General features: G+C 67.8%; 53 protein-coding genes (2 of these 53 cut by a window edge). 35 read left to right on the forward strand and 18 right to left on the reverse strand.

Annotation, left to right across the window (positions count from 1 at the left end; translation table 11 throughout):
- The 6 genes from JOD97_RS01365 to JOD97_RS01390 all read right to left on the reverse strand — a co-directional run.
- Positions 1 to 229, reverse strand: partial view of a nucleotidyltransferase family protein gene (locus JOD97_RS01365; RefSeq protein ID WP_209712835.1) — the 5' portion only. The gene continues 878 nt to the left of window position 1, outside the view; 229 of the gene's 1,107 nt are visible here — the first part of the coding sequence; the start codon lies at positions 227 to 229; the stop codon falls past the left edge of the window.
- Positions 226 to 1,140, reverse strand: a complete 915-nt coding sequence (locus tag JOD97_RS01370; protein ID WP_209712836.1) for an HprK-related kinase A — start codon at positions 1,138 to 1,140, stop codon at positions 226 to 228. The genes JOD97_RS01365 and JOD97_RS01370 overlap by 4 nt, the downstream gene beginning before the upstream one ends.
- Complete coding sequence (locus JOD97_RS01375) at positions 1,134 to 1,403, reverse strand: HPr-rel-A system PqqD family peptide chaperone (protein ID WP_209712837.1); 270 nt, start codon at positions 1,401 to 1,403, stop codon at positions 1,134 to 1,136. Before JOD97_RS01375 ends, JOD97_RS01370 begins: the two co-directional genes overlap by 7 nt.
- Before the next feature lie 2 nt (positions 1,404 to 1,405).
- Positions 1,406 to 1,990 (reverse strand): hypothetical protein, encoded by a 585-nt coding sequence (locus JOD97_RS01380; RefSeq protein WP_209712838.1) that lies wholly within the window; start codon positions 1,988 to 1,990, stop codon positions 1,406 to 1,408.
- Positions 1,991 to 2,168: 178 nt separating this feature from the next.
- A complete protein-coding gene (locus JOD97_RS01385) occupies positions 2,169 to 2,729 on the reverse strand; it encodes an XrtA/PEP-CTERM system exopolysaccharide export protein (RefSeq protein WP_229264296.1) in 561 nt (186 codons plus the stop codon).
- Positions 2,730 to 2,910: 181 nt separating this feature from the next.
- Entirely contained in the window at positions 2,911 to 3,702 is a 792-nt protein-coding gene (locus JOD97_RS01390) for a S1C family serine protease (RefSeq protein WP_209712839.1), read from the reverse strand.
- Positions 3,703 to 3,892: 190 nt separating this feature from the next.
- On the opposite strand from JOD97_RS01390, the gene JOD97_RS01395 reads away from it, so the two are divergent.
- From JOD97_RS01395 to JOD97_RS01475, 17 genes are all read left to right on the forward strand, one after another.
- The gene (locus JOD97_RS01395) at positions 3,893 to 5,422 is read left to right on the forward strand and encodes an XrtA system polysaccharide chain length determinant (RefSeq protein ID WP_308937219.1); all 1,530 of its coding nucleotides are present in this window, start codon (positions 3,893 to 3,895) and stop codon (positions 5,420 to 5,422) included.
- Between the two features lie 68 nt (positions 5,423 to 5,490).
- Positions 5,491 to 6,441: an XrtA-associated tyrosine autokinase gene (locus JOD97_RS01400; protein ID WP_373999767.1), complete on the forward strand. Its 951-nt coding sequence runs from the start codon at positions 5,491 to 5,493 to the stop codon at positions 6,439 to 6,441.
- Positions 6,428 to 7,987 (forward strand): TIGR03016 family PEP-CTERM system-associated outer membrane protein, encoded by a 1,560-nt coding sequence (locus JOD97_RS01405; protein ID WP_209712840.1) that lies wholly within the window; start codon positions 6,428 to 6,430, stop codon positions 7,985 to 7,987. The genes JOD97_RS01400 and JOD97_RS01405 overlap by 14 nt, the downstream gene beginning before the upstream one ends.
- Positions 7,988 to 8,002: 15 nt before the next feature.
- Positions 8,003 to 9,022, forward strand: a complete 1,020-nt coding sequence (locus tag JOD97_RS01410) for an XrtA/PEP-CTERM system-associated ATPase (RefSeq protein WP_209712841.1) — start codon at positions 8,003 to 8,005, stop codon at positions 9,020 to 9,022.
- Positions 9,019 to 10,188, forward strand: coding sequence for a non-hydrolyzing UDP-N-acetylglucosamine 2-epimerase (gene wecB / locus JOD97_RS01415; protein ID WP_209712842.1), 1,170 nt, complete (start codon positions 9,019 to 9,021; stop codon positions 10,186 to 10,188). The genes JOD97_RS01410 and wecB overlap by 4 nt, the downstream gene beginning before the upstream one ends.
- Positions 10,185 to 11,039, forward strand: a complete 855-nt coding sequence (locus tag JOD97_RS01420; RefSeq protein WP_209712843.1) for an XrtA system polysaccharide deacetylase — start codon at positions 10,185 to 10,187, stop codon at positions 11,037 to 11,039. Before wecB ends, JOD97_RS01420 begins: the two co-directional genes overlap by 4 nt.
- Entirely contained in the window at positions 11,036 to 12,118 is a 1,083-nt protein-coding gene (locus JOD97_RS01425; protein WP_209712844.1) for a FemAB family XrtA/PEP-CTERM system-associated protein, read from the forward strand. The genes JOD97_RS01420 and JOD97_RS01425 overlap by 4 nt, the downstream gene beginning before the upstream one ends.
- Before the next feature lie 3 nt (positions 12,119 to 12,121).
- A complete protein-coding gene (locus tag JOD97_RS01430) occupies positions 12,122 to 13,342 on the forward strand; it encodes a TIGR03087 family PEP-CTERM/XrtA system glycosyltransferase (protein ID WP_209712845.1) in 1,221 nt (406 codons plus the stop codon).
- A gap of 1 nt (position 13,343) precedes the next feature.
- Positions 13,344 to 14,921, forward strand: a complete 1,578-nt coding sequence (xrtA, locus tag JOD97_RS01435; protein ID WP_209712846.1) for an exosortase A — start codon at positions 13,344 to 13,346, stop codon at positions 14,919 to 14,921.
- Complete coding sequence (locus tag JOD97_RS01440) at positions 14,918 to 16,093, forward strand: TIGR03088 family PEP-CTERM/XrtA system glycosyltransferase (RefSeq protein WP_209712847.1); 1,176 nt, start codon at positions 14,918 to 14,920, stop codon at positions 16,091 to 16,093. The genes xrtA and JOD97_RS01440 overlap by 4 nt, the downstream gene beginning before the upstream one ends.
- Entirely contained in the window at positions 16,081 to 17,976 is a 1,896-nt protein-coding gene (locus JOD97_RS01445) for an XrtA/PEP-CTERM system amidotransferase (protein WP_209712848.1), read from the forward strand. The genes JOD97_RS01440 and JOD97_RS01445 overlap by 13 nt, the downstream gene beginning before the upstream one ends.
- 38 nt (positions 17,977 to 18,014) lie before the next feature.
- Positions 18,015 to 19,241: a TIGR04063 family PEP-CTERM/XrtA system glycosyltransferase gene (locus tag JOD97_RS01450; RefSeq protein WP_209717030.1), complete on the forward strand. Its 1,227-nt coding sequence runs from the start codon at positions 18,015 to 18,017 to the stop codon at positions 19,239 to 19,241.
- Entirely contained in the window at positions 19,241 to 20,368 is a 1,128-nt protein-coding gene (locus JOD97_RS01455) for a glycosyltransferase family 4 protein (RefSeq protein ID WP_209717033.1), read from the forward strand. Before JOD97_RS01450 ends, JOD97_RS01455 begins: the two co-directional genes overlap by 1 nt.
- On the forward strand, positions 20,365 to 21,795 hold the full coding sequence (locus JOD97_RS01460) for a phenylacetate--CoA ligase family protein (RefSeq protein ID WP_209712849.1): 1,431 nt from the start codon (positions 20,365 to 20,367) through the stop codon (positions 21,793 to 21,795). The genes JOD97_RS01455 and JOD97_RS01460 overlap by 4 nt, the downstream gene beginning before the upstream one ends.
- The gene (locus JOD97_RS01465; protein WP_209712850.1) at positions 21,792 to 23,093 is read left to right on the forward strand and encodes a putative O-glycosylation ligase, exosortase A system-associated; all 1,302 of its coding nucleotides are present in this window, start codon (positions 21,792 to 21,794) and stop codon (positions 23,091 to 23,093) included. Before JOD97_RS01460 ends, JOD97_RS01465 begins: the two co-directional genes overlap by 4 nt.
- Entirely contained in the window at positions 23,090 to 24,112 is a 1,023-nt protein-coding gene (locus JOD97_RS01470; protein WP_209712851.1) for a polysaccharide deacetylase family protein, read from the forward strand. The genes JOD97_RS01465 and JOD97_RS01470 overlap by 4 nt, the downstream gene beginning before the upstream one ends.
- 281 nt (positions 24,113 to 24,393) lie before the next feature.
- Positions 24,394 to 25,086 (forward strand): chemotaxis protein CheB, encoded by a 693-nt coding sequence (locus JOD97_RS01475; RefSeq protein WP_209712852.1) that lies wholly within the window; start codon positions 24,394 to 24,396, stop codon positions 25,084 to 25,086.
- 10 nt (positions 25,087 to 25,096) lie between these two features.
- Here the strand turns inward: JOD97_RS01475 and JOD97_RS01480 are convergent, their stop codons facing one another.
- The 3 genes from JOD97_RS01480 to JOD97_RS01490 form a co-directional block, all read right to left on the reverse strand.
- Positions 25,097 to 26,185, reverse strand: a complete 1,089-nt coding sequence (locus JOD97_RS01480; protein ID WP_209712853.1) for a nitroreductase family protein — start codon at positions 26,183 to 26,185, stop codon at positions 25,097 to 25,099.
- A gap of 108 nt (positions 26,186 to 26,293) precedes the next feature.
- On the reverse strand, positions 26,294 to 27,085 hold the full coding sequence (gene pepA / locus JOD97_RS01485) for a flocculation-associated PEP-CTERM protein PepA (RefSeq protein WP_209712854.1): 792 nt from the start codon (positions 27,083 to 27,085) through the stop codon (positions 26,294 to 26,296).
- 185 nt (positions 27,086 to 27,270) lie between these two features.
- Positions 27,271 to 28,005 (reverse strand): GNAT family N-acetyltransferase, encoded by a 735-nt coding sequence (locus JOD97_RS01490; RefSeq protein ID WP_229264142.1) that lies wholly within the window; start codon positions 28,003 to 28,005, stop codon positions 27,271 to 27,273.
- A gap of 257 nt (positions 28,006 to 28,262) precedes the next feature.
- Between JOD97_RS01490 and prsT the strand changes: the two genes are divergently transcribed.
- Positions 28,263 to 31,070, forward strand: coding sequence for an XrtA/PEP-CTERM system TPR-repeat protein PrsT (gene prsT / locus JOD97_RS01495; RefSeq protein ID WP_209712855.1), 2,808 nt, complete (start codon positions 28,263 to 28,265; stop codon positions 31,068 to 31,070).
- Here the strand turns inward: prsT and JOD97_RS01500 are convergent.
- From JOD97_RS01500 to JOD97_RS01520, 5 genes are all read right to left on the reverse strand, one after another.
- A complete protein-coding gene (locus tag JOD97_RS01500) occupies positions 31,057 to 31,884 on the reverse strand; it encodes an N-acetyltransferase (protein ID WP_209712856.1) in 828 nt (275 codons plus the stop codon). The genes prsT and JOD97_RS01500 overlap by 14 nt on opposite strands.
- 141 nt (positions 31,885 to 32,025) lie before the next feature.
- On the reverse strand, positions 32,026 to 32,988 hold the full coding sequence (locus tag JOD97_RS01505; protein ID WP_209712857.1) for a glycosyltransferase family 2 protein: 963 nt from the start codon (positions 32,986 to 32,988) through the stop codon (positions 32,026 to 32,028).
- 10 nt (positions 32,989 to 32,998) lie between these two features.
- Positions 32,999 to 33,760 (reverse strand): methyltransferase domain-containing protein, encoded by a 762-nt coding sequence (locus JOD97_RS01510; RefSeq protein WP_209712858.1) that lies wholly within the window; start codon positions 33,758 to 33,760, stop codon positions 32,999 to 33,001.
- Complete coding sequence (locus JOD97_RS01515) at positions 33,757 to 34,683, reverse strand: glycosyltransferase family A protein (protein ID WP_209712859.1); 927 nt, start codon at positions 34,681 to 34,683, stop codon at positions 33,757 to 33,759. The genes JOD97_RS01510 and JOD97_RS01515 overlap by 4 nt, the downstream gene beginning before the upstream one ends.
- Positions 34,680 to 36,134, reverse strand: a complete 1,455-nt coding sequence (locus tag JOD97_RS01520) for a lipopolysaccharide biosynthesis protein (RefSeq protein WP_209712860.1) — start codon at positions 36,132 to 36,134, stop codon at positions 34,680 to 34,682. Before JOD97_RS01520 ends, JOD97_RS01515 begins: the two co-directional genes overlap by 4 nt.
- Before the next feature lie 196 nt (positions 36,135 to 36,330).
- Between JOD97_RS01520 and JOD97_RS01525 the strand changes: the two genes are divergently transcribed.
- The 8 genes from JOD97_RS01525 (at position 36,331) to JOD97_RS01560 (ending at position 46,996) form a co-directional block, all read left to right on the forward strand.
- Complete coding sequence (locus JOD97_RS01525) at positions 36,331 to 37,275, forward strand: glycosyltransferase family 2 protein (RefSeq protein WP_209712861.1); 945 nt, start codon at positions 36,331 to 36,333, stop codon at positions 37,273 to 37,275.
- A gap of 326 nt (positions 37,276 to 37,601) precedes the next feature.
- Positions 37,602 to 38,894, forward strand: coding sequence for a nucleotide sugar dehydrogenase (locus JOD97_RS01530; protein WP_209712862.1), 1,293 nt, complete (start codon positions 37,602 to 37,604; stop codon positions 38,892 to 38,894).
- A 2-nt stretch (positions 38,895 to 38,896) separates the two neighbouring features.
- Entirely contained in the window at positions 38,897 to 39,952 is a 1,056-nt protein-coding gene (locus JOD97_RS01535) for an NAD-dependent epimerase/dehydratase family protein (protein ID WP_209712863.1), read from the forward strand.
- A 73-nt stretch (positions 39,953 to 40,025) separates the two neighbouring features.
- On the forward strand, positions 40,026 to 41,426 hold the full coding sequence (locus tag JOD97_RS01540) for a TIGR03013 family XrtA/PEP-CTERM system glycosyltransferase (protein WP_209712864.1): 1,401 nt from the start codon (positions 40,026 to 40,028) through the stop codon (positions 41,424 to 41,426).
- An 18-nt stretch (positions 41,427 to 41,444) separates the two neighbouring features.
- Positions 41,445 to 43,499 (forward strand): XrtA/PEP-CTERM system histidine kinase PrsK, encoded by a 2,055-nt coding sequence (gene prsK, locus JOD97_RS01545; protein ID WP_209712865.1) that lies wholly within the window; start codon positions 41,445 to 41,447, stop codon positions 43,497 to 43,499.
- Between the two features lie 78 nt (positions 43,500 to 43,577).
- Positions 43,578 to 44,930, forward strand: coding sequence for a PEP-CTERM-box response regulator transcription factor (gene prsR / locus JOD97_RS01550; RefSeq protein ID WP_373999768.1), 1,353 nt, complete (start codon positions 43,578 to 43,580; stop codon positions 44,928 to 44,930).
- Between the two features lie 53 nt (positions 44,931 to 44,983).
- Positions 44,984 to 46,723 (forward strand): S8 family serine peptidase, encoded by a 1,740-nt coding sequence (locus JOD97_RS01555; protein WP_209712866.1) that lies wholly within the window; start codon positions 44,984 to 44,986, stop codon positions 46,721 to 46,723.
- 3 nt (positions 46,724 to 46,726) lie between these two features.
- A complete protein-coding gene (locus JOD97_RS01560; RefSeq protein ID WP_209712867.1) occupies positions 46,727 to 46,996 on the forward strand; it encodes a hypothetical protein in 270 nt (89 codons plus the stop codon).
- 6 nt (positions 46,997 to 47,002) lie between these two features.
- Here JOD97_RS01560 and JOD97_RS01565 read toward each other — a convergent pair whose 3' ends face one another.
- Complete coding sequence (locus JOD97_RS01565) at positions 47,003 to 47,389, reverse strand: VOC family protein (protein ID WP_209712868.1); 387 nt, start codon at positions 47,387 to 47,389, stop codon at positions 47,003 to 47,005.
- 222 nt (positions 47,390 to 47,611) lie between these two features.
- Between JOD97_RS01565 and JOD97_RS01570 the strand changes: the two genes are divergently transcribed.
- From JOD97_RS01570 to JOD97_RS01580, 3 genes are read left to right on the forward strand one after another with little or no spacing between them, the layout of a single operon-like run.
- The gene (locus JOD97_RS01570) at positions 47,612 to 47,878 is read left to right on the forward strand and encodes an RNA-binding protein (protein WP_229264143.1); all 267 of its coding nucleotides are present in this window, start codon (positions 47,612 to 47,614) and stop codon (positions 47,876 to 47,878) included.
- 8 nt (positions 47,879 to 47,886) lie between these two features.
- The gene (locus JOD97_RS01575) at positions 47,887 to 49,392 is read left to right on the forward strand and encodes a DASS family sodium-coupled anion symporter (RefSeq protein ID WP_209712869.1); all 1,506 of its coding nucleotides are present in this window, start codon (positions 47,887 to 47,889) and stop codon (positions 49,390 to 49,392) included.
- 5 nt (positions 49,393 to 49,397) lie between these two features.
- Positions 49,398 to 50,207 (forward strand): CPBP family intramembrane glutamic endopeptidase, encoded by an 810-nt coding sequence (locus JOD97_RS01580; RefSeq protein ID WP_209712870.1) that lies wholly within the window; start codon positions 49,398 to 49,400, stop codon positions 50,205 to 50,207.
- Here the strand turns inward: JOD97_RS01580 and JOD97_RS01585 are convergent.
- The 3 genes from JOD97_RS01585 to JOD97_RS01595 are packed head-to-tail and all read right to left on the reverse strand — an operon-like array spanning position 50,204 to position 52,243.
- Complete coding sequence (locus tag JOD97_RS01585; RefSeq protein WP_209712871.1) at positions 50,204 to 50,947, reverse strand: NRDE family protein; 744 nt, start codon at positions 50,945 to 50,947, stop codon at positions 50,204 to 50,206. The two genes, JOD97_RS01580 and JOD97_RS01585, sit on opposite strands and share 4 nt — an antisense overlap.
- On the reverse strand, positions 50,938 to 51,225 hold the full coding sequence (locus tag JOD97_RS01590) for a DUF4936 family protein (protein ID WP_209712872.1): 288 nt from the start codon (positions 51,223 to 51,225) through the stop codon (positions 50,938 to 50,940). The genes JOD97_RS01585 and JOD97_RS01590 overlap by 10 nt, the downstream gene beginning before the upstream one ends.
- A gap of 1 nt (position 51,226) precedes the next feature.
- Positions 51,227 to 52,243 carry a folate-binding protein YgfZ gene (locus tag JOD97_RS01595; RefSeq protein ID WP_209712873.1) on the reverse strand — a complete coding sequence of 339 codons (1,017 nt, stop codon included), beginning with the start codon at positions 52,241 to 52,243 and terminating at the stop codon, positions 51,227 to 51,229.
- 163 nt (positions 52,244 to 52,406) lie between these two features.
- On the opposite strand from JOD97_RS01595, the gene mltG reads away from it, so the two are divergent.
- The 6 genes from mltG to JOD97_RS01625 form a co-directional block, all read left to right on the forward strand.
- On the forward strand, positions 52,407 to 53,396 hold the full coding sequence (gene mltG / locus JOD97_RS01600) for an endolytic transglycosylase MltG (RefSeq protein WP_209712874.1): 990 nt from the start codon (positions 52,407 to 52,409) through the stop codon (positions 53,394 to 53,396).
- 7 nt (positions 53,397 to 53,403) lie between these two features.
- A complete protein-coding gene (gene tmk / locus JOD97_RS01605) occupies positions 53,404 to 54,021 on the forward strand; it encodes a dTMP kinase (RefSeq protein WP_209712875.1) in 618 nt (205 codons plus the stop codon).
- A gap of 39 nt (positions 54,022 to 54,060) precedes the next feature.
- Entirely contained in the window at positions 54,061 to 55,098 is a 1,038-nt protein-coding gene (locus tag JOD97_RS01610; RefSeq protein ID WP_209712876.1) for a DNA polymerase III subunit delta', read from the forward strand.
- A gap of 10 nt (positions 55,099 to 55,108) precedes the next feature.
- The gene (locus JOD97_RS01615) at positions 55,109 to 55,489 is read left to right on the forward strand and encodes a PilZ domain-containing protein (RefSeq protein ID WP_209712877.1); all 381 of its coding nucleotides are present in this window, start codon (positions 55,109 to 55,111) and stop codon (positions 55,487 to 55,489) included.
- A gap of 123 nt (positions 55,490 to 55,612) precedes the next feature.
- Complete coding sequence (locus JOD97_RS01620) at positions 55,613 to 56,392, forward strand: TatD family hydrolase (RefSeq protein ID WP_209712878.1); 780 nt, start codon at positions 55,613 to 55,615, stop codon at positions 56,390 to 56,392.
- A gap of 49 nt (positions 56,393 to 56,441) precedes the next feature.
- Positions 56,442 to 56,470, forward strand: the beginning of a protein-coding gene (locus tag JOD97_RS01625) for an ankyrin repeat domain-containing protein (RefSeq protein ID WP_229264144.1). The gene runs 607 nt beyond the window's last position; 29 of the gene's 636 nt are visible here — the first part of the coding sequence; the start codon lies at positions 56,442 to 56,444; its stop codon lies beyond the right edge, outside the window.

Consider the following 56,470-nt stretch of genomic DNA (forward strand, 5'->3'; position numbering starts at 1 on the left):
CCCAGCGCACCGCCCGCAGGTGGCTTTCGCCCTGTTGCCGGGCCCACTCCAACTGCCGCCGGACGGGCGCCGGCAACCGCTCCAGCACGCCTTCGCGCGCGGCGCGCGCGTGCAGGCTGGCCAGCAATTGCGCGCGCTCGGCCTGGCGCAGCACCAGGTCGCATTGGGCGGGGCTGTACGTGGCCAGCAGCGCCGGCGCGCGCAGCACCTCGATCAGCAGCGGCGTCACGGCGGCGGCACCAGTTGGTCGAACATGGCGAGCGCGTCGCCCAAATTGCTGTAGCAAAAATCGTAGCAGTCGCTGCGCTCGACCAGGTCGGCCATGGCGTCGAAGCCGCGCGCGCCCAGCAGGCTGTAATTGAAGGCGTTTTCGGCCGTGCGCATGTGGGCGCGCGCCTTGGCGACCGGGTGCAGCTCGGCCGCCGCGCCCGCCTCGTAGCGGGGGAAGACGATCCAGGCCGGCCGCGCCGGTTCCGCCAGGCGGGCGACGCTGTCGGCCGGCGCGCGCAGATGGGCCACCGTGCCCTTGCTGGTGTCGTGCACCGGCGGCGAGAACTGCGCGGTAGGCAACGCCGATCGCATCAGCGCGATCGAGCCGTTCTTCAGGCTGATGGGGCGCGGCATCGGATCGATGCGGCCGTCGTCGAGCCGCACCATGGTCAACTCGTCGGACAGCAGGCGCCAGCCGTGGTGGACCAGCGCCGCGCACAACGTGCTTTTGCCGGACCCGGGCGGCGCCGGCAGGATGACGGCGCGGCCGTGCTTTTCCACCACCGCCGCGTGCAGCACCAGATAGCTGTGCGCACGGCTGGAGATACACCAGTTCAAGCCCCATTCGAACATCGGATAGGCCTGCGCCAGCGGCAGCGGCTTGAACGGCGGCAGGCCGTCCGACAGCAGTTGCACCTGTGGCCGCAGCCAGCGCCGCCAGTTGGCCGGGCGCACCATGCGCAGGTGGAAATCGGCGTAACCGTCGTCGGGGCCGAGCGGATAGTCGGCGTACATCAGCCCGACGCCGCGCACCACGCTCGGTATCGTGCTTTGCAGGCGCGTGACGAAGGCGCCGGTGCGCAGGTACAGGCCGGCCCCGGCCAGGCGCGCGGCCAGCTGGCCGGGCGGCAACTGCGCCACCGTCAGCATACGACCTCGACCAGCGCCAGCCGTTCCAGCTGGTCAAGCAACGCCGGCACCTCGCCGGCGTCCTGCGCCAGCCCGGCCGCCAACAACGCGCGCGCCAGGGCGTCGGCGTCGGCCGGCCGCTCCTGCAGCGCCAGCAGCAGTTGCAGCGCGTCGGGGCCGATCAGGTGGGTGTCGCCGGACAGGTCGTTGTAAAGCACGCACTCGCCGTCCCACTGCCGGCGCCGCAACCGCTGGCCCGCGCTCAGGCGCCACGAGGTCGCCATGGTCATTCCATGGTGCTGGCGAGGTAGGCGACGATCTGGCTCGACCCCCACTTCTTGCCGCCGGCGATGGGCGTGTAGGTGCCGCCGAGGTTGGCGCCGGTGGCCTGCCACTCGCTCCAGATGGCGACCACGGCCGGCACCTTGAGGAACGACGTGCGGCCGGTGTAGGCGTTGAAGTAGGCCGCCATCAGGTACATGCCCACCTTGTCGCGGTCGCAGACCTGGGTCTTGAGGATCTTCATCAGCGGCAGGTTGCTGTAGGCGGCGGTGTTGGCCGCGCAGGGGAACACTTTGTTGAACGTCGCGCAGGTCGACGGCAGCGGCGAATCCTGGCCCGCCCACCACGACGGCAGGCGGCCCTTGCAAACCACCGCCTGGGTCGGCTTGCGGCTGGCCAGCCCGCCGGACATGGCGCCGGACGCCGACTTGCACATCGTCGCGCCCATCGCCGACGGGCTCTTCAGGGTCAGGATGACGCCGCTGGCGACGCCGGCGCCGGCCAGACGCCGGCGGCCGGGACGCGTCGGCGCGCCAGCCACCGGGACCGGCGCATCGCCTTGATTGTCTTGATGCGTTTGCTTAGCCACGTCTGCCATCCCCTGAGTTTTACTGGTCTGCGCCAGATCATGCAAGTTTCATTCCCGACACCGAATTCCGCTGCGCCCTCGATTAAAATCAAACACTTATGGCCGCTTCGATGGTAGCGGCGCCGAATCCGCCGGCGCCGTGGCGGCGACTGTAAAGAATCCCGACACCGCGACCGGCCTAGAAGAAGCTCTCCGGAATGATCAGGATGTCGCCCGGCCACATGCGGACATTGGCCGAGATGTCGCCGTCCTTGATCAGGTCGCTCAAGCGCACCGGCAACTTCTCTTGCTTGCCGTCGACCTTGCGCACGATGCTGGCGCGGTTGCCGGCCGCGAACTCGGTGACGCCGCCGACGGCGATCAGCACGTCCATCAGCGACATGTCGCGCCGGTACGGCAGCGACTGCGGCTTGGCGGCCTGGCCGATGACGCGGATCTGCTGGTCGTAGGTGCCGACGAAGCCGTTGACGATGACGCTCACGGCCGGCTGCTGGATGTAGCGCGACAGCGCCTTTTCGATGTCGCGCGCCAGCTGGCTCGGGGTCTTGCCGCTGGCCGGCAGATCCTCCACCAGCGGCGCCGTGATCTTGCCGTCGGGCCGCACCGGCACCGTCTGCGACACCTCCGGATTGCGCCACACGTTGATGCTGATGCTGTCGCCCGGACCGATCAGGTAGTCGACCTCGGGCGAGGTCTCGGCCGGGGCCGCCAGCGGCCGCTGCGACGCGCAGCCGGCCAGCGCCGCGCAGGCCAATACACAGGTCAACGCCAGCACGCGGCGCAGCGCGCGCCGGTGGAAAGTGGGGGTAGGGTGGGCGTTCACGGTCGTCCTTTAATGGAGTGCGGTGGAGAAAACTGGCACGGCGCTGGTTGGGCCGATATTTTCATTTTGACATGTCGTTTTGATCATGGCAAGAAAGTTATTGTGGCTTTTGGCGCAGCAGGTCGCGGATGTAGTTGGACGGCACGGCGTAGCCGATGCCGCTCGGCGCGCTGATCGCGTTCTCCTTGCGGCCCTTGACGTAGACCATGTTGAGCACCCCGAACACCTCGCCGCTGGCGGGGTCGTACAGCGGGCTGCCGCTGTTGCCCGGATAGGCGATGGCGTCGAGCTGGAACACCACCACGGGCGGGCGCCGCAGCTCCTTGATGGCGCGCGCGTCGAGCTGGCGCGACGTCACCGCCGGGCTGGTCATCGGCGTGATCGCCGCCAGCACCGCGCGGTGCGTGGCGGGGTGCAAACCGAGCACCATGCCCAGCGGGAAGCCGGTGAACGCCAGGTCCTGGCCCTCGGCGGCGCTGTCGGAATCGGCCAGCTTGAGCGCCGGCAGCGGCGTGCCGGCCAGGCGCAGGTGCAACAGGTCGTGTTCGGTGTCGCGTCCGGCCAACGTTGCCGGACGAAAGCGCACATTGTCGCCGTCGGCCACCACCACGCCCCAGCTTTCCTGGCGCGCCAGATCGGGCGCCTCGGGCACCACGTGGGCGTTGGTGATCACGCTCAGGCCGTCCCCCGTGACCCAGCCCGTGCCGCTGTAGACGATGGCCGGCGAGCGGGTCGGCTGATAGCTGCCGATGGCCACCACCGAGCGCTTGACGGCGGCCACCGTCTCGCGCAGGTCGGCCGCCGACGCTGCCGCCAGCGGCAACGTCAGCGAGGCCGCGAGCCACAGGGCGCCACGCCGGGCGTTGAACGGGGAGGGGAGTTTGGTCATGCGGGAAATCTACACCATCGGATAATTTTTGCAACAACGCGAATGTCCATTTATTGCAACGGTGTGGTCGAGTGTGTAAAAAATAATAACAAAGAAATGATCCGTTGTACTATGATTCATAGAAATGTTGTTTTGATAATCGACGCACCGGCCTTCCAGACCAGGATCGGCGCGCACTTGGCGAGGCAAGATGATGGCGGAATTGAGTGCATTGCTGCTGACGTTCCTGAAGGCGCTCGGCAAGTATCGCTGGTATGCCGTGGCGGTGGCCTGGGTGGTTGGGCTGATCGGCTGGGCGGTGGTGTACCGCATGCCCGACGAGTACCAATCGACGGCCCGGGTCTATGTCGACACCCAGAGCATCCTCAAGCCGCTGATGGCGGGCATGACCACCATGCCCAACATCGAGGAACAGGTGATGTTCATGCGCCGTACCCTGATCAGCCGCCCCAACGTCGAGCGCGTCATCCGCATGGTCGACCTCGACATCAAGACGCGCAGCGTCAACGACAAGGAACGCCTGATCGACGAGCTGACCTCGCAGATCAGCATCAGCGGCACCGGCAACGACGACATCTACACCATCGCCTACACCAACCCCGACCCCCGGCTGGGCAAGGACGTGGTGCAATCGCTGCTGACCATCTTCGTCGAGGGCAGCGTCGGCGGCAAGAAGCAGGATTCCGACAAGGCCATCTCCTTCATCGCCGAGCAGATCAAGAGCTACGAGGAAAAACTGGCGGCCGGCGAGAACGCGCTCAAGGATTTCAAGATCCGCCACATGGCCTTGATGTCGGGCCGCGGCGGCGACTACGCCAGCAAGCTGGCCGAGACCACCGAGCTGCTCAACCAGGCGCGCCTGGAGGCGGCCGAAGCCGAGCAGTCGCGCAACGCCATCAAGCGCCAGATCATGGGCGAGGAGCCGGCGCCGGTGCTGGGTGCGACCCCGAGCGAGGACGCCAACCCCGAGCTTGACGGGCGCATCCAGGCGCTCGAGAAAAACCTCGACCAGTTGCGCATGCAATACACCGACGAGCATCCCGACATCGCCGGCGCCAAGCGCCTGATCGAGCAGCTCAAGGCGCGCAAGCGCGAGGAGGCGTCGAAGAAGGTGCGCACCGCCGGCGCCAATTTCAGCCCGATGGTGCAGCAGATGAACGTGGCGCTGTCGGTCGAGGAGGCAAGGCTGGCGGCGCTGCAGACCCGGGTGCGCGAGTACAGCAGCCGGGTCGCCAGCCTGCGCGCGATGAGCACCGCCGCGCCCGAGGTCGAGGCGGAACTGGCGCAGCTCAACCGCGACTACGCGATCAACAAGGAAAACTACTCCAAGCTGGTCGAGCGGCGCGAGTCGGCGCGCCTGTCGGGCGACCTGAGCTCGGCGTCGGACATGATGACCATCCGCGTGATCGACCCGCCCAGCGCGCCGGTCAAGCCGGTCGGCCCCAACCGCGCGCGGCTGTGTTCGATGGTGTTCGCCGGCGCGCTGCTGGCGGGCCTGGGCTCGGCGCTGTTGCTGAGCCAGATCCGGCCCACCTTCGTCACCCAGCGCGCGCTGCGCGAGACCACCGGCGTGCCCATCCTCGGCAGCATTTCGATGGCCTGGACCGACACCCAGCGCCTCAAGCGACGCCGCCGCCTGTACGCGTTCGGCCTGGCCGTGACGCTGTTCTTCGGCGGTTATGGCGGGGTCATGGCGTCGGTGCTCTGGCTCCACCGTTAATTCAATCAGTCAGGCCGGCGCTTCGGTGCGCAACCTGGCCTGCTTCACCAGCGAAACCAGGAGTGTCCGTGAGCATAATCGAACGAGCCACCAGCCGCATGCACCAGGACGCGGCCGCGCGGCAGGCGCAGATGCAGGCCGCCGACCACGACGACGTGGCGGTGCCGCCACCGCCCGCCGCGCCACCGCCGCCACCGCCTGCGGTGCCGCCGGCGAAATTCCGGCCGGCGCCGGCGGGGCAGTCGCCCGCCGCCGTGTTGCGCGCGCGCGGCAACGGCAATAACATCGAGCTGGACGCGGCGCGCATGCAGGCCATGGGCTTCATCACCGCCGGCACCCGCACCCCGCTGATGGAAGAGGTGCGGGTGATCAAGCGGCCGCTGATCACGCGCGCCTTCTCGCCCAAGCACGGCGGCGACAAGCCGGCCAACCTGATCATGATCACCAGCTCGCTGCCCGGCGAGGGCAAGACCTTTTGCGCCATTAACCTGGCCATGAGCATCGCCATGGAGCTCGACCACACGGTGCTGCTGGTCGACGCCGACGTCGCCCGGCCGTCGGTGCTGCGCACCCTGGGCCTGCCGGGCCAGCGCGGCCTGATGGAGCTGCTGCTCGACGAGCGCGCCGACATGTCGGAGCTGCTGCTGCACACCAACATCGACGGCCTGACCTTGCTGCCGGCCGGCGCCGCCAACGCCCGCGCCACCGAGCTGCTGGCCAGCCAGGCCATGGCCAACCTGCTGCGCGAGATGGCCGGGCGCTACCCGGACCGCATCATCATCTTCGATTCGCCGCCGCTGCTGCTGACCACCGAGGCGCACGTGCTGGCCGCGCACATGGGGCAGATCGTGGTGGTGGTCGAGGCGGAAAAGACCAGCCAGCACGCGGTGCAGGAATCGCTGCGCCAGCTGGAGGGCTTGAACAACGTCAACCTGGTGTACAACAAGACCCGCGAGTTCCCCGGTACGGCGGCGTATGACTACCAGTACAATTATAGTTATCACAATGGTCAGTCCTGAGCGCCGCCGCGCGCTGGGCGCCGCCATGCTGCCACTGCCCACCGCGGCCGCGGTGGCGTTGCTGCTGGCGCCCGCGTGCCGGGCCGAGCTCAAGGTGGAGCCGTCGGCGCGCTTCCAGCAGACCTACACCGACAACGTCAGCCTGGCGCCGCCGGAGCAGGCGCGCGGCCTGTGGATCAGCGAGCTCACGCCCGGCATCGCCGTGCGCGACGACAGCCCGCGCCTGCAACTGCTGGCCGCCTACGAGGCCCACCTGTACGCCTATTCGCGCGACGACCCGGCCGCCAACCAGAGCTTGTCGCACCAGTTCAACGGCAAGCTGCACGCCGAGGCCGTCGCCGGCCTGCTGTACCTGGACGCCGCCGGCGCCTACCGCCAGCAGGCGGTGTCGGCGTTCGGCCCGCCGGTGGCCGACAACACCTACCTGACCGAGAACAGCGCCAAGGTCAAAAACTACAGCCTGAGCCCGTATTTGACGCACCGCTTCGGCCGCCTCGCGAGCGCCGACCTGCGCTACACCCACGACGTGGTCAGCGCCGACAGCGCCGGCTTCAACCACAGCAAGGCCGACAGCGTGCAGGGTTCGCTCGGCGGCGAGGTCGGCCCGCGCATCGGCTGGGGGCTGCAATACTACCGCCAGCGGCTCGAGGACGGCGTCGGCCCGACCACCATCAGCGGCAACGTCGGGCTCAACGGCTCCTACCTGATCGCCACGCCGCTGCGCCTGACCGCCAGCGTCGGCCGCGACCAGTACCGATACGAATCGCAGGCGGGCGACTCGCCGACCGGCAAGTCGTGGTCGGTCGGCTTCGGCTGGACGCCGTCGAGCCGCACCAGCGTGACCGCCAGCGTCGGCAAGCGCTATTTCGGCGACAGCTACCACCTCGACGCCGTGCACCGCACCCGCGCCACCGCCTGGAGCGTGCGCTACGCAACCGACGTCACCACCTCGCGCGACCAGTTCCTGCTGCCGGCGTCGGTGTCCACCGCCGATTTGCTCGACCGGATGTACGCCGGCGCCATCCCCGATCCGGCGCAGCGGCGCCAGGCGATCGACGCCTTCATCCGCGCCAACGGCTTGCCGCGCACGCTGACCGACAGCGTCAACTACCTGAGCAACCGCTACATCCTGCAAAAGCAGTTTTCGGCGTCGATGGCGTGGACCCTGGCGCACAGCGTGCTGGTGCTGAGCGTGACGGACGAGCGGCGCAACGCGCTGTCGTCGGTGCAGTCGGACAGCACCTTGCTGGGCAGCCGCTTTGGCAGCCTCAACGACAACAGCCACCAGCGCGGCGGCAACGCCACGTTCAATTACCGGCTCTCGCCGCGCAGCTCGCTGAACCTGTCGGCCAATGTCAACAAGGCCGATTCGCTGGTGCAGAACGCGACCAGCATCAACCGTGCCTTCCGGCTGGCGCTGAGCCGCCAGCTGGGCCGCCAGCTCGACGGCGACATCGAACTGCGCCGCCAGACCGGCAGCGTAGCCGGCGCCGGCGGCGGCTACCGCGAGAACGCCATCGTGTTTCATCTCAACCAACGCTTTTGAGGAGCCAGGCCCGCGATGTATGAGAAATATTATGGGCTCAGCGCCAAGCCGTTCCAGCTGCGCCCCGATCCGCACTTCTTTTTCGGCAGCCAGGGGCACAAGCGCGCCATGTCCTACCTGGAATACGGCCTGTCGCAGCGCGAGGGCTTCATCGTCATCACGGGCGAGGTCGGCGCCGGCAAGACCACGCTGATGCGCAATATGTTCAACGGCCTGCCGGCCGACGAGATCGTCGCCGCGCAGATCACCAACACCTACCTCAACACCGAGGACACGCTGCGCATGGTGCTGGCGGCGTTCGGCCTGCCGGCCGAGGCCGGCGGCAAGAGCACCTTGCTGGTGCGGCTGGAACAGTTCCTGCGCGACTGCGACAAGCAGGGCAAGCGCGCGCTGCTGGTCGTCGACGAGGCGCAGAACCTGACCGCGCGCACCGTCGAGGAGTTGCGCATGCTATCGAACTTCCAGTCCGACGAGCGCTCGCTGCTGCAGACCTTCCTGCTGGGCCAGCCCGAGTTCCGCACCACGCTCAACAGCCCCGAGCTGCGCCAGCTGCGCCAGCGCGTCATCGCCACCTACCACCTGGGGCCGATGAACGCCGACGAAACCCGCGCCTACATCGAGCACCGGCTGCAAACGGTCGGCTGGCGCGGCAACCCGTGCTTCACCGACGGCGCCCACGCCGCGATCCACGCCTACGCCGGCGGCATCCCGCGCACCACCAACCATGTGTGCGACCGGCTGCTGCTGATGGGCTTTCTCGAAGAGCTCGACACGTTCACCGAGGCCGAGGTGGCCACGGTGTTGCGCGACATCCGCGACGAGATGGCCGTGCCCGACGGTCCGGAGGCGGCGCCGTCGATGGAGTCGCCGGCCGGCGCCACCGACGTCTGGCCGCCCAGCGGCGGCACGGTTTCGCGCGGCACGATCGACGAGCGCCTGGTGCGGGTCGAGCGCTCGATGGTGTCGCTGCTGCACGTGCTGCGCAAACTGGTCGCCACGCCCGCCAACCTGCCACAGATGGACAACATCGAATGAGCCCCACCGACGACCACACGCCCGCGCGCAAGTTCCGTATTCTCTGCGTGGTCGGCGCGCGCCCCAATTTCATGAAGATGGCGCCGATCATGACCGCGCTGGCCGAGCCGACCGCCGGCTGCGAGGCGCGCCTGCTGCACACCGGCCAGCATTACGACGTCGCCATGAACCACCAGATCTTCGAGGCGCTGGGCATCCCCGACCCGGACATCAACCTGGAGGTCGGCTCCGGCAGCCACGCCCAGCAGACGGCCGAGGTCATGCGCAAGTTCGAGCCGGCCATGGACGAGGTGGCGCCGGACGGCGTGCTGGTGGTGGGCGACGTCAATTCGACCTTGGCCTGCGCGCTGGTGGCCAACAAGCGCGGCGTGCCGGTGTTCCATGTGGAGGCGGGCCTGCGCAGCCGCGACCGCGCCATGCCCGAGGAGATCAACCGCATCCTGACCGACCAGCTGTCGGACCTGCTGTTCACCACCGAGGCCAGCGGCCGCGACAACCTGCTGCGCGAGGGCATCGAGGAATCGCGCATCCACTTCACCGGCAACGTGATGATCGACACCCTGGTCAACAACCTGCCGCGCGCGGTGCCGGCCGCCAGCATCGCGGCGCAGGCCGGACGGCCGCAGTTCGCCGACGGCGAGGAGGGCTACGCCGTGCTGACCTTGCACCGGCCGTCCAACGTCGACCGGCCGGAGGTGCTGCGCAGCCTGCTGGAGACGGCGCTGATCGTTGCGCGCCGCACGCCGGTGATGTTCCCGCTGCATCCGCGCACGCGCGCCGTGATCGAGCGCGCCGGCCTCGGCGAGCTGCTCGACCAGCCGTCGATGCTGCCGCTGCCGCCGATGGGCTACCTCGAGATGCTGGGCCTGATGCGCGGCGCGCGCGTGGTGCTGACCGATTCCGGCGGCATGCAGGAGGAAACCACCGCGCTGGGCGTTCCATGCCTGACCTTGCGCGACAACACCGAGCGGCCGATCACGGTCGAGCAGGGCACCAACACCATCGTCGGCCAGGACCCGGGCCGCATCCTGGCCGAGTACAACAAAGTGCTCAGCGGCGCTGGCAAGACCGGACGGGTGCCGCGCTACTGGGACGGCCAGGCGGCGCGCCGCATCGTCCAGATCATGCAGCGCTGGCTGGCCGAGCGACAGGAGGGCGCGCGATGACCGCCATCCAGCTTCCGGTGCGCAACGCCATGACCATTGACGTCGAGGATTATTTCCAGGTGTCGGCGTTCGCGCCGCACATTGCCCGCGACAGCTGGGCCGAGCGCGAATGCCGGGTCGAGGCCAATGTCGACCGCATCCTCGCCATCCTCGACGATGGCGCCGTGGTCGCCACCTTCTTCACGCTGGGCTGGATCGCCGAGCGCTACCCCAGGCTGGTGCGGCGCATCGTCGACGCCGGCCACGAGCTGGCCAGCCACGGCTACGGCCACCTGCGCGCGTCGGACCAGAGCCACGCCGCGTTTTTGCAGGACATCAGTTCCAGCAAGGCCATTTTGGAAGACATCGGCGGCCAGGCGGTGTGCGGCTACCGCGCCCCCAGCTTTTCGATCGGCCCGGCCAACCTGTGGGCGCTGGACGCGCTGCAGCAGGCCGGCTACCGCTACAGCTCGAGCATCTACCCGATCCGCCACGACCACTACGGCATGCCGGACGCGCCCCGTTTCGCCTTCTACCCGAACGGCGACCAGGGCCTGCTGGAGGTGCCGATCACTACCGTGCGCGTGATGAACCGCAACCTGCCGGCCGGTGGCGGCGGGTATTTCCGGCTGATGCCGTACGCGATGTCGCGCTGGATGATGCGTACGGTCAATCGGCAGGACGGCCAGCCGGCCATCTTCTACTTCCATCCGTGGGAACTCGATCCCGGCCAGCCGCGTCCGCGGGGCCTGGAATGGAAGACGCGTTTCCGCCACTACGTCAACCTCGAGCGCATGGACGGGCGCATCCGCGCGCTGACGCGCGATTTCGCCTGGGACCGCATGGACCGGCTGTTCCTGGGGGCCGCATGAGCGCGCTGTCGGAACAGGCCCACCTCGCCAGGGAGCAGGCCACGCCGCTTCGGCTGGGCCTGATGGAGGAGGGCGACTGCGCGCGCTGGGACGCCTACGTCGACCAGTGCCCGCAGGCGACCTTTTTCCACCGCGCCGGCTGGCAGCGCGTGCTGCGCCAGGCGTTCGGCCACCGCACATGGTTCTATTATGTCGAGCGCGACGGCGTCATCGAAGGCGTGCTGCCGCTGGGCGAGGTGCGCGGCCGCGTGTTCGGCCACTGGCTGGGGGCGTTGCCGTTCTGCGTCTACGGCGGCATCGCCGCCAGCTCGGACCAGGCGCGCGCCATGCTCGACCAGGCCGCGCAGGCGCTGGCGCGCGAGCTGGGCGTCGGCCATCTCGAATACCGCAACATCGAGCGCGCCCATCCCGGCGATCCGGACTGGCTGGTCAAGCCCTTGTATGTCACGTTCCGCAAGGCGATCGTCGCCGACGACGAACAGAACATGAACGCCATCCCGCGCAAGCAGCGCGCCATGGTCAGGAAGGGCATCAAATTCGGCCTGCAAGGCGAAGTCGATCAGGATGTCGGCCGCTTTTACGCCGCCTACGCGCGCAGCGTCCACCGGCTGGGCACGCCGGTGTTCTCGCGCCGCTATTTCGCGCTGCTCAAGGAAACCTTTGGCGACGATTGCGAGGTGCGCGTGATCACCCATGACGGCGCGCTGGTGGCCGGCGTGCTCAGCTTCTTCTTCCGCGAACAGGTGCTGCCGTACTATGGCGGCGGGCTGGACAACGCGCGCGCGCTGGCCGGCAACGACTTCATGTACTGGAACCTGATGCAGGCCTCGGCCGCGCGCGGCATGCGGCTGTTCGACTTCGGCCGCAGCAAGCTGGGCACGGGGGCCTTCGACTTCAAGAAGAACTGGGGCTTCGAGCCGGAGCCGCTGGATTACGAGGTCAAGCTGATCAAGGCGTCGGCGGTGCCGGAGAACAATCCGCTCAATCCCAAGTACCGCATGTTCATCGCGATGTGGCGGCGCCTGCCGCTGCCGGTGGCCAACGTGCTGGGACCGCACATCGTCAAGAACCTGGGCTGAGCCGTGGAAAAACTGCTGCTTCTGGTGCACCGCATCCCGTATCCGCCCAACAAGGGCGACAAGATACGCTCGTACCATTTGCTGCGCCACCTGTGCGCCCGTTATCAAGTGTACCTGGGCGCCTTCGTCGACGACGCCGACGACTGGCGCCACGTGCCGCGCCTGCAAGCGATGTGCGCAGGCAGCCATTTCGCCGCGCTGCATCCGCTGCGGGCGCGGTTGCGCAGCCTGCCGGCGCTGGCCGGCGGCCGGGCGCTGTCGTGTGATTATTACCGCGACGCGGGGCTGCGGCGCTGGGTCGACGACACCGTGCGGCGCGAGGGCATCAGCCGCATCGTCTGCTATTCGTCGCCGATGGCGCAGTACGCCGACGCCCATCCATCGGCGCGGCGGGTGATGGATTTCGTCGACGTCGATTCCGACAAATGGCGGCAGTACGCGGCCGGCAAGCGCTGGCCGATGCGCCAGGTCTACCAGCGCGAGGCGCGCCTGCTGCTCGATTACGAACGCCAGGTGGCGCGCGCGTGGGATGCGTCGCTGTTCGTCTCCGCGCCCGAGGCGCAGCTGTTCCGCACGCTGGCGCCGGAGAGCGCCGCCCGCATCGGCCACTACAGCAACGGCGTCGATACCAGCTACTTCTCGCCGGCGCACCAGCTGCCGTCGCCGTATCCGCCCGGCGCGCGCGTGCTGGCGTTCACCGGCGCCATGGATTACTGGCCCAACGTCGACGCCGTCAGCTGGTTCGCGCGCGAGGTGCTGCCGGCGATCCGCGCGGCCGCGCCGGACGTGGTGTTCTGCATCGTCGGCTCGCGGCCGGCGCCGGCCGTGCAGCGGCTGGCCGAGCTGCCCGGCGTGCTGGTGACCGGCACCGTGCCGGACGTGCGCGCCTATCTGGCGCACGCCGCGCTGTGCGTGGCGCCGATGCGCATCGCCCGCGGCATCCAGAACAAGGTGCTGGAGGCGATGGCGATGGCGCGTCCGGTGCTGGTGTCGCCCCAGGCGCTGGAGGGCATCGACGCCGTGCCCGGCCGCGAGCTGCTGCTGGCCGACGATGCCACCACGCTGGCGCGCGCCGCGCTCGCTTATCTGGGCGCGCCCGATCCGGCCATCGGCCCGGCGGCGCGCGCCAAGGTCGAAAAAATGTATGGATGGGAAAGCAATCTGGCGTCCGTGTCCGACTTGCTGGAACAACGCCGGGCCCAGCCGTGGCCACGGAGCGCCTGACATGAGCGCGATTCCAGGCACCTCCCACAGCGCCGGCGCCACCCTGGGCAGCGCGCGCCGCGCCAGCCCCGGCGCGTCGAGCACGGTGGCCGTATGGGCGCTGTTGCTGACCTTGCTGCCGCTGGCCGCGTACTGGAGCACGGCGCTGTCCATCGTCGAGATCTGGGCGCGTTCGGAAACCTTCGCCCACGGCTACCTGATCGTGCCGATCAGCCTGTGGCTGGCCTGGCAGCGCCGCGAGCGCCTGCGGGCGCTGACGCCGGCGCCGTACTGGCCGGCGCTGCTGCCGCTGGCCGGTTGCGGCATGGTCTGGCTGCTGGCCGACCTGGGCGAGGTGCAGGTGGCGCGCCAGTACGCCTTCGTCGCGATGTTCCCGCTGACGGCGCTGGCTGTGCTGGGCCCGCGCATGGCACGGGTGCTGGCGTTTTCGCTGCTGTTCCTGCTGCTGGCGGTGCCCGTCGGCGACAGCCTGATCGAACCGCTGATGACGATCACCGCCAACTTCACCGTGGCCGCGCTGCGCCTGACCGGCATCCCGGTGCTGCATGAGGGGAACAACTTCCGGCTGCCTTCGGGATCGTGGTCGGTGGTGGAGGCGTGCAGCGGGCTGCGCTATCTGATCGCCTCGGTCACGGCAGGCGTGCTGTACGCCTACATGACCTATACCCGCTGGTGGAAGCGGCTGCTGTTCGTGGCGGTGGCGGTAACGCTGCCGATCCTGGCCAACGGCCTGCGCGCCTATATGATCGTGATGCTGGGGCACCTGAGCGACATGACGGTGGCGGTCGGGGTCGATCACCTGCTGTACGGCTGGCTGTTCTTCGGCATCGTCATCTTCGCGCTGTTCCTGATCGGCGCGCGCTGGCGCGACCGTCCGCCTGCCGCGACGCCGATGGCGTCGGCATCCAAGCCCGCCGCCGCGCCGGCGCCGGCCCGCATCGGCGCGATGGCGCTGGCCCTGGTGGCAGTGCTGGGCGTGTGGCCCGCCTACGCCGGCTATCTGCACCGGCCCGGCGAGCTGGCGCCGCCGACCGGCCTCGACAGCTTCCCCGCGCGGGCGCCGCTGATCCCCGCGTTCACCGAGTGGCAACCCGGCTTCGGCGCGCCGGCCGCTTCATTGCGCCGCTATTACGCGCAGCAGGACCGCAAAGTGGGCCTGTCGGTGCTGTATTACCGCCATCAAAGCGGAGCGAGCAAGTTGATCACGTCGACCAACCGGGTGACGCCGATGGTCGACTCGCCGTGGAACCTGACCGGCGGCGCGGTGCGCAACGAGGCGCTGGCCGTGCGCGAATGGACCTTGCACGGCGCCGGCGGCGCGCTGCTGGTGTGGCAGTGGTATTGGATCGACGGCCGCGCCACCACCAGCGACACGATGGGCAAGCTGCTGCAGATCAGGCAGCGGGTGCTCAGCGGCAGCGACGACGGCGCCGCCGTGATGCTGTTCGCGCCGCTCGACGACGCCGGCGAGCATCCGGAGGCGGCCCGCGCCGCGCTGCGCGCCTTCCTCGCCGACAACCTGGGCGCGCTGGACGCCACGCTGGCGCGGGTGCGCGCCCCCGCCGGAGCGACGCGATGATGCCGCCGCTGATCGTCCATCTGATCTACCGGCTCGACTTCGGCGGCATGGAGAACCTGATGGTCGAACGGATCAATCGCATGCCGGCCGGACGTTACCGGCACGCGGTGGTGGCGCTGACCGGCTACACCGCGTTCGCCGAGCGCATCAGCCGCGAGGACGTGGCCCTGTACGCGCTCGACAAGCCGCCCGGGCTGGCGCTGTCGACCCACGCCGCGCTGTGGCGCCTGCTGCGCAAGCTGCGCCCGGAGATCCTGCACACCTACAACTTGTCGGCCATCGAATACGCGCCGGCCGCGCTGCTGGCTGGCGTGCCGGTGCGCATCAACGGCGCCCACGGCCGCGACGCCGCCGACCCCAGGGGACTGAACCGCAAGCACCGGCTGCTGCGCCGGCTGATGATCCCGTTCTACGACCACTGCTACGCCAATTCGGCCGAGATGCTGGCCTGGAACCGCGACGTCATCGGCGTGCCGGCGCGCAAGAGCCGCCTGCTGCCGAACGGCATAGACACCGAACGCTACCGCCCGGCCATGGCGGCCGATCAGATCGGACCGCTGGAAAGCCACTTCGGCCCGGGCTGCCTGGTGATCGGCAGCGTTGGCCGCGTCGAGCCGGTCAAGAACCACGCGCTGCTGCTGGCCGCCTTCGCCGCCTTGCGCGCGCGCCGGCCAGACCTGGCCGGTCGGCTGCGGCTGGCGGTGATCGGCGACGGCCCGCTGCTGCCGGCGCTGCGCGCGCAGGCCGACGGCGCCGGCTTGAACGATGTCGTCTGGCTGCCGGGCAAGCGCGACGACGTCGCCGCCATCCTGCGCGGGCTGACCGTGTTCGCGCTGCCGTCGATCGCCGAGGGCACGCCCGGCGCCGCGCTCGAGGCGATGGCCAGCGGGGTTCCGGTGGTGGGCAGCGATGTCGGCGGCGTGCCGGAGGTGGTGGCCGACGGCGCCACCGGCGCGCTGGTGCCGTCGGGCGACCCGGAGGCGCTGGCCGCCGCGCTGGAGCGCTACGTCAGCGGCCCGGCGCTGGTGCACGAACACGGACTGGCCGCGCGCCTGCGCGTGACGCGCCATTACGGCATGCAGGCGATGGTGGCTGCCTACCAGGCGCTGTACGACGAACTATGCGAACGAAAACTTAAACTCAAAAGGCGGGTGGCATCATGTGCGGAATAGTCGGCATCATGGATATAGGCGGCAAGCGCGAGATCGACCGCGCGGTGCTGTCGCGCATGAACGAGACCCAGCATCATCGCGGCCCCGACGAGGCCGACCTGTACCTGGAGCCGGGCATCGGCTTCGGCCACCGGCGCCTGTCGGTGATCGACCTCGCCGCCGGCCTGCAGCCGCTCGGCAACGAGGACGGCTCGGTGATGGTGTGCTTCAACGGCGAGATCTATAACTTCCGCGAGCTGACGGTGGAACTGAAGGCGCTGGGCCACGTGTTCCGCACCCGCTGCGACACCGAGGTGATCGTCCACGCCTGGGAGCAATGGGGCGAGGCCTGCGTGCACCGCTTCCGTGGCATGTTCGCCTTCGGCCTGTGGGACCGCAACCAGCAAGTGATGTTCCTCGGGCGCGACCGGCTCGGCGTCAAGCCGCTGTATTACTGTTTGACGACCGACGGCTTCCTCGCCTTCAGCTCGGAGCTGAAGGCGCTGGCGTCGCTGCCGGACCTGGAGCGGCGCATCGACCCGCGCGCGGTCGAGGATTATTTCGCCTACGGCTACATCCCCGAGCCGCGCACCATCTACCAGGGCGCGTTGAAGCTGGCCCCCGGCCACACGCTGACGCAAAAGGTCGGCGCGCCGCTGGCCGCGCCGGTCAAATTCTGGGATGTGCCGTTCGCGCCGCACGCGCCGATGGCCGGCGCCGACGTCGAACACGAATTGATCGAACGGCTGCGCGAGGCGGTGCGCATCCGTCTCGTGGCCGACGTGCCGCTGGGCGCCTTCCTGTCCGGCGGCGTCGATTCGAGCGCCGTGGTGGCGATGATGGCCGGCATGAGCGACCAGCCGGTCAACACCTGCACGATCGGCTTCCAGGACCCGGCCTTTGACGAATCCGATTACGCCGCCCAGGTGGCGGTGCGGCACGGCACCGACCACTACACCGGCAACGTCGGCACCGACGACTACGCGCTGCTCGACACCTTGGCAGGGCTGTACGACGAGCCGTTCGCCGACAGCTCGGCGATTCCGACGTACCGCGTGTGCCAGCTGGCGCGCCAGCGGGTGACGGTGGCGCTGTCCGGCGACGGCGGCGACGAGAACCTGGCCGGCTACCGCCGCTACCGATACGCGATGAATGAGCACCGCGTGCGCGGCCGCATTCCGGCCGGCCTGCGCAAGCCGGTGTTTGGCCTGCTGGGGCGCTGGTATCCGAAGGCCGATTGGGCGCCGCGCGTGTTCCGCGCCAAGACCACCTTCGAGGCGCTGTCGCGCGACCTGGTGGAGGGTTACTTCCATGGCGTCACGCTGATGAGCGACGCGATGCGCGCGCAATTGTTCTCCGATCGCTTCAAGACCGGCCTGCAAGGCTACCGCGCGATAGAAGTCATGCGCGGCCACGCCGACGCCGCGCCGACCGACGATCCGCTGTCGCTGCTGCAGTATCTGGATCTGAAGACCTATCTGCCGGGCGACATCCTGACCAAGGTCGATCGCGCCAGCATGGCGCACGCGCTGGAGGTGCGGGTGCCGCTGCTCGACCACCAATTGGTCGAATGGATCTCCGGCCTGCCGCCGTCGCTCAAGCTGCAGGGCGGGGAGGGCAAGTACATCTTCAAGAAAAGCCTGGAGGCGCACCTGCCGCACGACATCCTGTACCGCAAGAAGATGGGCTTCTCGGTGCCGCTGGCGGCGTGGTTCCGCGGCCCGCTCAAGCAGCGCGTGCACGACGCGCTATTGGGGCCGTTGTTGAGCGACAGCGGCATGTTCAACGCCGACTACCTGCGCCATCTGCACGAACACCACCAGGCCGGCCTGCGCGACTACAGCGCGCCGATCTGGTCGTTGCTGATGTTCGAGGCCTTCCTGCGCAAGGAGTTGCGGGCATGAGCGCGGCCAGCGTCAGGGCCGGCGCCGTGGCGGCGCCGCTGCGCATACTTCATGTGTTGGACCATTCGATCCCGCTGCACAGCGGCTATACCTTCCGCACCCGCGCCATCCTGCGCCAGCAGCGCGTGCTGGGCTGGCAAACCTTCCAGATCACCGGCCCTAAGCAGGGCGCCAGCACGCAGGACAAGGAAAGCGTCGACGGCCTGGATTTCTACCGCACGCCGGCCGCGCGCGGCTTCAAGGCGCGCCTGCCGGCGCTGCGCCAGTTGGCGGTGATCGACGCGCTCGAGGCGCGCCTGCTGCAGGTGGCGCGCGAGGTGCGGCCCGACATCCTGCACGCGCATTCGCCGGCACTGAACGCCATCGCCGCGCTGCGCGTGGGCCGCCGCCTGGGCATCCCGGTGGTCTACGAGATCCGCGCGTTCTGGGAGGACGCCGCCGTCGACCACGGCTCCAGCAGCGACGGCGGCCTGCGCTACCGCGCCACGCGGGCGATGGAGACCTACGCGCTGCGCCGGGTCGACGCCGCCACCACCATCTGCGAAGGCCTGCGGGCCGATATCGCCGCGCGCGGCATCGCGCCGGGCAAGGTGACCGTCATCCCGAACGCCGTCAACATCGCCGACTTCAGTGTCGGCGGCGCGCGCGACGAGGCGCTGGCCGCGCAACTGGGGCTGGACGGCAAGGTGGTACTGGGCTTCATCGGCTCGTTTTACGCCTACGAAGGCTTGCACATCCTGCTGGAAGCGCTGCCCGGAATCATCGCCCGCCGTCCCGACATCCGGCTGCTGCTGGTCGGCGGCGGCGCCCAGGAGGCGGCCCTGCGCGCCCAGGCCGAGGCGCTGGGCGTGGCCGGCCACGTGGTGTTCACCGGCCGCGTGGCGCACGACCAGGTGCAGCGTTACTACGACCTGACCGACGTGCTGGTCTACCCGCGCGTGAAGATGCGCTTGACCGACCTGGTCACGCCGCTCAAGCCATTGGAGGCGATGGCGCAGGGGCGTTTGCTGGTCGCCTCCGACGTCGGCGGCCACCGCGAATTGATCGAAGACGGCCGCACCGGCGTGCTGTTCGCCGCCGGCGACCCGAAGGCGCTGGCCGACCAGGTGCTGGCGCTGCTGGCGGCGCCGCAGCGCTGGGAAGCGTTGCGCGCCAGCGGCCGGCGCTTTGTCGAACACGAACGCAATTGGGCCGCCAGCGTGGCGCGCTACGTCGCGGTCTACAACAGCGTTCATCCGGGCGTCGACGCGGAGCGGGCGGCGTGATGGAGGCGCCGGTGCACATCGCCTTGATCGGACCTTTGCCGCCGCCGCCCGGCGGCATGGCGAATCAAACGTTGCAATTGAACGAGCTGCTGCTGCGCGACGGCCACCGGGTCGAACTGGTGCAAATGAACGCGCCATACGCCCCGGCCTGGGCCGGCCGCATCCCGGTGCTGCGCGCCGGCGTGCGGCTGTTGCCTTACCTGTGGCGGCTGTGGCGCGTGAGCGGCCAGGTCCAGCTGCTGCACGTGATGGCCAATTCCGGCTGGTCCTGGCATTTGTTCGCGGCGCCGGCGATCTGGATCGCGCGGCTGCGCGGCTGCCCGGTGGTGGTCAACTACCGGGGCGGCGAGGCCGACGCGTTCCTGCAGCGCGCCGCCGACTGGGTCGGCCCCAGCTTGCGCCGCGCCGCCGCCCTGGTGGTGCCGTCCGGGTATCTGGAGGCGGTGTTCCGGCGCCACGGCTTCGATAGCATCGTGGTGCCGAATGTGATCAACCTGGAACGCTTCGGCGCCGCCGACGCCGCGCCGCCGGCAAGCAGGGCGCCGTCGGTGCTGGTGGCGCGGCACCTGGAACCGATCTACGACAACCAGACCGCGTTGCGGGCGTTCGCGCTGCTGGCGGCGCGCTATCCGGCGGCGCGGCTGGTGATCGCCGGCAGCGGACCGGAGGCGGGCATGTTGGCCGCGCTGGCCGAGCATCTGGGCATCGCCGAGGCGGTGCGCTTCACCGGCCGGGTCGACAACGCGGAAATGGCCGCGCTGTACCGCGAGGCCGACATCATGCTCAACCCCAGCCTGGTCGACAACATGCCCAACTCCGTGCTGGAGGCGCTGGCCGGCGGCGTGGCGGTGGTCAGCACCGATGTCGGCGGCGTGCCGTATTTGGTCGAACATGGCCGCACCGCCTTGCTGGTGCCGCCGCAAGACCCGCAGGCGATGGCGGACGCGATGTTGAAGCTGTTGGCGGAGCCGGAGCTGACGCGGCGGCTGCGCCAGGCCGGCCTGCAGCTAGCCGCGCAGTACACTTGGGCGCAGGTGCGTCCGCGCTTGTTGAAGGTTTATCACTCGGTTATCGACAACGCCGGCAGGGCGGGCAGCCCCGCCGCCGCCGGCAGGAGCGAAATATGACTACCATCTCAAACACCGGCGCGCCGGCTTCGACGCCGCTGCCGCCGCGCAGCTTGTACACGGCGGTCGTCTCCGGCCTGCTGTTTCCGTTGCAGGAGCAGATCAAGCGCCACTCCACGGTGCGGGTGCGCCGCCGCATGGACGATACCGAGTACTGGCCGCCGGAACGGCTGGAGCGCTTGCGGCTGGAACGCCTGCGCCGCCTGTTGCTGCGGGCGCAGACGCAGGTGCCGTACTACCGCGCGTTGTTCGCCGAAATCGGCTTCGACGCCCGGCGCGACGTCCGCTCGCTGGCCGGACTGGCGCGCCTGCCGCTGCTCGACAAGGCGCTGATACGCCGCCACAGCGCCGGTCTGCGCGCCGAAGACGCGGGCGAACTGGCGCGCTTCAATACCGGCGGATCGAGCGGCGAGCCGTTGATCTTCTATATTGGCAAGGAGCGCGTCAGCCACGACGTCGCCGCCAAATGGCGCGCCACGCGCTGGTGGGACGTCGACATCGGCGACCCGGAAATCGTGGTCTGGGGCTCGCCGATCGAACTGGGCGCGCAGGACCGCGCCCGCGCGGTGCGTGACCGCGTGATGCGCACCATGCTGCTGCCGGCGTTCGAGATGTCGGAGGCGAACCTGGACGCCTTTGTCGCCCGCATCCGCGCGCGGCGCCCGCGCATGTTGTTCGGCTATCCGTCGGCGCTGTCGCACATCGCCCGCCACGCCGAGTCGCGCGGCCAGCGCATGGACGACCTGGGCATCCGGGTCGCCTTCGTGACGTCGGAGCGGCTGTACGACGAGCAGCGCGCGCAGATCGCACGCACCTTCGGCTGCGCGGTGGCCAACGGCTACGGTGGCCGCGACGCCGGCTTCATCGCCCACCAGTGCCCGCACGGCGGCATGCATATCACCGCCGAGGACATCATCGTCGAAATCGTCGACGACGAGGGCCGGCCGCTGCCGCCCGGCGCCACCGGCGAGATCGTCGTCACCCACTTGGCCAGCGGCGATTTTCCGTTCATCCGCTACCGCACCGGCGACGTCGGCGCGCTGTCGACGCGCCAGTGCGGCTGCGGCCGCAGTCTCCCGATGCTCGAGGAAATCCAGGGGCGTAGCACCGATTTCCTGGTGGCGCAGGACGGCACCGTCATGCACGGCCTGGCGCTGGTGTACATCCTGCGCGACATCGAGGGCATGAAAGGCTTCAAGATCATCCAGGAATCGCTGCAATCGACGCGGGTGCAGGTGGTGATCGACGTGCCGCTCGACGATGCGTTGACCGGCCATATCACCCATGGCGTGCGGGCGCGGCTCGGCGCCGGGGTGGCCGTCGCCGTCGAACGGGTCGAGGCGATCGCGCCGGAGGCCTCCGGTAAATTCCGCTACGTCGTCAGCAAGGTCGACGCGGCGCGCCGTTACGGAGCCGCCGCGCCATGAGGGATTTGCTGGTCACGCTGCTGGTGTTCGGATCGCTGCCTTATATTTTCAAGCGGCCGTCGTTCGGGGTCGTCATGTGGATCTGGATCAGCGTCATGAATCCGCATTCGCAGGGCTGGGGGTTCGCCCGCACGTTCCCGTTCGCGGCGGTGATCGCGGCCACCATCGTCGCCGCGATGGTGCTGCACAAGGATAAATTCCGGCTGCCGGCGCACCCGGTCACCTGGGTGTTCCTGGGGTTCATGGGGTGGATGAGCGTGACGTCACTGTTCTCGATCCACGGCGTCGACGTGGTCACCACCCAGTGGATCAAGGTGTACAAGATCTTCGGCATGACGGCGGTGGTGATGATGTTGGTGCGCACGCGCCAGGAAATCGAGTGGCTGGTGTGGACGGTGGTGGTGTCGCTGGGGTTTTATGGCGTCAAGGGCGGTATTTTCACCTTGCGCAGCGGTGGCAACTTCCGCGTCTGGGGGCCGGAGGGCACGTTCATCGACGGGAACAACGAAGTGGCGCTGGCGCTGGTGGTGGTGATTCCGCTGATGTACTACCTGATCGGGAACATGCGCACCCGCTGGGCCAAGGGCGCGCTGCTGGCCGCCATCCTGCTGTGCGCGCTGGCCTCGCTGGGATCGTATTCGCGCGGCGCGGCGCTGGCGATCGGCGCGATGACCATCGTGCTGTGGCTCAAAAGCCAGAACAAGGCGCCGCTCGGCGTGCTGTTGGCGCTGGCCGTGCCGCTGCTGGTGCTGCTCATGCCGTCGCAATGGCATGAGCGCATCGATACCATCAACACCTATCAGGAAGACAGTTCGGCCATGGGGCGCATCAACGCCTGGCGCATGGCCTTCAACCTGGCCAACGACCGCCTGCTGGGCGGCGGCTTCGAGATCTACGACGGCCAGGTGTTCGCCCGTTACGCGCCGATTCCGCTCGACGTGCACGCGGCGCACAGCATCTATTTCCAGGTGCTGGGCGAGCATGGGTGGATCGGCCTGGCGCTGTATCTGGCGCTGGGGGTGATGGTGTGGCGCACCGGCGCGGCCATCGTGCGCCAGGCCGCCGGGGTGGCGGAGCTGCAATGGGCGCTGCGGCTGGCCACCATGCTGCAAGTGAGCCTGGTGGGCTTCGCGGTCGGCGGCGCGTTCCTCAGCCTGGCGTACTTCGACGTGCCATACCTGATCATGACCGCCATGGTGGCGACCAGGATGATCGTCGCGCGCCAGGCGACGCCGCAACGTCCGCTGGCGGCGCGCCGCGCGGATCTGCACGCCGACGCCGGCGTGGCGCCGACATGAGCGCCGGCGCCAACACCGCCGCCGACGCGCGGCCGGCGCCGCCGCGTGGCGGCTGGCCGGTGCGGCCGCTGCTGCGGTTGCTGTCCCCGGGCGGGCGGCGCGGCCTGAGCATCATGATCTACCACCGGGTGCTGGCCGCGCCCGACCCCTTGTTCCCGGGCGAGATAGACCGCGAGGCTTTCAGCCGTCATTTGGGCTTGCTGAAGTCGTCGTTCAACGTGCTGGCGTTGCAGGACGCGGTGCGGCTGGCGCGGGCGGGGCGCTTGCCGCCGCGCGCGGCCTGCATCACCTTCGACGATGGCTATGCCGACAACGCCGTCGAGGCGCTGCCGATCCTGCAGCGCTTCGGCCTGACGGCGACGTTCTTCGTCGCCACCGGCTTCCTCGACGGTGGCCGCATGTGGAACGATACCGTGATCGAGCTGGTACGGCGGGCGCCGGGTGCGTTGTTCGATGCGCGCACGGCGGGGCTGGGCCGGCTGCCGCTGGGCGACGTGGCGGCGCGGCGGGCCGCCATCGGCACGCTGATCGGCCATCTGAAGTATCTGCCGATGGAGGAGCGCCTGGCGCTGGTCGAGCGGCTGGCCGGGGAGGCCGATTACGCGCTGCCGCAAGATCTGATGATGAGCAGCGGCCAGGTGCGCCAGCTGCACGCGGCCGGCATGGGCGTGGGCGCGCACACGGTCAACCACCCGATCCTGGCGGCGATTCCGGCGCGCCAGGCGGGCGACGAGATCGCCGCCGGCAAGCAGCGCCTGGAGACCTTGCTGGGGGCGCCGGTGCCGCTGTTCGCCTACCCGAACGGCAAGCCGGATGTCGACTACCGCGCCGAACATGTCGGCATCGTGCGCGAACTGGGCTTCGAGGGCGCGGTGTCGACCGCGTGGGGCGGGCGCTGCGGCGACCTGTACCAGCTGCCGCGCTTCACGCCGTGGGACCTCGATGCGCCACGTTTCCAGCTGCGGCTGGCGCTGAACCTGGCGCGGCGCGCACAACGGGTGCCTTCGTCCGGCTCCTAGCGACAATTCAGCCTCCTGCAATACCTTTACTGGAGCAATCCATATAATTAATTATTATCTAGAGCGATTGACACATATTTTTTGCCATAGCATGAACGGAAAAACAAAAGTGCCGGACTGAATACCTTATCTCCTCCTGGCCGTCCTAAGCGGGCCACCGTACAGAAAAAAATCTCGTCCAGGCCCATACTGACGACTTAATGCACTTCTGAAAGTCTTTGGTATAATTTCCTTGAGTTTCGGCAATTTCCTTTGCCGGCGACCTGCGGCCAAGGAGGGCGATGATGGAACGGGTAGTGGTGGTCGGCGCCTCCTCGGGAGGTATTCCGGCACTGGAGGCGATCTGTGCGGAGTTGCCTTCGGACTTTTCCGCGCCCATGCTGATCGTCATGCACGTGCCGCCGCAAGGCAATGACCTGGTCGACGTCCTCGCCAAACGTTGCCGCCTGCCCGTGGCCCACGCCATCGACGGCCAGTACGCCGAAGCCGGCGCCATTCTCGTCGCCGCACCCGGCCTGAACCTGACCATCGTCAACGACGACGGCAAGGCCAAAGTCAGATTGACCGACGGCGGCAATCCCAACCTGATGCGTCCAGCCATCGATCCCTTGTTCCTGTCGGCCGCCCAAGCGTTCCAACATCGCGTGGTCGGCATCGTGCTGTCCGGTTTCCTCGACGATGGCACCGAAGGCTTGCGCGCGATCAAGGCGGCCGGCGGCGCCGCCATCGCCCAAGACCCGCTTGACGCGCTGTGCCCGGACATGCCGGCCAGCGCGATCCGTCAGGTGGCGGTCGACTCCATCCTGCGCGCCGACAGCATCGGCCCGGCCTTGTCCGCGCTGGTGGCCACGCCCGCGCGGCGCGCGCCGGCGCCGGCCACGGAAGCGCCGGGCCGGATGCCGCCACGTCAAGGTCACGGCATCGATCTGGGCGCCGCGCCTATCCTGGCGTCGTCGGCGCTGCCGAAGAAGTAGGCGGTAACAATCAGCCGGCGGCCGGCTCGGACGGCGCCGCGGCGATGGCCGACACCTGTTCCAGCGGCAGGCGGCGCGAGCGCACCGCCGGTTTGTTCGGATAACCCACCCGCAGCACCATATACAGCGTCGTGCCCGGCGGCAGCGCGGCCGCGCTGGCCCGCTCCAGCGCCTGCGCCTCGGCGCGCGACTCCTCGGGGACGGTGCCGTCGGCCAGCCGGAAGACCTGGTCCGGCACCACATAATAAGGTTGTACCGCCAGGCCCAACTGATTGAGCCGGGTCCACGCCCGCAGCAGCAACCGGCCGGCGTCGAGCGCGCCCTGGCGGCCGGCGGCACCGGTCACCAGCAGCAGGGCCGGGCCTTTGCGCACCAGATCGGCCTCGATGGAGGCGAACAGCTTGTACAGGCCGACGCGGTTGAGCATGGCCATCCGCGGCCAGCTGCGCGTGTACGACAGCATCGCCTTGGCGCCCGGCGGCAGGAAGAAGGTGGCGACGTCCAGGCCGTCCCCGCGCGCGGCCTCGGCCTCGGTCATCCTGAGGCTGGCGTCGAGCGCGATGTGCGCCAGGCGGTTACGAAAGCGCAACGACGAGCCATCGCGCACCAGCCCGGCCCAGCGCTGTACCGACGCCGGGTCGACCAGCAGGCGGCAGCGGGCCTCGCCCTGCGCCAACGCCGCCATGTCGGCCGCCGTCTCGTCGGGCAAGGCGCGGTCCGCATACGGCAGGCGGTTGGTGTGGCGCCCGAACAGCGGGTGGGTGCGCCAGCCGGCCGGCGGCGCGCCGGGGGCGGTGGCGTCGATGCGGCAGCGGAACACGCAGTGTTTGTCTTCGTCGGGCGGAAAGATGGCGATATCGTACAGTTGACAGCCGATCGCCTCGGCCATGCGCGTGACGTTCTCGATGACGCCGCCGAAAGTCAGCAGCGTCGCGGGACTGTCGATCCCGAACGCGCCCTCGTTGTCGCCGTGGCCGGCGAACATCAGGCGCAGCGCCGCGCCGTCCCAGCGAAAGCGCCATGGTTGCATATTGTCCGGCGAGGCCGCCCAGCGGGCCGCCTCCAGCAGGGGTTCAATGACTTGCTTGGTTACGCTCATCTTGAAGAGAGGTCTCCACGGTTGACTGTTGCGGGCCGGACCACCCGCCAGCTTCGGGGTGGCGGTGGTTCCCGTGGTACGCCGCCACGGGAGCCGCCGCCGGGCACATCAAGCTTGACGACGACGATTGACCGCATGCACGCCCAGCAGGGCCAGCGCCAGCAACGCCAGCGAGCCCGGTTCCGGCACGCGGTTGAAGTCGCTCACGCCGGCCGCGTTGATGGCGACCAGGCCGTTCGGCCCGAACACCGGGGCCTGGGTGGTGTTGTTGAAGGCATTGAACATCAGGTCGTAAAACGGCACCGGATCGACAAAGAACAATTTGCCCTGGGGCGTCAGGTTGAAGGTGGTGTTCGCGTTCAGCGCGGCGCCCAGCAAGCTGTTGAATGACGAGGTGCCTTGCACCAGGTCGCCGAAAGCGAGCGGGATGTCGTCGGCCGTGCCGTCGATGGACGATTCGTTGGCCAGCGTCGCCTGGTGGAACGTATTGGCGTTGCCCGGATCGGCGTACATGTTGAAGCTCAGTTCGGTCAGCGTGTTGATGCTGTTGGCCTGGTTGATGGTCCCGGTGGTCACCACGTCCTTCAGCGTGAAGGTCAGATAAATGCCGTAATTGAAATTCAGGCCGGTGATGTTCGCACCCAGGTTGGAGCCGTTCAGCACGAAGGTGCTGTAGCTGAGGTAACCGGCCGCCTCGTGGGTGTTGCCGATGGTGTGCAGCAGTTGCGACGCCGCGCCGTACATGGAGTCGACCGGGATCGGTCCGACCGGACCGCCCAGCCCCAGCGCCGACGGATCGATCGCGAAGACGGGCGACGCCTGCGCGGACGCCATGCCGAGGGCCAGTGCGATACCCGAAGCGATGAGCGACAGGCGCTTGCTAAAGTTTAAGTTTTTCATTGATGCTCCCCTTGTTGATATGCCTCGTTGTTGCGCGTAACCGAGAGATCCGGTCTAGTGTCACATAAGCATGATTCGGGCCAGCATTTCATTTCACAAATACTTTGTTTAAAATCAATTGGTTAGGCGGGTTGTCCGTTTGCGGAAAATCAAGACTGTAAAGAAAATCGACACTTCTTTCGCTGTCAGTTGATGTCGCGCAGACGGTTGACGATACCGGCCTCTTCGCGCTGCGAGAAGAACAGCGGATACAGCGAGCGCTCGCCGCCGGCCGCCTGCTTGCCCTTGCCGCCCCACAGCGCGGTCTGCTCGCTCATGTAGGCGAAGCTGACCCAAAGCAGGCAGGCGGGCGCGTCCACGCGCGGGTTGCTCTTCAGCTCGCCCAGCTGCTTGAAGCCCAGCATCTGTTGATAGAAGCGGCGGTGGCGCGGATTGACCTCGATGAACAGGTCGGAACAGCCGTGCACGTCGCGGCCGTACATGATGCCCAGATTGAACAGTGACGCCATCAGCGCCTGCGATTGCACGGTGGGATCGAAGGCGAGCTTGGTCAGTTCGCACACCTTGCAGCCGCGTGCGCGGAAGGCGTCGATCTCCTCCTTGAAGATCTGGTCGGCCAGGATGCCCATCGGCGAATCGAGTCCCAGCGTCAGCGTGCCGACCACTTCGCCCTTGTGGGTGGAGGTCAGCGTGACGCGGTTGGGGTCGTCCGACAGCGTGTGGGTGCCATAGCCGCGCCACGAATACATCTTGTTGATCAGCACGCTGGCCTTGTTGCGCCCCTCGGGGGTGTCGACCATGCGCAGGCCGAACACCTTTTCGTCGATCACCAGCTCCACCGCGTTGCTGGGTACGTCGTCGGCGATGTCGGTGAGGTCGTGGGACAGCACCGCGCCGCCATCGTTGTTAGGCGATGTCATCTGCTCCTCCTGGAAGTGGTGTGCTCCGTCGGGCGATACAGGCTGCTTTGCGGGGCATCCGTTGTAATATTGATCATCATAGGCGAAACTTTCGACATGGACAATACTGGCCGCGAGAAACCCGGTTCATGCGCGCTGCGGCGGGCCTGGTGTGAGCTTTTCCGCCACAGGCGATGTATTTATTTTAACTTTCCCCGCTGTTCGGGGGTATAGTTCTGATGCTGTCGTTTTTACATCGAATCGCGGAGGAGGCGGGCATGTCCATCTTTAGCAGAACAAATAGCCGCGGCGGCGCCGTCGCCGGCGCCTGCGTGCTGCTGGCCGCGCTGACGGCCTGCGCCAAGCAGCCCACCGCCGACGAGCTGATCGCCGAGGCGCGCCAGATGCAGGGCAAGCGCGACCTGCAGGGCGCCATCATCCAGCTGAAAAACGCGCTGCAACTCAATCCCGGCAACACCGCGGCGCGCCTGCTGCTGGCCGGCGTCTACAACGACGCCGGCGATCCGCTGTCGGCGGAAAAGGAGGCGCGCAAGGCCGTCACCCTGGGCCTGGACCAGGCGAAGGCGATGCCGGTGCTGGCCGAGGCCCTGCTGCGGCAGGGCAAGTACGCGGCCATGCTGAAGGAAACCGCGCCGGCCGAAGGCGCGCCGGCGCCGGAGATCCAGCTGCTCCGTGGCCGGGCCCATCTCGGCCTGGGCGACCTGCCGGCGGCGCGGCAACAATTCGACGAGGTGCTGCGGTCGCGGCCCAAGGATGTCGGCGCCACCACCGGCCTGGCCCAGGTGGCCGCGCTGGAGCGCGACATGGAGCGGGCCGACCTTTATGCGGCGCAAGCGGTCGCCGAGCATCCGGACGACATCAACGCCTGGATGGTCAAGGCCAACCTGGAGCGGGTGCAGGGGCGCACCGAGGCCGCCGAGAAGGCGTACGACGGCGCCCTCAAACTCAACCCCGCCGACGGCGACGCCCACTTGCAAAAGGCGTATCTGTACATCGACGCGCGCAAGTTCGACGCGGCCGCGAGCGAGCTGGCCCTGTACAAGAAAGTGGCCAACGGCAGCCTGTTGCTGCCCTATACCCAGGCGCTGCTGGCCTACCGGCAGGGCGACGCGGCCGCCGCGCTGGGACCGCTGCAGCAAGTGCTGAAGGTGGCGCCCGGGCACCTGCCGTCGCTGCTGCTGGCCGGCGCGGTGCAATTCAAACTGGGGGCGATCGCGCAGGCGGAGTTGCATCTCGCTAAATATCTGGACGGCGACCCGGGCAACCTGAGCGCCCGCAAACTGCTGGTCTCGACCTTGCTTCAGGCCAAGCGCCCGGCCGACGCGCAGGTGGTGCTGGCGCCGGCGTTGAAGGCGCCCGATCCCGACGCCTATGTGCTGGCGCTGGCCGCCGAGATCGCCACGCAGAGCGGCGAGTTCGCCCAGGCCAGCGCGTATTACGAGCGCGCCAGCGCACTGGCGCCGAAAATGGCGGCGTTGCGGACCTCGCTGGGCTTGAGCCTGCTCGGCGCGGGCGACCCGAAGCGCGCCCTGAGCGAGCTCGAACGCGCCACCGCGATCGACACCGGCTCCTTGCCCATCGGGCTGGCGCTGGTGCGCACCGCGCTCGGCCTGAAGCGCTACGACCAGGCGCTGGCCGGCGCGCGCAAGCTGGCGGCGGCGCATCCGGCCAACGCCGACGTCACCTTCCTGACCGGCGCGGCCGAAGTGGGCCTGCACCAGGCGGCGGCCGCGCGCGCCAGCTTCGAACAGGCGCAGCGCCTGCGCCCGCGCTACTATGAGCCGGTGGCCAGCCTGGCGCTGCTCGACGTGGCCGAAGGCAAACCGGACGCGGCGCGCGCGCGCCTGGTCGCCTATCTGGAGCAGGACAAAGGCAATATGGATGCCATGACCGTGCTGTCGGCGTTGGCCGGCCAGCGCGGCGACGCGGCCGAAGCCACCGCCTGGCTGGAGAAATCCCTGGCCGCCCATCCGGACGCGGTCTATCCGGCCTTGCGCCTGGCGACCAACCTGCTGGACCGCCGGCTGACCGACCGCGGCCTGACCTTGGCGCGCAAGACCAGCGCCGCCAACCCCGGCAACACCGACGCGCTCGACGTGCTGGGACAGGCCCAGCTTTCCGCCGGCAAACCGGTCGACGCGGTCGAGACGTATAGCCAGATGATCAAGCTGCTGCCGGCCTCGGCGCTGGCGCGCTACCACCTGGCCGGCGCGCAGGCGCAAGCGGGCAAGGACGCCGACGCCATGGCGTCGCTGAAAAAAACGCTACAGATCGAACCGGGCCACCTCGAGGCCAAGCTGGCGCTGGCCGGGCTGGCGGTGCGCTCCGGCGACGTGGCGCAGGCATTGACGCTGGCGCGCGAGCTGCAGCGGCAGCGGCCCAAGTCGCCCGCCGGCCTGCTGCTGGAAGGCGACCTGCTGGCCAAGCAGAACAAGCTGGCACCGGCCACCGCCGCCTACGAGCGGGCGCTGGCGCTCGCCCCGGACGCCGTGGTCAAGATCAAGCTGGCCTACGTGATGTCGACGGCGGGCAAGGGCGCCGAGGCCGAGCAACGGCTGGCGCGCTGGATCAAGGAGGCGCCGTCGGCGCCCGATACGGTGGGGCTGCGGCTGTACCTGGCGCAGCTGGGCATCGCCGGCGAGCGTTACGCGCAGGCGGCCGCGCAACTGGAGGCGGTGCTGGCGGCCGAGGGCAAGGCGGGCGCGCCGACGCCGGCCGTGATCGCCGAGGCGACCAACAACCTGGCCTATGTCTACCAGCAGCTCAAGGACCCGCGCGCCTTGCCCACCGCCGAAAAAGCGCTGGCGCTGGCGCCCGCCGACCCGGCCGTCATGGACACGGCCGGCTGGTTGCTGGTCGAGCGCGGCGACACCGGGCGCGGCGTGCCGCTGCTGCGCAAGGCGGCCGCGCTGGCGCCGTCGAGCGCGGTCCACTACCACCTGGCGCAGGGCCTGTTGCGCGCCGGCGACAAGCCGGGGGCGAAAAAGCTGCTGGAGGACCTGCTGGCCGGCGACGCCCATTTCCCCCAGGCCGACGGCGCCCGCTCGCTGCTCAAGCAGCTGTGAGCGCGCCGGCGCCGCCCGCGGCCCAGCGCTGGCCGTAGACGGCGCCCGGCGGCGTGTCGGACAGCGAGTTCACCAGCGACAGGATGCCGGCCTCGGTGCTGCGGCAGAAGAAATACGGGTACAGCGAGCGCCGCGCGTCGCGGCTGGCGGCCGCCGCGGTGCCGCCCATCCTGGCGATCTGCGCCCCCATGAAGTCCAGGCTGATGCGCAGCAGGTGGGCCGGCGCGTTGACGCGCGCGTTGTTGCGCATCTCGGCGGCCGGCTCGAAGCCCAGCATCTCCTCGTAAAAGCGCTTGTGGCGCGGATTGACCTCGATGAACATGTCGGTGCAGGCGTAGATCTTGACCGCGTACAGATAGATGATGTGCACCAGCGCGGCCAGCGCCAGCTTGGGGTGGGCCAGCGGGTCGATCGCCAGCTTGGTCACCTCGCACACCTTGGCGCCGGAGCGGCGGTAGGCGTCGATCACCTCCTTGAAGGTGGCGTCGGCCAGCATGCCGTGGGCCGAGTCGGCGCGCAGGGTGACCGTGCCCAGCAGCTGGCGCGGCTCGGCGGCGGTCAACGTCACGTGGTGCGGGTGCGCCTCGAGCGCGTGCTGGTCGCCATAGCCGCGCCAGCGGTACATCTTGTTGACCAGCATCGCGGCCGATTGCCGTCCCGCCTCGGTGTTGGCGAGGTGGATGCCGAAAGGGGTGAGCGGGCCGGTGGTGCTCCAGTCGGCCGGCAGTTTGGCCAGCACGTCGGGCACGATGGCGGGGCCATAGTACTCGGCGTTGGCGCAGGGTGGTCGGGGCGATCCCGCGATATTTTTCATCCGTGCTTCCCATCTTCCGCGCCGGACGTGAAATCGTTGTCCGGCAGATTTAACATATTGCCGCGCAACATAATAGCCGTGTTCGCTTCAACCAGCTTGCAAGCTGATAGCTATCGTGCGGGCAATTTCCATTGGGAATTTTTAACGCATCGTCCGTAGCAAGCCACGGACGACGTGCCTGAGCTTGAGATGCCGCACGGCAAACAGGCTGCCGTACAGTGCGCTGACCAGGCGCCAACCGGCGGCGTAGGCGGGGAACCCGTCCAGCGCGCAGGTATATAGATATTGACGAACCGCTTCGGCGGTTTCGGACTGCAAAGTTTGTTGCTGCTCTACATCGAACCGGGGGCCGCTGCGGCGCTCGACGCAGTGCAGCGCGCGCAGCGCGTATTCCATGTTGCGCCGGTTGTGCCGCATGCCCGACGCGTTGTCGGCATGCCAGCGGTATTGCGTAATTGCATTTGGAGTATATATGAAATCGCCGTCAAGCAACAAGCGGATGAAAAATTCGCGGTCCTCGCTGACCCGCAGCCCCTCGTCGAACAGGCCGGCGTGGCGCGCCGCCGAGCGCGCCATAAGCAGGCTCGATGGCTTGATGAAGTTGCCTTTGATCAGGCGCGGCAGCGCGGCGCGGTCGATCCGCAGGCAGTCCGAGCCGGGGATCGGCTGGCCGAAGCGGCGCGACGGGTTGTCCCAGAAATCGTCGTACAGGCGCGGCTGCACCACGCCGTCGACCAGCAGGCGGCCGGCGCCGTATGCCGCCAGCGCGTCCGGCGCGGCCGCCAGCGCGGCCCGCAGCGCGGCCATGTGGTCCGCCTCCCAGACGTCGTCGGCGTCGAGCAGGGCGATCCAGTCGCCGCCGCAGGCGCGGATACCGGCGTTGCGCGCCACCGGAATGCCGCCGTTGGGCTGCTCGAGCAGGCGGCCGTTGCAGGCCGGATTGGCGGCGAACCAGGCCCGCACCACGGCGCCGGTGTCGTCGCGCGAACCGTCGTCGACCACCAGCACTTCGTCCGGCAGCGCCGACTGGCGGGCCACGCTGTCGAGCGCCTCGACGATGTAGCCGGCGGCGTTGAACGCGGGGATCACCACGCTGAAGGTCATGGGCGCGCGGTCAGCCGGGGTTGCCGGGTTTCTGGTACAGCGCGACGTAGATCTGGCGCCGCAGGCCGCGCTCGCGGCGCATCAGCAGGTCGATCGCGCGCGCCAGCCACAGCATGCGGGGCGAGCCGCGCACGCGGCCGTAGGGATCGCCGACCGAGCCTTCCCAGGCGCGCGTGAAGCCGGCCTCTGCGAAGCACTTTTGCAGCTGCCACTGGCTCAGCGGCGTGATGTGGCCGTCGCGCGCGTAGTCGTCCTCGGCGAACCACTGGAACGACAGGTCGCGCATGAACATGGCGACCGAGGCGGCGGTGTCGAGGTTGGGCGTCGACAGCAGCAGGGTGCCGCCGGGCTTGAGCACCTGGAAGCACTGGCGCGCGAAGTGGCGCGGGTTTTCCAGGTGCTCGATGATCTCCAGCGCGCAGATGTGGTCCTCGCTGGCGGCGCGGCCATCGGAAAAATTCTGGTTCAGGTCGCAGGTGAAGAAGGGGATGGCGCCGTGCAGGCGGAAGTTCTCGCGCACGTAGTCGGTGGCGGTGACGCGGTAGCCGGCATCGGCCAGGCGCCGGCTCATGGCGCCGCTGCCGGCGGCCAGCTCCAGCACGCCGGCGCCTGGCGCGGCGTGGCGGCGGAACTGTTCGAAGGCGAATTCGTGCAGGCCGGGCAGCGCGTGGATCGGCAGCCCCTGGTAGGCCACGTGGCTCTTGTCGCTGGCGGCGGTGGCGCGGTAGTGGTCGACCAGCACGGTCGCCTTCAGGTCGGTGTCGGCGGTCATGATGTCCTCGGCAGGCGCAACGGTAGGCGCAGGAAGTGGCGGGTGTAGCTCAGGTATTGCAGGCCGCCGGGCTGGCGCAGGCTGCGCCAGTGCCACTCGAGCGCCTCGCGCCAGCGCCCGCGCCCGAGCGCGCGCACCGAGTGGTCGTGCTGGGCGCCGGACAGGTGGCGCCGGACCAGCCGCGCGATCGCCGGCGGCGGGTTGGCGGCCAGCATTTGCTGGTACAGCGACAGGTAGAACTCGAAGTAGGCGTCCGACTGCGACAGCGAGCCGCCGGTGACGTGCACGCGGAACGTCGGCTGCTCGAGGGTGACGATCGTCTTGCGGGCCAGGCCCAGCTTGAAGGCCAGCCAGGTCCACTCGGCGTACGGCTGGTAGTCGGCGAAATACTCGGGCCCGACGCTGTCGGCGCGGTACAGCGCGTTGCCGTTGGTGAGCCAGTTGGCCTCGAACAGCATCGCCAGCGGCTCGCGCTGCACCTGCGCCAGGTGGTGGTACAGCAGCGCGTCGACGCCCTCGAAGCGGCGGTAGGCGTTGGTCACCACCAGGTCGGCGTCGGGGCGCTCGCGCAGCGCGGCCAGCCGCAGGTCGGTGGCGCCGGGCAGGTACTCGTCGTCGTCGTCGACCATCGAAAAATACGGCGTGTCGACCATGCGCCGGCCTTCCCAGACGGCGTTGGGCGCCGACGGCATGTGGACATAGGCGTAGCGCACGTCGGGCTGGGCGCGCAGCCAGGCGCACACCCCCTCGTCGTAGCGGCGGCCGTTGACCACCACGATGATCTTCACCGGCAGCGCCGACGAGGCGCGGATCGAATCGAGGCAGCGGCCGATCTCCATGCGGCGCGACAGCTCGGCCGTGGTGGGCACGATCACGGTGACCTGCGCCGTCACCTGCGCGGCCGGGGAAGCGTGGGCCGTCATGCCGGCAGCACTTTCAGGCGGCGCAGGCAGAAGCGCTCGGCGCCTTGCGGGCGGGCGCTGACGAACCACAGCGCGAACACGGTGGCCACGTACACCAGCGCGCCGGCGCCGGAATCGGTCAGCAGCCGCAGCCACGGATTGACGCCGGCCAGGCGGGCGTCCAGCCACGCCACCGCCAGCGCCATGACGGCGACCCCGGCCACCGGGCGCCAGACGGTGCGCAGCACCTCGCCCCAGCCGAACTTGAGCAGCCGTTTGGTGGCGCTCATCTCCAGTATCACGTCGACCAGCTGCGCGGTCAGATACGCGTAGCCGGCGCCGACGATGCCGTAGCGGCGCATGAACAGGTACAGCGCCGGGAACAGGATCAGCAGGTAGCAGGTCTGCACGATGGCCACCTCGTGCGGCCGCCCCAGCGCCAGCCACACCGAGGCGTTGTTGGTCTGGGTGGCGGTGATGGCGCCGCTGACGGCGAGGATGGCGATCAGCGGCACCGCCTGCTGCCACTTGTCGCCCAGCATGGCCTGCACCAGCGGCTCGGCGACGCAGGCGATGCCGATGCCGACCGGCAGGATCAGCAGGGTGATCATGCCCAGCAGCCGGAAATACGAGGCCGAGATCAGCGCCGGCTCGGCCATCTTGGAAAAGCCGGGAAAGGTGACCCGGTTGATCGGCGCCACCAGTTCGGTCGACGGCAGGTTGGAGATCTCGTACGACACCGTGTAGACACCCAGGCCGGCGGCGCCGAAGTAGCGGCCGATGATGAAGGTGCAGCCGTCGTGGCGCAGGAAGCCGAGCGCGTTGTTGAGCAGCATCCATTTGGAGAAGTGGAACAGCTCGCGCATCGCGCCCAGGCCGAAGCGGGGCCGGTAGGCGTTCATGATGTAGCTCATCGCCACGGTGATGGCGCGCCCCAGGCACATGCCCAGCAACAGCGCCCAGTACGAGTGCAGCAGGTAGGCGGCGCCGATGGTGACGACGAAGGTGCCGAGGCGGCGCACCATGATGAAGTTGAACTCCTGGCGGAAGTCGAGCTCCTTGCGGAAGTTGACCACGCCGACGTTGCCGAACGCGTTGATCAGGTACATCAGCGACAGCACCCACATCACGCCGACCAGGCGCGGCTCGCCGTAGAAGCGGGCCGCCGGGTGCGCCAGCGCGACCAGCGCGGCGGCGCAAAACACGCCGAAGATCACGTTCAGCGTCCAGACGGTGTCGTAGTGGCGGCGCTCGGCGTTTTTCTTCTGGATCAGCGCCAGGTCGAAGCTGAACGCGCCGAGCACGTCGAGCAGGCCGCCGATGGCGGTGGCCATCGCCACCAGGCCGAAGTCGTCCGGCGCCAGCAGGCGCGCCAGCAGCAAGGTGCTGACCATGCCGATGCCGCGGTCGACCAGGCGCGCGGTGATCATCCACACGATGCCGGTGGCCATGCGTTCGTTAATGTGCGTCATGCGGCGCGGAACCCCGGTTGGAAATGGCGGCGGCAACGTTCTTGTGGCTACAATTCGTTGTCATTTTTGCTTATTAATAAGCTATTATCATGATTCTCGCGTAAGCATTTGAGCGAGTCAAGCCTGGCATGGAGACGACCACGACCGGTGGTCGCCCGTGCGGCGCCCCCAATTCTCGTTTCGGTCAGGAGCAGCGATGTCGCAACCCGCCGTGTCGGTCGTTATTCCGGTGTTCAACGCCGGTGATTTTTTGCGCGAAGCGGTGCTGTCGGTGCTGGGGCAGCAGCCCCTGGACGGGCAGCCGCTGCCGGTGTTCGAAGTGGTGGTGGTCGACGACCGCAGCACCGATCCGGCGACCCGCGCCGTGCTCGACGAGATCGCCGCGTGGCCGATGGTGTCCGTGTTGCGAAATCACCACTCGAAGGGCGCGGCCGGCGCGCGCAACACCGGCATCGAGGCCGCGCGCGGCGAGTGGATCGCCTTCATCGACGCCGACGACATCTGGTTCCCGCACGGGTTGGCGCAGCGCTGGCAGGTGCAGCGCCAGCACCCGGAGGCGCACTGGATCGCCGGCAAGATCAGCCTGTTGCGGCCCGAGGACGGGGCCTTCGCGCCGCTGGACCGGCTGACGGCGGCGTGCCCGGCGTCGCCGCCGCCGGCGGCCGTGCAACGGCTGCGCCGCCCGGTGGCCGAACTGGCGCGCGACTGCATCGTGATCCCGACCACCACGTTGATACGCCAGCGCCTGCTCGTGACCAAGGGCCTGTTCGACGAGCGCTTGCGGCGCGCCGAGGATTACCACCTGTGGTTCCGCTGCGCGCTCGACAACGACCTGTGGATGGTGACCGAGGAGGTGGCCTACTACCGCATCCATCCGGCCAGCCTGACCCACGGCGACGCGCCGCGCTTCCTGCTCGAGGACAACATGCTGCTGATGCTGCTGAACATGCCGGCGTGGCGTTCCTACCGCGCGCTGCTGCTCGGGCGCCTCGACATGGTGATGCAGGACCATTGCTACTTTTACCGGGGCCGGCGGCGCTACGCCGCCGCGCTGCGCTGCGCCGCGCGCTGGATCCGGCTGCGCCCGTTCCATCCGGGCGCGTGGAAGGAGCTGCTGGCCAGCGGCCTGCGCGCTGGCTGAGTTCGGCTCCGGGCCGCCGCGCCGGCGCCCGTGATTCCTAGCCGCAACCTTCGTCGGCAATGTGTCGCAAACGGGCCACGCCGCCGTTGTAATCACACAATGTGGTCAAAATGGTACGCACGAGTTTGTCATAGAGCGCGCGCCCCATCGGCTAGCGAAAAGCACGAAAAAGCTTTTTTTATCGCTTGCATTTTTTTGTCGGTTCGATAACTATTGGCCCTAGCGAACGATGGTGTAAAAATTATATCTTACCTGACGTTTTAATAATTATTTGTCAAGCGTAGCGGGTAGGCAAAACAGGTGGCGCGTCCTTACTGGGGTCTGCAATGGAAAACACGAATGATGTGGTAGCCGTCATCGGTCTGGGCTATGTCGGCCTGCCTTTGGCGGTCGAATTTGGCAAGCGTCGCGCCACGGTCGGCTTCGACCTGTCGGCGAAAAAGATCCAGCACTACCGCGACGGCGTCGACCCGACCGGCGAAGTGAGTCCGGCCCAATTGCGCGCCGCCGAGCGCCTGCGCTACACCGACGATCCGGCCGAGCTGGCCGACGCCGATTACTTCGTGGTGGCGGTGCCGACCCCGGTCGACAACGCCCACAACCCCGACTTCACGGCGCTGGCCGGCGCCAGCGAGACGGTCGGGCGGCACATGAAGAAGGGCGCCATCGTGGTGTTCGAATCGACCGTCTATCCGGGCGCCACCGAGGAGGTCTGCATCCCGCTGCTGGAGCGCCATTCGGGCCTGAAATGGCGCGAGGACTTCCACGTCGGCTTCTCGCCCGAGCGCATCAACCCGGGCGACAAGGAACACACGCTGACCACCATCCTCAAGGTGGTCTCCGGCGACGACGCCGACACCCTCGAGCGCGTCGCGGCGCTGTACGAATCGATCGTCACGGCCGGCGTCTACCGCGCCTCCAGCATCAAGGTGGCCGAGGCGGCCAAGGTCATCGAGAACACCCAGCGCGACCTCAACATCGCGCTGATGAACGAACTGGCGATCCTGTTCGACCGCATCGGCATCGACACGCTCGAAGTGCTGCAGGCGGCCGGCACCAAATGGAACTTCCTGCCGTTCCGTCCGGGCCTGGTCGGCGGCCACTGCATCGGCGTCGATCCGTACTACCTGACCCACAAGGCGGCCACGCTGGGCTACCATCCGGAGGTGATCCTGGCCGGGCGCCGCATCAACGACGGCATGGCCAAGTTCGTGGCCGAGAAAACCGTCAAGAGCATGATCGCGGCCGGCTGCTACGTCAAGGGCGCGCGCGTCAACGTGCTGGGCCTGACGTTCAAGGAGAACTGCCCGGACCTGCGCAACTCCAAGGTGGCCGACATCGTCGCCGAACTGAAATCGTACGGCGTCGAGGTGCACGTGCACGACCCGGTCGCCGCCAGCGCCGAGGCCTATCATGAATACGGCATCGAGCTCGAAGGCTGGGACCACCTGCCGCGCGCCGACGCCATCGTCGCCGCCGTGCCGCACCGCGAGCTGCTGGCCACGCCGGTCGGCGAGCTGCAGGCCAAGCTGACGCCGCGCGGCTGCTTCATCGACATCAAATCGGCGTTCGACACGGCCAAACTCGCCCAAGCGGGACACTGCGTCTGGCGCCTGTGATCATGGACGACCACAATCGAGGCGCGACGGCGTACGCCGCGCTGCTGCATGAGCTGCCATCGCGCCCGCGGCGCTGGCTGGTGACCGGCGCGGCCGGCTTCATCGGCTCGAACCTGGTGCAGGCGTTGCTGCAACTGGGCCAGCGCGTCACCGGCATGGACAACTTCGCCACCGGCCACCAGCACAACCTCGACCAGGTGCGGGCGCTGGTGGGCGAGGCGGCATGGGCCAATTTCGATTTCCAGCGCGGCGACATCCGCGTGCCGGCCGATTGCGCGCGCGCCTGCGAAGGTGTCGAGTACGTGCTGCACCAGGCGGCGCTGGGATCGGTGGCGCGCTCCATCGAGGACCCGGCCGCCACCAACGCCACCAACGTCGGCGGCTTTCTCAACATGCTTACCGCCGCGCGCGACGCCAAGGTCGCACGCTTCGTCTACGCCGCCTCCAGCTCCACCTACGGCGACCATCCGGCGCTGCCCAAGGTCGAGGAGCAGATCGGCCGGCCGTTGTCGCCGTACGCGGTGACCAAGTACGTCAACGAGTTGTACGCCGACGTGTTCGCGCGCTGCTACGGCATGGACTCGATCGGCCTGCGCTACTTCAACGTGTTCGGCCCGCGCCAGGACCCGAACGGCGCCTACGCCGCCGTGATCCCGCAATGGGTGGCCGCGCTGATCGCCGACGCGCCGGTGCGCATCAACGGCGACGGCGAGACCAGCCGCGACTTCTGCTACATCGACAACGTCATCCAGGCCAACCTGCTGGCCGCGTGCAGCACCGACCCGCAGGCCGCCAACCAGGTGTACAACGTCGCGCTCAACGAGCGCACTTCGCTCAAGCAGCTGCACGCGATGATGTGCGCGCTGCTGGCGCCGCGCTTCCCACGGCTGCGCGATCACACGCCGCAGTACACCGACTTCCGGCCGGGCGACGTGCGCCATTCCCAGGCCGACATCGACAAGGCCCGCAAGCGACTTGGCTACGAGCCCACCCACCGCATCGGCGACGGTCTGGCGGTGGCGATGGATTGGTATGTCGACCGTCTGAGCACCAGGTAGCAAACCAGAAGGGCGCGGCGCCGGCGGCAACGGCACCGACAACCCTCATCGTAGCAGTCCATGGGGATAGGGTATGTTGAAAATTTCAAATCACTACGTGTCGAAGGTGGCGGCCAGTCTGCTGTTGATCGAAATATTGATGTTGGTGGCGGCCTTCCACGCGGGCGCCGCGATCCTGCTGCTGCACGACGGCGTTGGCGCGCCGCCGCTGCACAATTTGATGGCCGCGGCTCTGACGTTCGCGCTGGCGATCGTGTTCAGCATGAGCACCTTCGGCATGTACCACCTCGACGCCATGCAGGGCTTCCGTCCGCGCCTGTTCCTGCAGCTGCTGCCGGCGTTCGCGATGGCCGTCGGCATCCTGGCGCTGGTGTTCTATGTGGCGCCCAGCCTGTACGTCGGGCGCGCCGTCCTGCTGCTGGTGCTGGCCATTTCGCTGGCCGGCGTGGTGCTGGTGCGGGCCATGTTCGTCAGCGGCTCGCAGTCCAAGATGCTGACCTCGCGGCTGATCTTCCTCGGCCACGGCGCCGTCGCCAAGGAATGCGGCGACCTGGCGGCCAACACCGGCAGCTACCAGAAATACCAGGTGGCCGGCTACGTCGCCACGCCGCACGAGGCCTGCTGCGTCAACGCCGGCGCGGTGCTCGACATGGACCTGGGCGACTCGCTGGTCGACATCGCGCGGCGCTATAAGGCGCGCGAGATCGTCGTCACGGTGCAGGAGCGGCGCGGCGGCGCCTTGCCGATCAAGGATCTGCTCGAGTGCAAGCTGCACGGCGTGCGGGTGATCGACGCCACCACCTTCTTCGAACGCGAAAGCGGCCAGATACGGGTCGACTCGCTGCAACCGAGCTGGCTGGTGTTCGGCGGCGGCTTCGACCAGAGCCCGGTGCGCATCGTCATGAAGCGCGTATTCGACCTGGTGGTCAGCGCCGTCATCCTGGCGCTGGCGCTGCCGGTGATGCTGCTGACGGCGGCGGCCATCCGCCTGGAGGACGGCGGCCCGGTGTTCTACCAGCAGGAGCGCGTGGGCAAGGATGGGCGCCGCTTCTTCATCCTCAAGTTCCGCAGCATGGGCATCGACGCCGAGAAGGCCGGGTCGCCGCAATGGGCGATGGTCAGCGATCCGCGCGTGACGCGCATCGGCAATATCATCCGCAAGTGCCGCATCGACGAGCTGCCGCAGCTGCTCAACGTGTTCAAGGGCGAGATGAGTTTTGTCGGCCCGCGCCCGGAGCGGCCGTACTTCGTCGACCAGCTCAACGCGCAGCTGCGCTTCTACCAGCTGCGCCACAGCATCAAGCCCGGCATCACCGGCTGGGCGCAGGTGCGCTACGGCTACGGCGCCTCGGTGTCGGACGCGATCCAGAAGCTGCAGTACGATCTTTACTACGTGAAGAACAACAGCCTGTTCCTCGATGTGCTGGTGCTGATCGACACCCTGAAGGTGGTCTTGTTCGGCGGCGGACGATAGTTTGCGGATGGAGGCACGATGCACGGCAGCATAAACAGCCTCAGTTACGGGTTGGCGGCGGGCGCCTTCGTGGCGTTCGGCGCATTGCTGCTGGGCGGCTGGAGCCGGCGCCGCCATGCCGGCGCGCTGCTGCTGGCATGTTTGTGCTGCGCCGCCTGGGCCGCGCTGATCGCCGCCGACGCCGCCGGCGTGGCCGGCGCCGAACGCTGGATCGATCTGCTGGAGGTGGCGCGCAACGCCGCCTGCAGCTTCTTCATTTTGCGCTTGCTCGGCTATCCGCGTGCCGACGGCCGGCGGCGCTGGTACGGCTACTGCGCCGGCTACGGCGCCGCGCTGTTCCTGGCGCTGCTGCCGGGCTGGCAGCTGGCGCGGGCCGACGGGCTGGCGCTATCGACGCTGCTGGCGGCGCGCACCATCATGGCGGTGGCCGGCATGGTGCTGGTCGAACAGCTGTACCGCCAGAAGGACGCGCAGAGCCAGTGGGCCGTCAAATACGCCTGCCTCGGCATCGGCGGCATCTTCGCCTACGATTTCTATCTGTACTGCGACGCCTTGCTGGTGCGCGGCGTCAGCGCCGACATCTGGGCCGCGCGCGGCGTGGTCAACGCGCTGACGGTGCCGCTGATCGGGGTGGCGGTGGCGCGCAGCGCGGCCTGGCCGAGCGGCATGCTGCTGTCGCGCCAGGCCATGTTCCATTCGGCCGCCTTGCTCGGCTCCGCCGCCTACCTGATGGCGATGGGCGGCGCCGGCTACTACCTGCGCTACGTCGGCGGCAACTGGGGCGGGCTGATACAGGTCGGCTTTCTGTTCGGCGCCATGCTGCTGCTGGCCGGCGTGCTGTTCTCGGGCACCTTCCGTTCGCGCCTGAAGGTCTTCATCAGCAAGCACTTCTACCGCTACGACTACGACTACCGCGAGGAGTGGCTGGGCTTCACGCGCAAACTGTCGCAACAGACCCCGGGTCCCGCCGAACGCGCCATCGAGGCGGTCGCGCAGCTGGTCGAAAGCCCAGGCGGCGCGCTGTGGATCTGGCGCGACGGCGACCACTTCGCGCTGGCCGCGCACAGCAACATGACGGTGCCGCCGGCGGCGGCGGGCGGCGGCGACCGCGAGCAGGATGCCGCGTTCTGCCAGTCGGTCGAACACCATCAATGGGTGATCGACCTCGCCGAAGCCGGGCAGCGCGCGCCGGTGCCGGCGTGGCTGGCGCGCTTGCCGCGCGCGCGGCTGGTGGTGCCCTTGCTGCTGCAGGACCGGCTGTTCGGCCTTCTGCTGTTGCAGGAGCCGCGCAGCGCGCTGCGCCTGAACTGGGAAGTGATCGACCTGTTGAAAGTGGCCGCCAGCCAGGTCGCCAGCTATCTGGCGCTGCAGGAGACCACCACCGCGCTGATGACGGCGCGCCAGTTCGAATCGTTCCACCGCATGTCGACCTTCATCGTCCACGACCTGAAAAACCTGGTGGCGCAGCTGTCGTTGATGATCCCGAACGCCAAGCTGCACCGCGATAATCCGGAATTTCAGCAGGATATGCTCGACACGGTCGACCATGGCGTGCAGAAAATGAAGCTGATGCTGCAAAAGCTGCAGCGCAGCGACGCGCCCGAAGCGGCCGGGCCGCTGGAGCTGGCGCCGCTGCTGGCGCAAATGGTGGCCCAGCGCGGCAGCGCCATGCCCAAGCCGGTGCTGCGCTGCGACGAGCCGGGGCTGTGCGTGATGGCCGCGCACGGACGGCTGGAGCGGGTGCTGGGCCATCTGCTGCAAAACGCCATCGAGGCCACGCCGCGCGACGGCGAGGTGGCGCTGCGGCTGCGGCGCGACGGCGACCAGGTGCTGGTGGAGATCAGCGACACCGGGCAGGGCATGACGCCGGAGTTCATCCGCGAGCGCCTGTTCAAGCCATTCGAATCGACCAAGGCGGCCGGCATGGGCATCGGCGCCTTCGAGAGCCGCGAATACGTCGCCGAGTTGGGCGGACGGCTGGAGGTGCACAGCGTGCCCCAGCGCGGCACCACGTTCCGCGTCGTGCTGCCGGGCTGGCGGGCGGCGGACGTGCCGGTAATCCAGGCAGCCTAAATACACGCAGCCTAAATAAACGCGGCCTAAATACACGCGGCCTAAATACATGCGGCCGGAAAGCCAGAGAGGTAAGAAGTGGCGAACAAAGCCAAGTTATTGATCATCGAGGACGACCTGGGGCTGCAAAAGCAGCTGCGCTGGAGCCTCGACCATTACGATATCGCGCTGGCGGACAACCGTTCCAGCGCGCTGGCGCAGCTGCGCCGCCACGAGCCGGCCGTGGTCACGATGGATCTCGGCTTGCCGCCGGACCCGGACGGCGCCACCGAGGGATTGGCGACCTTGCGCGAGATCCTGGCGCTGGCGCCGGACACCAAGGTCATCGTCCTGACCGGCAACCAGGACCACGCGCACGCGCTCAGCGCGATCGCCGCCGGCGCCTACGATTTCCACCAGAAGCCGGTCGATCCCGGCGTGCTCGGACTGGTGCTGCAGCGCGCTTTTTACCTGCACGGGCTGCAGCAGGAAAACGCCCGCATGCGCGAGGTGCGGACGGCATCCGCGCTGGCCACGGTCGTCAGCCGCGCGCCAGCCATGCAGAAGGTGTGCCGCAACATCGAGAAGGTGGCGCCGACGTCGGCCACCGTGATGCTGCTCGGCGAGAGCGGCACCGGCAAGGAGGTGCTGGCGCGCGGCCTGCACCAGCTCAGTCCCCGCGCCGGCCAGCGCTTCATGGCCATCAACTGCGCGGCGATACCGGAGACGCTGCTCGAGAGCGAATTGTTCGGCTACGAGAAGGGCGCCTTCACCGGCGCCGCCAAGCAGACCAAGGGCAAGGTCGAGATGGCGCAGGGCGGCACCTTCTTCCTCGACGAGATCGGCGATTTGCCGATGCCGCTGCAGGCCAAGCTGCTGCGCTTTTTGCAGCAGCGCGTGATCGAGCGGGTCGGCGGCCACGAGGAGATCGCGGTCGACGTGCGGGTGGTGTGCGCCACCCACCAGGACCTGAAGCAGCTGATCGCGCAGGGACGCTTCCGCGAGGACCTGTATTACCGCCTGTCCGAGATCGTGATCCCGATTCCGCCGCTGCGCGAACGCGCCGGCGACCCGACGCTGCTGGCCTACCACTTCAGGAACCTGTTCTGCGCGCAGGAAGGGCGCGGCCGCATCGAGTTCAGCCAGCAGGCGCTGGCGGCGATCGAGGCGTGGCAGTGGCCGGGCAATGTGCGCGAGATGGAGAACTGCATCAAGCGCGCCATCATCATGGCCGACGGGCCGCAGATCGTCGCCGAGGACTTGGGACTGGACGCGCCCGAACAGGCGGCGGACGATTTCAACCTGCGCCAGGTGCGCGACCGCGCCGAGCGCGAGGCCATCGTGCGCGCGCTGGTGCGCTGCGAGAACAACATCCTGCGCGCGGCCGAACTGCTGGGCGTGAGCCGGCCCACACTGTACGACCTGATGCACCGACATTCGATCGAACTGTAGTGTCAATGTTGTACAGTACGCCTTAACTTCAACATCTTTGAGACGGGGCGAATATGGCAAGCAAATCCAAACCGGCGGTCGGCGGTCAGTGCAAGATGTCGGCCAGCCTGGCCGTTCTGGTGGCGTCCGGCGGGGCGGCGCCGGTGTCGGGCGCATCGGATTTATTGACGGTCAAAAACCGCGCGCCGGGCCTGGCGCCGGTTTATCACGTGCTGGTCCGGTGCAGCGATTCGCACACCACGGCCATCGCCGGGGTCAAGCTTGCGCAAGGTTCGGGCGCGGTGAGGACGGCGCTGGTGCCGGCGGCCAAGCTGATGGAGTTCGTCCAGGATGAAAAAGTGGAGCGCGTGTCGGCGCCAAGACGGCTGCGGCCGCTGATGGACATCGCCGGACCGCTGGTCGGGGCGCCCGGATATAGCGCGCAAAACAATGTATCGGGCGCGGGCGTGATCATCGGGATCGTCGATACCGGCATCGACGTCGGCCATCCCGCGTTTGCCGGCCGCATTTTGAAGATCTGGGACCAGGAGATCGCGGGGCAGGGACCCGGGGCCGGCTTCAGCAAGCTTGGCCGCGTGCTGACCGGGGCGACGATCGACGCCAGCGCCGACCTGGAGGGGCATGGAACCCATGTGGCCGGCATCGCCAGCGGCGCGTTGCCGCCGTATAGCGGCATCGGCGGTGGCGCCGAGCTCATCATCGTCAAGACCAATTTCCAGAACAGCGCGATCGTCGAAGGCGTGCGCTGGATCTTCGACGAGGCGAAAAAGCTGGGCCGGCCGTGTGTCGTCAATCTCAGCCTGGGCGGCCACTTCGACGGCCACGACGGCGAGGACGACACCAGCGTCGCCATCAGCGACGAATGCGGCCCAGGCCGGCTGGTGGTGGCGGCGGCGGGCAACGAGGGCGGCGATCCGATCCACGCCCGCCAGCGCGCCGAGGCCAGCCACACGGCCTTGTTCGAGATTAAGGTGCAGCCGAAGAAATCCAACCTATCGGCGCCTTGGTTCCTGATCAACGGCTGGTACTCGGGCAAGGCCAAGTGCGAGGTGCGGGTGACCAGTTCCACCGGCGCGGCGACCGCCTGGCAGGGCTTGCTCAGCGCCGATCCGGCCGCGAAGACCACGATGCTGGGCCGCGACCAGGTGGTCGTGTCGACGCCCGATGCCGTGGCGCCCAACGGCGACAGGCAGTTCGTGGTGGAGGTGACGGGGCAGGGGGCGGTGCAGGGCGGCGTGTGGAAAGTGGAGGTGCGGCGTAAATCCGGCATTGGCACCGACGTCGACGTCTGGCTGTTGAGCGACCAGGAACGTTTTGGCTCGGCCGCGTTGGCCGCGCCGGTGTTCGATACGCTGATCGGCTCGCCGGGTGCCGGGCACGACGTGGTCACGGTGGCCTCGTACACCTCGCGCAACCAGTGGACCGACATCGCGGGCGCGGTGGAGACGGTGGGCTTGACCTTGGGCACGGTCTCCGAATTCAGCAGTCCCGGGCCGCTGCGCGGCGGCGGCTTGAAGCCGGACGTCACCGCGCCGGGGGCGATGATCGCGTCGTGCCTGTCGTCGACGTCCAATGTCGACAAGACCGACATCATCGCCCCGGGCTACCGCGTGATGGCCGGGACCAGCATGGCGACGCCGTTGGTCACCGGCTTATTGGCGCTGTTCCTTCAAACCCATCCCGCGGCGACGCCGGCGCAAGCCAAGGCGTGGCTGAAAAAGAATTCAGCCGTGCCCGGTTCGGCCGCGGGCGCGCATGATATAAAGTGGGGATATGGCTTGATCAAGGTGTAGAAAATGAGCGGTGCCAAGTATGACGCCGCCCTCAGCCTGGCGCTGGCGCGGCCGCATGAGGGCAATGTCGAGGTGTCGGTGCGGCTGCGCTCGCCACTGACGCCCGACGAGGTGGCGGCGTTCCAGCAGCTGGGCTTCTCGGACGCCGATACCCGCCGTCGGGTGCTGTTCGGCGCGCTGGCGCCCGACGCCTTGAGCGGGCTCGCCAAGTTGGACAAGGTCGCACAACTGTCGTTGGTGCAAAAGATGGCGCCTAATATACAGAAATTGTAGTCGCCGCTATTGCCCGGCGGGCGGCTGCCACAGCTCCACTTTGTTCCCCTCCGGATCGACGACCCAGCCGAACTTGCCGTATTCGGAATCGTCGGTCTTATCCAGCACCTGGCAGCCCTCGTCGCGCAGCGCTTGTAGCAGTGCGGCCAGGTCGTCGACCCGGTAGTTGATCATGAACGGCGACGTGCTCGGCGCGAAATGGCCGCTGTCGGCCGCGCCGATGGACCAGATGGTGCTCCCCTTGAACGGGTTGCCGGCCTGGTCGGCCCAAGTGAACGCCGTTCCACCCCAGTCCTGCACATCCACGCCCAGATGCCGCTTGTACCAGGCGCGCAGCGCCACCGGGTCCTTTGCGTGGAAGAAGATGCCGCCGATGCCAGTCACACGTTTCATAGGAGTCCCCAATTCGTCGGTATGCCCGTCAAACTTTAACACAGGTGCCCTGGCGGGGACAATTCGTTGATCAGCTCGTGTAGCAATGTTAGACCTGACCCTCGGAGGTGGGGTTATTACGCATTTTTTTGATCTAGATCACTATCGCCGACATATTTCATCACTGTATTATTGAATTGTTGCAACGCAGCGTAGTGCGGCGGCGCGGTGATCGAGGGAGTGATGATGCAGGTAATTTTGAGGGGCCTGATCGAGGACGACTGCGAGTCGGCCCTCACCAGCTGGCTGTCGCCGTTTTTTAATGTACGGGGCGTCACGATGATACGCGATGGCGATCGCGACAGTCCGTGGGCTTTGATCGACGTGGCCGATACACCCGAGCGGGTGTGGAGCGCCTGTCAGCGACTGCGCGGCGTTTTTCACAATGGCAAGCGCCTCCATTTATATATCCCGTTGCACCAGCCCGCCCACCAGTGCTTCTTACCTTGAGAGTAATCATGTATTCCAGAGTCACAGCCATGCTGCGCTATTTTAATGGCGCGGTGCCATTCCGGGTGGTGCCCGCGTTCATCACCACCGCTGTCCTGTTGCTGCTGTTGTGGTGGCCCTGCCCGCCGGGGCTGGACCCCAAGGCTTGGTCGCTGGTGGCGATCTTTCTTACCACCATCGTCGCCATCATTCTCAAAGTGATGCCGATCGGCGTGATGGCGCTGATGGCGATCGTCATCGTCGCGCTGTCGCAGGTGACGTCGCATACGTCCAAGGGGGCGATCGCGGACGCGTTGAGCAGTTTTTCGAGTCCGTTGATCTGGCTGATCGTGGTGGCCATCCTGATTTCACGCGGGTTGAAAAAGACCGGCCTGGGCAGCCGTATCGGGCTGGTGTTCATCGCCATGCTGGGCAAGCGCACGATCGGCATCGGCTACGGGCTGGCGGTGTGCGAGCTGGTGCTCGCGCCGTTCACGCCAAGTAACACCGCGCGCGGCGGCGGCATCGTCCACCCGATCATGAAATCGATCGCCAACTCCTTCGATTCGGACCCCGCGAAGGGCACCGAAGGCAAGGTCGGCACCTATCTGGCGCTGGTCAACTACCACGCCAACCCGATCACCTCGGCCATGTTCCTGACCGCCACCGCGCCCAATCCGCTGGTGGTGGACTTCGTCGCCAAGGCCAGTCACCAGAGCTTTCACCTGAGCTGGACCACCTGGGCGCTGTGCATGCTGCTGCCGGGCCTGGTGTGCCTGCTGGTGATGCCGCTGGTGATCTACCTGCTGTCGCCGCCCCAGCTGAAGGCCACGCCGGACGCGGTCCGCTACGCGCGCGGCGAACTCGATCGCATGGGGCAGCTCTCGCCGAAGGAAAAAGTCATGCTGGGCACGTTCGGTCTGCTGCTGGTGCTGTGGGCCAACCTGCCCGCCATGCTGCTGGGCCCGGCCTGGACGCTGGATCCGACGGTGGTCGCCTTCCTCGGCTTGTTCGTGCTGATCATCACCGGCACGCTGGACTGGGACGACGTGCTGTCGGAGAAAAGCGCGTGGGACACGTTGATCTGGTTCGGCGCGCTGGTCATGCTGGCCGAGCAGCTCAATAAGCTCGGCGTCATCGGCTGGGCAGCGTTGTCGATGAAGGACGCCATTGTCGCCAGCGGCATGGGCTGGTTGCCGACGGCCGCCGTGCTGCTGCTGGCGTTCGTGTTTTCGCACTACCTGTTCGCCAGCACCACGGCCCACATCAGCGCGATGTTGTTCGCCTTTATGTCGGTCGGGGCGCAATTGCTGCCGGCCGGGTATCTGGTGCCGTTCCTGCTGATGCTGACCGCCGGCTCGGCCATCATGATGACGTTGACCCATTACGCCACCGGCACCTCGCCGATCATCTTCGGCAGCGGCTATGTCACGCTGGGCGAGTGGTGGCGGGTCGGCTTCGTCATGTGCGTGCTGGAACTGGTGATCTTCGCGGTGATCGGCGGCGCCTGGTGGAAACTGTTGGGTTACTGGTGAACGGCATGGCGAACCAAGCACATTTGCCCGCGCGGCAATCATCGATTCCGCTGCCGCTCGCCATCGGCGCGCTGGCCGTCTGGCTGGGCTTGACGGTGGGCGGGCGCTGGCTGGAAGCGGGCGGGCGGCAACAGTCGCTGGCCGAGGCGGCCGGCGGCGGCGTCGGCTGGTCGTGGGCGCTGGCCGCCGCGTTTTCGGCGGCCGTGGCGCTGTTCGCGGCGCGGCGCCACGCGGACGGCCTCGACGCGCCCTGGCCGCTGAAATCCCTGCGGCTCGCCGCGCCGCCCCTGCTGTACGCGTTGTTGATGCTGTTGCTGGCTTGGGCCGGCGGCTGGCCGCCGCGCGCGGTGATGTTGACCGTGGCTTGCAACGCCGCGCTGGTGGCGCTGTCGGAGGAGTTGATGTTCCGCGTGGTGTTGCTGCAAGGCTTGCTGCGGCGCTACGCGGTCTGGCCCGCCGTGCTCGCTTCCTCGGCGTTGTTCGGCGTGGCGCACCTGGCCGGGGGCCTGGTCGGCGGCGACCTCGGCGGTGCGCTGTGGCAGGCCGGGGCGGCGTTTTTGCAGGGCGTGGCTTACGCGGCCATCCGCCTGCGCACCCACTCGGTATGGCCGATGACCGTGGTCCATGGGATGTGGGATTTCGCGCTGGTGACGGCGACACTGGCCGCCGCCGCGGAGGGCGAGGGCAGCATCCTGCCCGTGGTCGCGTTGTTGGCGGTATTGCCGTTGAGTTTGTACGGCGCCTATCTGCTGCGCGGCAGCCGGCGCGGTGCGTTGCGCGCGGACGCCAGCGGGGCGGCCCGGGCCCGTGGTTAGTGGATCAGCATCTCGTGCAGCGTGGCGTGGGCGTCGGCGTACAGCTTGACCACCGTCGACGTGCGCGTGCCGTAGCTCGGGCTTTCGATGCGCACCGCCGACAGCATCCGCTCCAGGTCGAGCGGCACGCCGGTCTCCGGCAGGCGCTGGTCCGGCGCCGGCGCGGTGTCGGCCAGCATTTCGAAGAAGGCCTCGTCCGGCGCGCCCAGGCACAGCAAGCTGGCGAATTGCGCCTTGGTCTTGACCACCTTCGGCCACGGCGCGTCGAGCAGCGCGTTCGACAGCCCGTACACGCCCGGCTCCAGCGGCTTGCCGTTACGCGGGTCGTCGTCGCCCTTGTTGGAGAACCAGATCAAGGTGTCCTTGTCGCCCAGCACGAGGTTGAAGCCGTTATAGGCGCCGGCGCCTTCGCGGATCGCGTCAACGTATTCCGCCGGCGTCATGCAGCCGGCCAGGTAGTCGGCCACCAGATGCCCGCGCGACGGCGCGTCGTCGCGGTGCTCGGACGGCGCGCGAATGTTGGTGATGGCGGCGAAGCGCGCCGCGCCGCCGCAGTCGGTCGGTTGCGTGATGCCCATCCAGCTGCCGCCGGCCTGCAGGTCGCGCCCGGCATAAATCTGCGGATGCTCCGGCCACGGCGCGGCCGGCGCGGTGGCGCGCTGATAAAATTCGTCGCGGTTGGCTGCGGCCACCAGCGGTACGCCCGGGATCACCCGCCAGGCAAAAACAATCAGACACATGGCTCTAAATCCGTAAAAACTTCGGTGTGGCGGGCGCCGCTGGTCCAGGCCGACAACCCGGCCCGTTCGACCGCGCTCTCCAGCGCGGCGGCGAAACCGTCCGGCGTGGCGGCGTAGACTTCCATCCACGTCTGCAAGCCGTCCCTGGCTTGCGGACGGCGCTTGAGCTGGCAGGCGACGCCGTGCGAGCGCGCCAGTTCGGCCTGCATCGGGACGACCGCCGCCCGCAAGGAGGCCGTGTCGGCTTCCTTGACCTGGTAATAAATGTAGAGGTCCATGCTAGAGGTCGAGCGGGTCCAGCGCGTACGGCATGTCGAGGAAGGCCAGGGCCGGGCCTTGTGCCGAGCCGAGCCGGACCGAGGCGGCCTCGATCGCGGCCAGCTTCATTTCGACCAGCGCGTCGACGCCGCCTTGGCCGTTGGGCGCGGCGTTGACGATCATGCCGCATGGCTGCTCGGGATCGGCCGTGGCGTAGACCTCGGCGCCGGCGGCGGCGGCCGGGTCGGGGATCGCGACCAGGGTGGTGCGCCGCTTGAGCTTGCCGAGGTACTGGCTGCGGGCGACGATTTCCTGGCCCGGGTAGCAGCCCTTTTTAAAGTTGACGCCGCCCAAGAGCTCCAGGTTGACCATCTGCGGGACGAACTGCTCCTGCGTGGCCTTGGCGATGCGCGGGATGCCGGCGTGGATTTCGGACAACTGCCAGGCCTGGTTGCCGCCGACGGTGAGGCGCTCGGCCAGTTCGGCCGCCACGGTTTGTGCCACCTCGGCCGTCAGCAGCCATTGGTAGCGCGCGGCGTCGAAGGCGTCGGCCACGCGGATCAGCGTGCCGAGCGGATGATCGAGTTTGTCGAACGGTTTGGCCGGCAGCGTGTCGAACCAGGTCCGCAGCACGGATTCGGCCAGGCCGCCGCCCAGGCCGAGCACGACCTGGTGGGCGGGCGCCTCGGTGGCGTCGCTGAGCTTGGTTTTGGCGCGCAGCACGAACATCGACAGCCGCTTTTGCACGGCCGCCTGGATATCGCGCGATAATTGCAGGAAGATAGTCGTCTCGTTGCGCCACATCAGGAACGAGGCCAGCAGGCGGCCCTTCGGCGAGCAGTAGCCGGCCAGGCGCGCTTGCGCCAGCCCCAGGTGCTCGACGTCGTTGGTGAGCTGGTTGTGCAGGAAACTGGCCGATTCCTCGCCGTCGAGCGCGATCAGGCCCAGGTCCGTGACGGGCGCGACAAAGCCGACCGCGAGCGTGGTGGACGTCAGCGGGGCGGACGGCGGGGCTAAAAGTTCATTCCAAGAAGACATAATTTCCAATAATTTGACGATTAAAGCATTATCATTACGGGCTCATTATAGTGATGTCCCGAAGATCGCGTCGGATGCCGTGCAAAACGCGGTGCTGGCGGTCCGGTCCAAGAAGTGGCAAGCTGTACCCGATTTCAGTTGATACAACAATCCGGCTCGAACAATGGCATTTATCAAAAAAATAATTACACTCGGCGTGCTGCTGGCGATCGCCGGCGGCGCCTACTTCATGTATTGGTCGCAGGCGCCGATCATCGTCGGCGACGTCAAACCGATCCCGTTCACCATCATTCCGGGCAGCGGCGCCCACGCGGCCGGCGAGCAGATGGCAGACGCCGGCATTCCGATGGGGCCCTTGCTGTTCAACCTGCTGGCGCGCGTGACCAACAAGAGCGGCCGGCTGAAGGCCGGTTCCTACGAGCTCAAGCCGGGCACCACGCCGCTCAAGCTGATCGACCAGCTGGTGCGCGGCGAGTTCGCGCAGGAACAGCTGACCATCATCGAGGGCTGGACCTTCCGCCAGATGCGCGCGGCGATCGCCGCCCATCGCGGCCTCAAGCACGACACCGTGTCGCTCAGCGACCAGGAGGTGATGAACGCCATCGCTTCCGAGTACAAGCAGCCCGAGGGCATGTTCTTCCCCGATACCTATCTGTTCGCCAAGGGCGCGAGCGACTTGCAGATCTACCGCCAGGCCCACACGATGATGCTCAACCGCCTGGCGGCGGCGTGGGAAAAGCGCGATCCGGCGCTGCCGTACAAGAACCCGTACGAGGCGCTGACGATGGCCTCCATCGTCGAGAAGGAGACCGGGCAGAAGTCCGAGCGCAACATGATCGCCGCCGTGTTCGTCAACCGGCTGCGGCTGGGCATGATGCTGCAGACCGATCCGACCGTGATCTACGGCATGGGCAGCAAATACGAGGGCAACATCCGTAAAAAGGATCTGGAGACCGACACGCCGTACAATACCTATACGCGCACCGGCTTGCCGCCGACGCCGATCGCCTTGCCGGGCGTGCAGTCGCTGGCCGCCGCGCTGGCGCCGGCCAAGTCGCAGGCCCTGTATTTCGTCTCGCGCGGCAACGGCACCAGCAAATTCTCCGATAACCTGACCGACCACAACCGGGCAGTGAATCAGTACCAACGATAACCACTACATGACTCAACATAGCGGCAAATTCATCACCTTCGAGGGCATAGACGGCGCCGGAAAATCGACCCACATCGCGTTCGTCGGCGAGTACATCAAGTCGCGCGGCATCGCGCTGGTCAGCTCGCGCGAGCCGGGCGGCACGCCGCTGGGCGAAAAGCTGCGCGAGCTGGTGCTGCACGAAAAAATGCATCTGGAAACCGAGGCGCTGCTGATGTTCGCCAGCCGCCGCGAACACATCGCGCAAGTGATCGCGCCGGCGCTGGCCGACGGCGCCTGGGTCATCTCCGACCGATTCACCGACGCCAGCTTCGCCTACCAGGGCGGCGGGCGCGGCATGGACCTGGCCAAGCTCGAGGCGCTGGAGCAGTGGGTGCACCCGCATCTGCAGCCGGACCTGACCTTGCTGTTCGACGTGCCGCTGGACGTGGCGCGCGCGCGGCTCGACGCCACCCGGTCGCTGGACAAGTTCGAACAGGAAAAGGCCGACTTCTTCGCCGCCACCCGCAACGAGTATCTGCGCCGCGCGACTCAGTTCCCGCAGCGCTTCCGCGTCATCGATTCGACCCGGCCGATCGCCGAGATCCAGGTCGAAATCAGCGCGATCCTTGATGAATTACTTTAATTTCACGGCCCAAGCCGTTGTATTGAAACAGAAATAACAATGAGCAACTCCATCTACCCGTGGCAAGAATCGTCGTGGACCCAGCTGCAGCAGCTGCGCCAGCGCATGCCGCACGCCATCCTGTTCCACGGCGCCGCCGGCATCGGCAAGTCCGATTTCATCGAGCGCTTCGCCCAGGGTTTGCTGTGCGAGGCGGTGCTGCCCGACGGCCATGCCTGCGGCCAGTGCGCGTCGTGCGGCTGGTTCGTGCAACAAAACCATCCCGACTACCGCCGCGTGCGGCCGGAGGCGCTGGAGGACGAGCCCGCCGCCGAGGGCGGCGAGGAGGGCGATGCCGAGACCAAGAAGACGGCCAAGTCGGCCAAGGCGCCGTCCAAGGACATCAAGATCGAGCAGATCCGCAACCTGGCCGATTTCATGAACATCTCGACCCACCGCCAGGGGCTGCGCGTGGTGGTGCTGTATCCGGCCGAGGCGCTCAACATGCCGGCCTCGAACGCCTTGCTGAAGACGCTGGAAGAACCGCCGCCCGGCACGGTGTTCCTGCTGGCGTCGAACAGCCTCGACCGCTTGTTGCCGACGATCCTGTCGCGCTGCCGCAAGTTCGCGCTGCCGATGCCGAGCCACGCCGAGGCGCTGGCCTGGCTCAAGGCGCAGGGCGTGGCCGACGCCGACAGCTGGCTGCGCGAGCAGGGCGGCGCGCCGCTGGCGGCGATGGCGCAGGCGGAGACGGGCAACCGCGACGAGCTGGAGGTGTTGCTGCAGCTGTTGGCGCGTCCCAGCGTCGAAGGCGCGCTCAAAGTTGCTGATAAACTTCAAAAAGTGCCGCTGAGCGCGCAGGTTTCGTGGTTGCAACGCTGGCTTTATGATTTGTTTTCCTACAAACTCGCAGGTAACATCCGTTACTATCCACGCTACCAGAAAGAGCTGGCCGGGCTGGCGGACAAGATCCACGTCAGCAAGCTGCTGGCGGCGATCAAGGGCGCCAACGAGCGCCGCGCGACGTCCGACCATCCGCTCTCGCCCAAGCTGTTCCTGGAGGATATGTTGCTTGACTATGCCGCCTGCTGCGCCTGAAAGGTAAACGATGTCCGCTGCCAGTCCCGTCGATCCGAACACCGTGCCCGTGGCGCGGCCGACGGTGCTGTCGCTGGCGATCAAGGAAAAGGCGGCGCTGTATGCCGCCTACATGCCTTTCCTCAAGAACGGCGGCATGTTCGTGCCGACACAGAAGCCCTACAAGCTGGGCGACGAGATCTACCTGATCCTGGCGCTGATGGACGATACCAACAAGTACCCGATCGCCGGCAAGGTCGCCTGGATCACGCCGCCCGGCGCGCACAACAACAAGGCGCAGGGCATCGGCGTGCATTTCCCCGACGACGAGAGCGGCCAGCGCGCGCGCCTGCGGATCGAGGAAATCCTCGGCGCCGCGCTGCGCTCGTCGCGCGCCACGCATACGTTGTAGCGTCCGGCCCGGCTTCAACCCGCACGGCCGTGGGGTCGTACCCGTCGGGTACGACCCCATGGCTGCGGCGCAGGCGTCCTCTTCAAGCATGTCGGGGGGCGTCCGCCGGGGTACAATACCGGTATGTTTATCGACTCCCATTGCCATATCAATTTCCCCGAGCTGGCCGCTCGCATGCCCGAAATCCTGGCCAAGATGGCCGACAACAAGGTGACCCACGCGTTGTGCGTGTCGGTCGACTTGCCGGATTTCCCGCAGGTGCTGGCGCTGGCCAAGGAATATCCACACATCTACGCCTCGGTCGGCGTGCATCCCGACTACGAGGACACGCCCGAACCCAGCGTCGACCAATTGGTCGAGCTGTCCAACCATCCGAAGATCATCGCCATCGGCGAGACCGGCCTGGATTATTTCCGCCTGCAGGGCGACCTCGAGTGGCAGCGCGAGCGCTTCCGCACTCACATCAAAGCTTCAAGAATCACGCGTAAGCCTTTGATTATCCACACCCGCGCGGCCAGCGAGGACACCATCCGCATCATGCGCGAAGAGGGCGCCGGCACCGAGGCCGGCGGCGTCGCCGGCGTCATGCACTGCTTTACCGAATCGCTGGAAGTCGCCCGCGCGGCCATCGACATGGGCTTCTATATCTCGTTCTCGGGCATCGTGACTTTCAAAAGCGCCAAGGATTTGCAGGCGGTGGCGCTGGAGCTGCCGCTCGAGCGCATCCTGATCGAAACCGATTCGCCATATCTGGCGCCGATGCCGCACCGGGGCAAGATGAACGAGCCCGGCTTCGTGGCCCACGTGGGCGAATACATCGCCAAGCTCAAAGGCATCCCGGTGGAGCAGGTGGCGGAGCAGACTTCCGCCAATTTCTTCAAATTATTCAACGTGGTAGCGTGAGAAGCTCATGTTGATTCTACAACCACTCCGCCGCCGTTTTCTACTGGGAATGCTTGTCGTCGCGGCGGCCCTGCCGGC

It is taken from the genome of Duganella sp. 1411, from assembly GCF_017833525.1.
Lineage (GTDB): Bacteria > Pseudomonadota > Gammaproteobacteria > Burkholderiales > Burkholderiaceae_D > Rugamonas.

Bases quoted from the DNA above. Each gene is read 5' to 3' on its own strand.
- JOD97_RS01370 (WP_209712836.1), bottom strand. From the start codon at position 1,140: ATGCTGACGGTGGCGCAGTTGCCGCCCGGCCAGCTGGCCGCGCGCCTG.
- JOD97_RS01375 (WP_209712837.1), bottom strand. From the start codon at position 1,403: ATGGCGACCTCGTGGCGCCTGAGCGCGGGCCAGCGGTTGCGGCGCCGG.
- JOD97_RS01390 (WP_209712839.1), bottom strand. From the start codon at position 3,702: ATGACCAAACTCCCCTCCCCGTTCAACGCCCGGCGTGGCGCCCTGTGG.
- JOD97_RS01395 (WP_308937219.1), top strand. From the start codon at position 3,893: ATGATGGCGGAATTGAGTGCATTGCTGCTGACGTTCCTGAAGGCGCTC.
- JOD97_RS01405 (WP_209712840.1), top strand. From the start codon at position 6,428: ATGGTCAGTCCTGAGCGCCGCCGCGCGCTGGGCGCCGCCATGCTGCCA.
- JOD97_RS01410 (WP_209712841.1), top strand. From the start codon at position 8,003: ATGTATGAGAAATATTATGGGCTCAGCGCCAAGCCGTTCCAGCTGCGC.
- wecB (WP_209712842.1), top strand. From the start codon at position 9,019: ATGAGCCCCACCGACGACCACACGCCCGCGCGCAAGTTCCGTATTCTC.
- JOD97_RS01420 (WP_209712843.1), top strand. From the start codon at position 10,185: ATGACCGCCATCCAGCTTCCGGTGCGCAACGCCATGACCATTGACGTC.
- JOD97_RS01425 (WP_209712844.1), top strand. From the start codon at position 11,036: ATGAGCGCGCTGTCGGAACAGGCCCACCTCGCCAGGGAGCAGGCCACG.
- xrtA (WP_209712846.1), top strand. From the start codon at position 13,344: ATGAGCGCGATTCCAGGCACCTCCCACAGCGCCGGCGCCACCCTGGGC.
- JOD97_RS01440 (WP_209712847.1), top strand. From the start codon at position 14,918: ATGATGCCGCCGCTGATCGTCCATCTGATCTACCGGCTCGACTTCGGC.
- JOD97_RS01445 (WP_209712848.1), top strand. From the start codon at position 16,081: ATGTGCGGAATAGTCGGCATCATGGATATAGGCGGCAAGCGCGAGATC.
- JOD97_RS01455 (WP_209717033.1), top strand. From the start codon at position 19,241: ATGGAGGCGCCGGTGCACATCGCCTTGATCGGACCTTTGCCGCCGCCG.
- JOD97_RS01460 (WP_209712849.1), top strand. From the start codon at position 20,365: ATGACTACCATCTCAAACACCGGCGCGCCGGCTTCGACGCCGCTGCCG.
- JOD97_RS01465 (WP_209712850.1), top strand. From the start codon at position 21,792: ATGAGGGATTTGCTGGTCACGCTGCTGGTGTTCGGATCGCTGCCTTAT.
- JOD97_RS01470 (WP_209712851.1), top strand. From the start codon at position 23,090: ATGAGCGCCGGCGCCAACACCGCCGCCGACGCGCGGCCGGCGCCGCCG.
- JOD97_RS01475 (WP_209712852.1), top strand. From the start codon at position 24,394: ATGATGGAACGGGTAGTGGTGGTCGGCGCCTCCTCGGGAGGTATTCCG.
- JOD97_RS01480 (WP_209712853.1), bottom strand. From the start codon at position 26,185: ATGAGCGTAACCAAGCAAGTCATTGAACCCCTGCTGGAGGCGGCCCGC.
- pepA (WP_209712854.1), bottom strand. From the start codon at position 27,085: ATGAAAAACTTAAACTTTAGCAAGCGCCTGTCGCTCATCGCTTCGGGT.
- JOD97_RS01490 (WP_229264142.1), bottom strand. From the start codon at position 28,005: ATGACATCGCCTAACAACGATGGCGGCGCGGTGCTGTCCCACGACCTC.
- prsT (WP_209712855.1), top strand. From the start codon at position 28,263: ATGTCCATCTTTAGCAGAACAAATAGCCGCGGCGGCGCCGTCGCCGGC.
- JOD97_RS01500 (WP_209712856.1), bottom strand. From the start codon at position 31,884: ATGAAAAATATCGCGGGATCGCCCCGACCACCCTGCGCCAACGCCGAG.
- JOD97_RS01505 (WP_209712857.1), bottom strand. From the start codon at position 32,988: ATGACCTTCAGCGTGGTGATCCCCGCGTTCAACGCCGCCGGCTACATC.
- JOD97_RS01510 (WP_209712858.1), bottom strand. From the start codon at position 33,760: ATGACCGCCGACACCGACCTGAAGGCGACCGTGCTGGTCGACCACTAC.
- JOD97_RS01515 (WP_209712859.1), bottom strand. From the start codon at position 34,683: ATGACGGCCCACGCTTCCCCGGCCGCGCAGGTGACGGCGCAGGTCACC.
- JOD97_RS01520 (WP_209712860.1), bottom strand. From the start codon at position 36,134: ATGACGCACATTAACGAACGCATGGCCACCGGCATCGTGTGGATGATC.
- JOD97_RS01525 (WP_209712861.1), top strand. From the start codon at position 36,331: ATGTCGCAACCCGCCGTGTCGGTCGTTATTCCGGTGTTCAACGCCGGT.
- JOD97_RS01530 (WP_209712862.1), top strand. From the start codon at position 37,602: ATGGAAAACACGAATGATGTGGTAGCCGTCATCGGTCTGGGCTATGTC.
- JOD97_RS01535 (WP_209712863.1), top strand. From the start codon at position 38,897: ATGGACGACCACAATCGAGGCGCGACGGCGTACGCCGCGCTGCTGCAT.
- JOD97_RS01540 (WP_209712864.1), top strand. From the start codon at position 40,026: ATGTTGAAAATTTCAAATCACTACGTGTCGAAGGTGGCGGCCAGTCTG.
- prsK (WP_209712865.1), top strand. From the start codon at position 41,445: ATGCACGGCAGCATAAACAGCCTCAGTTACGGGTTGGCGGCGGGCGCC.
- JOD97_RS01555 (WP_209712866.1), top strand. From the start codon at position 44,984: ATGGCAAGCAAATCCAAACCGGCGGTCGGCGGTCAGTGCAAGATGTCG.
- JOD97_RS01560 (WP_209712867.1), top strand. From the start codon at position 46,727: ATGAGCGGTGCCAAGTATGACGCCGCCCTCAGCCTGGCGCTGGCGCGG.
- JOD97_RS01565 (WP_209712868.1), bottom strand. From the start codon at position 47,389: ATGAAACGTGTGACTGGCATCGGCGGCATCTTCTTCCACGCAAAGGAC.
- JOD97_RS01570 (WP_229264143.1), top strand. From the start codon at position 47,612: ATGATGCAGGTAATTTTGAGGGGCCTGATCGAGGACGACTGCGAGTCG.
- JOD97_RS01575 (WP_209712869.1), top strand. From the start codon at position 47,887: ATGTATTCCAGAGTCACAGCCATGCTGCGCTATTTTAATGGCGCGGTG.
- JOD97_RS01580 (WP_209712870.1), top strand. From the start codon at position 49,398: ATGGCGAACCAAGCACATTTGCCCGCGCGGCAATCATCGATTCCGCTG.
- JOD97_RS01585 (WP_209712871.1), bottom strand. From the start codon at position 50,947: ATGTGTCTGATTGTTTTTGCCTGGCGGGTGATCCCGGGCGTACCGCTG.
- JOD97_RS01590 (WP_209712872.1), bottom strand. From the start codon at position 51,225: ATGGACCTCTACATTTATTACCAGGTCAAGGAAGCCGACACGGCCTCC.
- JOD97_RS01595 (WP_209712873.1), bottom strand. From the start codon at position 52,243: ATGTCTTCTTGGAATGAACTTTTAGCCCCGCCGTCCGCCCCGCTGACG.
- mltG (WP_209712874.1), top strand. From the start codon at position 52,407: ATGGCATTTATCAAAAAAATAATTACACTCGGCGTGCTGCTGGCGATC.
- tmk (WP_209712875.1), top strand. From the start codon at position 53,404: ATGACTCAACATAGCGGCAAATTCATCACCTTCGAGGGCATAGACGGC.
- JOD97_RS01610 (WP_209712876.1), top strand. From the start codon at position 54,061: ATGAGCAACTCCATCTACCCGTGGCAAGAATCGTCGTGGACCCAGCTG.
- JOD97_RS01615 (WP_209712877.1), top strand. From the start codon at position 55,109: ATGTCCGCTGCCAGTCCCGTCGATCCGAACACCGTGCCCGTGGCGCGG.
- JOD97_RS01620 (WP_209712878.1), top strand. From the start codon at position 55,613: ATGTTTATCGACTCCCATTGCCATATCAATTTCCCCGAGCTGGCCGCT.